The 57671-nt window shown below is 63.2% G+C and carries 54 protein-coding genes and 1 pseudogene (1 of these 55 running past the window's edge); 23 read left to right on the top strand and 32 right to left on the bottom strand.

Annotation, left to right across the window (positions count from 1 at the left end):
* Positions 1-249: the 5' portion of an energy transducer TonB gene (locus ACYVGS_RS05495; RefSeq protein ID WP_460587657.1), read on the bottom strand. Its footprint begins 606 nt before the window's first position; 249 of the gene's 855 nt are visible here — the first part of the coding sequence; it begins with the start codon at positions 247-249; its stop codon lies off the left edge, out of view.
* Between the two features lie 6 nt (positions 250-255).
* Positions 256-1206, bottom strand: coding sequence for a glutathione synthase (gene gshB, locus ACYVGS_RS05490; RefSeq protein WP_460587656.1), 951 nt, complete (start codon positions 1204-1206; stop codon positions 256-258).
* A 169-nt stretch (positions 1207-1375) separates the two neighbouring features.
* On the opposite strand from gshB, the gene ACYVGS_RS05485 reads away from it, so the two are divergent.
* The gene (locus ACYVGS_RS05485) at positions 1376-2563 is read left to right on the top strand and encodes a class I SAM-dependent RNA methyltransferase (protein WP_460587655.1); all 1188 of its coding nucleotides are present in this window, start codon (positions 1376-1378) and stop codon (positions 2561-2563) included.
* Here the strand turns inward: ACYVGS_RS05485 and ACYVGS_RS05480 are convergent.
* Both ACYVGS_RS05480 and ACYVGS_RS05475 read right to left on the bottom strand, forming a co-directional pair.
* A complete protein-coding gene (locus ACYVGS_RS05480; protein WP_460587654.1) occupies positions 2509-3645 on the bottom strand; it encodes a PilT/PilU family type 4a pilus ATPase in 1137 nt (378 codons plus the stop codon). The genes ACYVGS_RS05485 and ACYVGS_RS05480 overlap by 55 nt on opposite strands.
* Before the next feature lie 19 nt (positions 3646-3664).
* The gene (locus ACYVGS_RS05475; RefSeq protein ID WP_460587653.1) at positions 3665-4699 is read right to left on the bottom strand and encodes a type IV pilus twitching motility protein PilT; all 1035 of its coding nucleotides are present in this window, start codon (positions 4697-4699) and stop codon (positions 3665-3667) included.
* A gap of 77 nt (positions 4700-4776) precedes the next feature.
* Between ACYVGS_RS05475 and ACYVGS_RS05470 the strand changes: the two genes are divergently transcribed.
* From ACYVGS_RS05470 to hemW, 8 genes are all read left to right on the top strand, one after another.
* The gene (locus tag ACYVGS_RS05470) at positions 4777-5469 is read left to right on the top strand and encodes a YggS family pyridoxal phosphate-dependent enzyme (RefSeq protein WP_460587887.1); all 693 of its coding nucleotides are present in this window, start codon (positions 4777-4779) and stop codon (positions 5467-5469) included.
* Positions 5470-5573: 104 nt separating this feature from the next.
* The gene (proC, locus tag ACYVGS_RS05465; protein ID WP_460587652.1) at positions 5574-6389 is read left to right on the top strand and encodes a pyrroline-5-carboxylate reductase family protein; all 816 of its coding nucleotides are present in this window, start codon (positions 5574-5576) and stop codon (positions 6387-6389) included.
* Positions 6390-6977 carry a YggT family protein gene (locus ACYVGS_RS05460; protein ID WP_460587651.1) on the top strand — a complete coding sequence of 196 codons (588 nt, stop codon included), beginning with the start codon at positions 6390-6392 and terminating at the stop codon, positions 6975-6977. It begins immediately after the preceding gene.
* Positions 6978-6984: 7 nt separating this feature from the next.
* Complete coding sequence (metX, locus tag ACYVGS_RS05455) at positions 6985-8121, top strand: homoserine O-acetyltransferase (RefSeq protein WP_460587650.1); 1137 nt, start codon at positions 6985-6987, stop codon at positions 8119-8121.
* Positions 8121-8711 (top strand): class I SAM-dependent methyltransferase, encoded by a 591-nt coding sequence (metW, locus tag ACYVGS_RS05450; RefSeq protein ID WP_460587649.1) that lies wholly within the window; start codon positions 8121-8123, stop codon positions 8709-8711. Before metX ends, metW begins: the two co-directional genes overlap by 1 nt.
* 10 nt (positions 8712-8721) lie before the next feature.
* The gene (locus ACYVGS_RS05445) at positions 8722-9192 is read left to right on the top strand and encodes a DUF4426 domain-containing protein (protein ID WP_460587648.1); all 471 of its coding nucleotides are present in this window, start codon (positions 8722-8724) and stop codon (positions 9190-9192) included.
* A gap of 2 nt (positions 9193-9194) precedes the next feature.
* A complete protein-coding gene (rdgB, locus tag ACYVGS_RS05440; protein WP_460587647.1) occupies positions 9195-9791 on the top strand; it encodes a non-canonical purine NTP pyrophosphatase in 597 nt (198 codons plus the stop codon).
* A complete protein-coding gene (hemW, locus tag ACYVGS_RS05435) occupies positions 9788-10936 on the top strand; it encodes a coproporphyrinogen-III oxidase family protein (protein WP_460587646.1) in 1149 nt (382 codons plus the stop codon). The genes rdgB and hemW overlap by 4 nt, the downstream gene beginning before the upstream one ends.
* 94 nt (positions 10937-11030) lie before the next feature.
* Here hemW and trmB read toward each other — a convergent pair whose 3' ends face one another.
* The 6 genes from trmB to ftsY form a co-directional block, all read right to left on the bottom strand.
* Complete coding sequence (gene trmB / locus ACYVGS_RS05430; protein ID WP_460587645.1) at positions 11031-11726, bottom strand: tRNA (guanine(46)-N(7))-methyltransferase TrmB; 696 nt, start codon at positions 11724-11726, stop codon at positions 11031-11033.
* 4 nt (positions 11727-11730) lie between these two features.
* A complete protein-coding gene (locus ACYVGS_RS05425; protein WP_460587644.1) occupies positions 11731-12108 on the bottom strand; it encodes a DUF423 domain-containing protein in 378 nt (125 codons plus the stop codon).
* Complete coding sequence (gene rpoH, locus ACYVGS_RS05420; protein ID WP_460587643.1) at positions 12108-12962, bottom strand: RNA polymerase sigma factor RpoH; 855 nt, start codon at positions 12960-12962, stop codon at positions 12108-12110. Before rpoH ends, ACYVGS_RS05425 begins: the two co-directional genes overlap by 1 nt.
* Before the next feature lie 113 nt (positions 12963-13075).
* Positions 13076-14044, bottom strand: coding sequence for a cell division protein FtsX (gene ftsX, locus ACYVGS_RS05415; RefSeq protein ID WP_460587642.1), 969 nt, complete (start codon positions 14042-14044; stop codon positions 13076-13078).
* Positions 14041-14706: a cell division ATP-binding protein FtsE gene (ftsE, locus tag ACYVGS_RS05410; RefSeq protein ID WP_460587641.1), complete on the bottom strand. Its 666-nt coding sequence runs from the start codon at positions 14704-14706 to the stop codon at positions 14041-14043. Before ftsE ends, ftsX begins: the two co-directional genes overlap by 4 nt.
* Entirely contained in the window at positions 14703-15875 is a 1173-nt protein-coding gene (ftsY, locus tag ACYVGS_RS05405) for a signal recognition particle-docking protein FtsY (RefSeq protein WP_460587640.1), read from the bottom strand. The genes ftsE and ftsY overlap by 4 nt, the downstream gene beginning before the upstream one ends.
* 86 nt (positions 15876-15961) lie before the next feature.
* Between ftsY and rsmD the strand changes: the two genes are divergently transcribed.
* Positions 15962-16570, top strand: a complete 609-nt coding sequence (gene rsmD / locus ACYVGS_RS05400) for an RsmD family RNA methyltransferase (protein ID WP_460587639.1) — start codon at positions 15962-15964, stop codon at positions 16568-16570.
* A gap of 75 nt (positions 16571-16645) precedes the next feature.
* Positions 16646-17131, top strand: a complete 486-nt coding sequence (gene coaD / locus ACYVGS_RS05395) for a pantetheine-phosphate adenylyltransferase (protein WP_460587638.1) — start codon at positions 16646-16648, stop codon at positions 17129-17131.
* Positions 17132-17211: 80 nt separating this feature from the next.
* Here the strand turns inward: coaD and ACYVGS_RS05390 are convergent, their stop codons facing one another.
* The 5 genes from ACYVGS_RS05390 to radC all read right to left on the bottom strand — a co-directional run bounded on the left by ACYVGS_RS05390 (position 17212) and on the right by radC (position 19854).
* Positions 17212-17592, bottom strand: a complete 381-nt coding sequence (locus ACYVGS_RS05390; protein WP_460587637.1) for a hypothetical protein — start codon at positions 17590-17592, stop codon at positions 17212-17214.
* 91 nt (positions 17593-17683) lie between these two features.
* Positions 17684-18496 carry an Fpg/Nei family DNA glycosylase gene (gene mutM, locus ACYVGS_RS05385; protein ID WP_460587636.1) on the bottom strand — a complete coding sequence of 271 codons (813 nt, stop codon included), beginning with the start codon at positions 18494-18496 and terminating at the stop codon, positions 17684-17686.
* Positions 18497-18598: 102 nt separating this feature from the next.
* Positions 18599-18754: a 50S ribosomal protein L33 gene (gene rpmG / locus ACYVGS_RS05380; protein WP_460587635.1), complete on the bottom strand. Its 156-nt coding sequence runs from the start codon at positions 18752-18754 to the stop codon at positions 18599-18601.
* A 25-nt stretch (positions 18755-18779) separates the two neighbouring features.
* The gene (gene rpmB, locus ACYVGS_RS05375) at positions 18780-19016 is read right to left on the bottom strand and encodes a large ribosomal subunit protein bL28 (protein WP_460587634.1); all 237 of its coding nucleotides are present in this window, start codon (positions 19014-19016) and stop codon (positions 18780-18782) included.
* A 163-nt stretch (positions 19017-19179) separates the two neighbouring features.
* Positions 19180-19854 (bottom strand): JAB domain-containing protein, encoded by a 675-nt coding sequence (radC, locus tag ACYVGS_RS05370; protein ID WP_460587633.1) that lies wholly within the window; start codon positions 19852-19854, stop codon positions 19180-19182.
* 109 nt (positions 19855-19963) lie between these two features.
* Here radC and coaBC point away from each other — a divergent pair, with 109 nt between their 5' ends.
* From coaBC to slmA, 4 genes are all read left to right on the top strand, one after another.
* Positions 19964-21169 carry a bifunctional phosphopantothenoylcysteine decarboxylase/phosphopantothenate--cysteine ligase CoaBC gene (coaBC, locus tag ACYVGS_RS05365; protein ID WP_460587632.1) on the top strand — a complete coding sequence of 402 codons (1206 nt, stop codon included), beginning with the start codon at positions 19964-19966 and terminating at the stop codon, positions 21167-21169.
* A gap of 1 nt (position 21170) precedes the next feature.
* Positions 21171-23573 (top strand): phosphomannomutase/phosphoglucomutase, encoded by a 2403-nt coding sequence (locus tag ACYVGS_RS05360; RefSeq protein ID WP_460587631.1) that lies wholly within the window; start codon positions 21171-21173, stop codon positions 23571-23573.
* A gap of 13 nt (positions 23574-23586) precedes the next feature.
* Complete coding sequence (argB, locus tag ACYVGS_RS05355; RefSeq protein WP_460587630.1) at positions 23587-24501, top strand: acetylglutamate kinase; 915 nt, start codon at positions 23587-23589, stop codon at positions 24499-24501.
* A 104-nt stretch (positions 24502-24605) separates the two neighbouring features.
* Entirely contained in the window at positions 24606-25226 is a 621-nt protein-coding gene (gene slmA / locus ACYVGS_RS05350) for a nucleoid occlusion protein SlmA (protein WP_460587629.1), read from the top strand.
* A 34-nt stretch (positions 25227-25260) separates the two neighbouring features.
* Here the strand turns inward: slmA and ACYVGS_RS05345 are convergent, their stop codons facing one another.
* Positions 25261-25920: a hypothetical protein gene (locus tag ACYVGS_RS05345; protein ID WP_460587628.1), complete on the bottom strand. Its 660-nt coding sequence runs from the start codon at positions 25918-25920 to the stop codon at positions 25261-25263.
* A 68-nt stretch (positions 25921-25988) separates the two neighbouring features.
* Positions 25989-26636, bottom strand: coding sequence for an orotate phosphoribosyltransferase (pyrE, locus tag ACYVGS_RS05340; RefSeq protein WP_460587627.1), 648 nt, complete (start codon positions 26634-26636; stop codon positions 25989-25991).
* Between the two features lie 185 nt (positions 26637-26821).
* Here pyrE and ACYVGS_RS05335 point away from each other — a divergent pair, with 185 nt between their 5' ends.
* Positions 26822-27586 carry an exonuclease/endonuclease/phosphatase family protein gene (locus ACYVGS_RS05335; RefSeq protein ID WP_460587626.1) on the top strand — a complete coding sequence of 255 codons (765 nt, stop codon included), beginning with the start codon at positions 26822-26824 and terminating at the stop codon, positions 27584-27586.
* Between the two features lie 51 nt (positions 27587-27637).
* On the opposite strand, the gene rph is transcribed toward ACYVGS_RS05335, so the two are convergent.
* The gene (gene rph / locus ACYVGS_RS05330) at positions 27638-28357 is read right to left on the bottom strand and encodes a ribonuclease PH (RefSeq protein ID WP_460587625.1); all 720 of its coding nucleotides are present in this window, start codon (positions 28355-28357) and stop codon (positions 27638-27640) included.
* Positions 28358-28495: 138 nt separating this feature from the next.
* Between rph and ACYVGS_RS05325 the strand changes: the two genes are divergently transcribed.
* The 3 genes from ACYVGS_RS05325 (at position 28496) to ACYVGS_RS05315 (ending at position 34044) form a co-directional block, all read left to right on the top strand.
* On the top strand, positions 28496-29368 hold the full coding sequence (locus tag ACYVGS_RS05325) for a YicC family protein (protein WP_460587624.1): 873 nt from the start codon (positions 28496-28498) through the stop codon (positions 29366-29368).
* A gap of 64 nt (positions 29369-29432) precedes the next feature.
* Entirely contained in the window at positions 29433-32516 is a 3084-nt protein-coding gene (locus tag ACYVGS_RS05320; protein ID WP_460587623.1) for a diguanylate cyclase, read from the top strand.
* 1 nt (position 32517) lies between these two features.
* Entirely contained in the window at positions 32518-34044 is a 1527-nt protein-coding gene (locus tag ACYVGS_RS05315) for an acetyl-CoA acetyltransferase (RefSeq protein WP_460587622.1), read from the top strand.
* Here ACYVGS_RS05315 and ACYVGS_RS05310 read toward each other — a convergent pair.
* From ACYVGS_RS05310 to ACYVGS_RS05295, 4 genes are all read right to left on the bottom strand, one after another.
* A complete protein-coding gene (locus tag ACYVGS_RS05310) occupies positions 34028-34948 on the bottom strand; it encodes an NAD-dependent epimerase/dehydratase family protein (RefSeq protein ID WP_460587621.1) in 921 nt (306 codons plus the stop codon). The two genes, ACYVGS_RS05315 and ACYVGS_RS05310, sit on opposite strands and share 17 nt — an antisense overlap.
* A 16-nt stretch (positions 34949-34964) precedes the next feature.
* Entirely contained in the window at positions 34965-35735 is a 771-nt protein-coding gene (locus ACYVGS_RS05305; protein WP_460587620.1) for an SDR family NAD(P)-dependent oxidoreductase, read from the bottom strand.
* Positions 35736-35810: 75 nt separating this feature from the next.
* A complete protein-coding gene (locus tag ACYVGS_RS05300) occupies positions 35811-36626 on the bottom strand; it encodes an SDR family NAD(P)-dependent oxidoreductase (protein ID WP_460587619.1) in 816 nt (271 codons plus the stop codon).
* A gap of 120 nt (positions 36627-36746) precedes the next feature.
* Entirely contained in the window at positions 36747-38141 is a 1395-nt protein-coding gene (locus ACYVGS_RS05295) for a DUF1254 domain-containing protein (protein WP_460587618.1), read from the bottom strand.
* Positions 38142-38564: 423 nt separating this feature from the next.
* Here ACYVGS_RS05295 and ACYVGS_RS05290 point away from each other — a divergent pair, with 423 nt between their 5' ends.
* Together ACYVGS_RS05290 and ACYVGS_RS05285 are read left to right on the top strand one after the other, a co-directional pair.
* Positions 38565-39854 carry an MFS transporter gene (locus ACYVGS_RS05290; protein WP_460587617.1) on the top strand — a complete coding sequence of 430 codons (1290 nt, stop codon included), beginning with the start codon at positions 38565-38567 and terminating at the stop codon, positions 39852-39854.
* Positions 39851-40702 (top strand): SDR family oxidoreductase, encoded by an 852-nt coding sequence (locus ACYVGS_RS05285; protein ID WP_460587616.1) that lies wholly within the window; start codon positions 39851-39853, stop codon positions 40700-40702. The genes ACYVGS_RS05290 and ACYVGS_RS05285 overlap by 4 nt, the downstream gene beginning before the upstream one ends.
* Positions 40703-40735: 33 nt before the next feature.
* Here the strand turns inward: ACYVGS_RS05285 and ACYVGS_RS05280 are convergent, their stop codons facing one another.
* A complete protein-coding gene (locus ACYVGS_RS05280; protein WP_460587615.1) occupies positions 40736-43108 on the bottom strand; it encodes a PQQ-binding-like beta-propeller repeat protein in 2373 nt (790 codons plus the stop codon).
* Between the two features lie 212 nt (positions 43109-43320).
* Here ACYVGS_RS05280 and ACYVGS_RS05275 point away from each other — a divergent pair, with 212 nt between their 5' ends.
* On the top strand, positions 43321-44475 hold the full coding sequence (locus tag ACYVGS_RS05275) for a helix-turn-helix transcriptional regulator (RefSeq protein WP_460587614.1): 1155 nt from the start codon (positions 43321-43323) through the stop codon (positions 44473-44475).
* Positions 44476-44667: 192 nt separating this feature from the next.
* On the top strand, positions 44668-45453 hold the full coding sequence (locus ACYVGS_RS05270; protein WP_460587613.1) for an SDR family NAD(P)-dependent oxidoreductase: 786 nt from the start codon (positions 44668-44670) through the stop codon (positions 45451-45453).
* Positions 45454-45505: 52 nt separating this feature from the next.
* On the opposite strand, the gene ACYVGS_RS05265 is transcribed toward ACYVGS_RS05270, so the two are convergent.
* The 9 genes and pseudogenes from ACYVGS_RS05265 to ACYVGS_RS05225 form a co-directional block, all read right to left on the bottom strand.
* Positions 45506-46486, bottom strand: a complete 981-nt coding sequence (locus ACYVGS_RS05265) for a transketolase family protein (protein ID WP_460587612.1) — start codon at positions 46484-46486, stop codon at positions 45506-45508.
* Positions 46483-47349, bottom strand: coding sequence for a transketolase (locus ACYVGS_RS05260; protein WP_460587611.1), 867 nt, complete (start codon positions 47347-47349; stop codon positions 46483-46485). The genes ACYVGS_RS05265 and ACYVGS_RS05260 overlap by 4 nt, the downstream gene beginning before the upstream one ends.
* A gap of 40 nt (positions 47350-47389) precedes the next feature.
* On the bottom strand, positions 47390-49009 hold the full coding sequence (locus ACYVGS_RS05255; RefSeq protein ID WP_460587610.1) for a thiamine pyrophosphate-binding protein: 1620 nt from the start codon (positions 49007-49009) through the stop codon (positions 47390-47392).
* A 309-nt stretch (positions 49010-49318) separates the two neighbouring features.
* Complete coding sequence (locus ACYVGS_RS05250; protein WP_460587609.1) at positions 49319-51610, bottom strand: outer membrane protein assembly factor BamB family protein; 2292 nt, start codon at positions 51608-51610, stop codon at positions 49319-49321.
* A gap of 132 nt (positions 51611-51742) precedes the next feature.
* Complete coding sequence (locus ACYVGS_RS05245) at positions 51743-52342, bottom strand: hypothetical protein (RefSeq protein ID WP_460587608.1); 600 nt, start codon at positions 52340-52342, stop codon at positions 51743-51745.
* 99 nt (positions 52343-52441) lie between these two features.
* Positions 52442-52879 carry a c-type cytochrome gene (locus ACYVGS_RS05240; protein WP_460587607.1) on the bottom strand — a complete coding sequence of 146 codons (438 nt, stop codon included), beginning with the start codon at positions 52877-52879 and terminating at the stop codon, positions 52442-52444.
* A 27-nt stretch (positions 52880-52906) separates the two neighbouring features.
* Positions 52907-55126 (bottom strand): hypothetical protein, encoded by a 2220-nt coding sequence (locus ACYVGS_RS05235; protein ID WP_460587606.1) that lies wholly within the window; start codon positions 55124-55126, stop codon positions 52907-52909.
* Positions 55127-55450: 324 nt separating this feature from the next.
* Positions 55451-57118 (bottom strand): TonB-dependent receptor, encoded by a 1668-nt coding sequence (locus ACYVGS_RS05230; protein ID WP_460587886.1) that lies wholly within the window; start codon positions 57116-57118, stop codon positions 55451-55453.
* 381 nt (positions 57119-57499) lie between these two features.
* A pseudogene (locus ACYVGS_RS05225) lies at positions 57500-57601 on the bottom strand (TonB-dependent receptor plug domain-containing protein); the annotation flags it as partial.
* Positions 57602-57671: the final 70 nt, after the last annotated feature.

Here is a 57671-nt window from a genome sequence, read left to right as displayed (position 1 = left end):
CCCCGCGAGCCGCGAGTGCTCGGCCTGGTCGCCACTGCCCTGCTGGTGCTGCTGGGCCAGGTGGTCGGCCTGTTCCGGCGCAATATCGCTGCGAACCCGCGCCAGGGTAACCTCGAGCTGAGGCGCGTCGTAGGCCTCCTCCAGGGCGCTGAAGCCCAGCCCCAGCAAGAGAATCACATGCAGCGCCAGCGCCAGGAACAGGGCGATGGAAAAGCCGTCGCGCGGCTGTCGAGTGACCGCAGTAGCCATGGCTCGCTAGCGTCCGAGTTGCTCCTGGATACAGTCCATCAACTGGCCACCGATGTCCAGCTCGTAGGCACGGTCAATCTCGCGAATACAGGTCGGGCTGGTGACATTGATTTCGGTAAGATAATCGCCGATCACGTCCAGACCGACGAAGTAGAGCCCCTTTTCCCGCAGTGTGGGACCCACCTGCTCGGCGATCCAGCGATCGCGATCACTCAGGGGCTGCGCGCGACCGGTCCCCCCCGCCGCCAGGTTGCCGCGGGATTCCCCCACCGAAGGCACCCGGGCCAGACAGTAGGGCAACGGCTCGCCGTTGATCATCAGGATGCGCTTGTCGCCGTCGACGATCTCGGGGATATAGCGTTGGGCCATGATGCTCTTGCGCCCGTGCTCGGTCAGGGTCTCGAGGATCACCGACAGGTTGGGATCGCCCTCGCGCACCCGGAAAATGGCGGTACCGCCCATGCCGTCCAGGGGCTTGAAGATGACATCGCCGTGCTCCCGGTAGAAGGCCTTGAGCCGCGAGGCATCCCGGCTCACCAGCACCGGCGGGCAGCATTGGGGAAAGAGTGTGGCAAAGACCTTTTCGTTGCAGTCCCGCAGGCTCTGGCAGCGGTTGACCACCAGCGTGCCCCGGCGCTCGGCAGCCTCCAGGATGTAGGTGGCGTAGACATATTCATTGTCGAAGGGCGGATCCTTGCGCATCAGGATCACGTCGAGGTCCGCCAGGTCGACGTCCTGCGCGGGCTCCAGGTTGAACCAGGACTCCGGGTCGTGGAAGACCGTCAAGCGGGCCATGCGCGCCCGGGGCACGCCCTGTTCCAGGTAGAGGTCGCCAGGCTCCATGTAATGGAGCTGCCAGTCCCGCGCCTGGGCGGCCCAGAGCATGGCCAGCGTACTGTCCTTCTTGTAGTGGATGTCGGCAATGGGGTCCATGACGACCCCCAGCTTGATGCTCATGGGCGGGGCTTCCTGCGCACTGCGAAAAGAGCGGTCAACATACGCAAGCACCCGCGCTGGCGCAAGACTGCCGTGTACCGCGCCGATGCGAGTGTCGCGGCCGGGATCCGCCTCCACGCCTCTGTCATAATACGCGCCTGCCCCGATCTGCCGAAGCGAATGCCCCGCCATGCCCCGACTCCACGAACTGTTCACCGCCCGCGTTCGCGACCTCGCCTCCGATGGCAGCGGCATCGTGCCTCACCCGGATGGACAGGTGTTCTTTGTTCCCGGCGTCTGGCCCGGCGAATTCGCGCAGTTCCGTGTCAGCGGCTTCCGCAAGCGCCACGGCTTTGCCCAGCTGGTGGCCCTGGAGGAGGCCCACCCGGAACGCATGCAACCGCCCTGTGTACACCACGGGGTCGGCCCGGGGCACTGCGGCGGCTGCCCCTGGCAATTCATGAGCTACCCGGCCCAGCTGGCAGCCAAGGAAGCGCGCGTGCGGCAGGCGCTGGCGGGGCTCGGTCTGGATACTGCGGTGCGCCCGGTTCTGCCCTCCCCCTTGACACTCGGCTACCGCAATCGCGCGCAATTGAAAAGCGACGGCCAGAGCCTGGGCTATGTGGCAAGCAACAGCCGCCAGCTGGTGGATGTCCAGGACTGCCCCATTCTCAGCCGGCACAACCGCGAAACCCTGGCGACCCTGCGCGAGCGACTACCCGAGGCCGCCTGGCGACCAGCTCGCAAACAGGACTGGACCACCCTGGATATTGACGAAGACCTGGCGGTGGGTCAGGCATCGATCAACAGCCGGCGCCCCTTCCAGCAGGGCAACAGCGCCCAGAACCAGCGCATGCGGGACTGGCTGCGGCAAACCGTCGACGCCCTGCCCGGGGACTGGCCGGTGGTGGAATTGTTTGCCGGCTCGGGCAACTTCACCGAAGTACTCAGCGCCCGCGGGTTTGCGCACATACTGGCGGTAGAGGGGCAGGGAGAGGCCATCGACAGGCTCGCAGCCCGGAACCTGCCAGGGGTCAGGTCACTGGCCTGCAATTTGTTCCAGGCTGCAGGCCTGGCGCAAACCCGGCAGGCCCTGGCGAAACCGCGACTGCTGGTGCTGGACCCACCCCGGGACGGCTTTGCCCTGATGCCCGAGGCGCTGGCGGGCTGGAAATCCCTGGCGGTGGTCCTGTACATCGCCTGCGACGTCGCCACCTTCCGCCGGGATGTCCGCCACCTGCTCGAGGCCGGCTTTACTACCGAGGCCATCCAGCCCCTGGACCTGTTCCCCCACACGCCCCACGTGGAACTGATGGCGAGTTTTCAGCGCCCCATGAAGCGGCCGCGGTCGGCCTCGTCGAAGGACAGGTCCTCGTGAGCCTCGAAACCGCTGCGCCCCTTCTCGAACATCTTGATCGCCAGGCGCACTTCGTTGGCGGAGTCGGCGTAACGCAGCGCCTCTTCCACGCTGATGAGATTGTCCTTGTAGGACTGGATCAATGACTGGTCCAGGGTCTGCATGCCAAGCTCGGTGGACTTGGCCATCAGCTCCTTGATCAGGTGCACTTCGCCCTTGCGGATGTAGTCCTGCACCAGCGGCGTGTTGAGCAGGATCTCCACCACTGGCGTCCGCCCCTTGCCGTCCTTTCGCGGCAGTAACTGCTGGGCCACCATCGCCTTGAGGTTGAGGGACAGGTCCATCCACACCTGATGGTGAAGATCCGAGGGGAAGAAACTCAGGATGCGGTCCAGGGCCTGGTTGGCGTTGTTGGCGTGCAGGGTGCAGAGGCAGAGGTGGCCGGTCTCGGCAAAGGTCAGCGCCTGTGACATGGTCTCGGCGGAGCGCACTTCCCCGATCAGGATCACATCGGGCGCCTGGCGCAGGGTGTTCTTGAGGGCCACGTCAAAGGACTCGGTATCCACCCCCACTTCCCGCTGGGTCACCAGGCACTTGCCGTGCTCGTGGATGAACTCGATCGGGTCCTCGATACTGATGATGTGGCCGCGACTGTTCTGATTGCGGTAGCCGACCATGGCCGCCAGTGAGGTCGACTTGCCGGTGCCGGTGGCACCCACGAAGATCACCAGCCCGCGCTTGGTCATCGACAGGTCCTTGATGATCCGCGGCAGCCCGAGATCGTCGATTTCGGGAATCACCGTCTCGATGCGACGCAGCACCAGCTCGAAGCGACCGCGCTGCACCAGCGCGCTGGCGCGAAAGCGGCCAATATCATCCCGCGCCAGGGCAAAATTGCACTCCCGGGTGCGCAGGAACTCCTCCTGCTGGCTCTCGTTCATCGCCGAGAGCACCAGCGCCCGTGCCTCATCCTCACTGAGTCGATGGTCGCTGATCGGGTAGACCTGACCATCGACCTTGATCGCCAGCGGCGCTCCGGCAGTGATGAACCCATCCGACGCTTTCTTTTCAATTATGCTGCGCAGGAGATCTTCGATTCGCATGGCTGCTGCCCTCCGGGCCTCAGAAATTTTCCGGCATACGCGCCTTCTCGCGGGCGACATCGCGACTGACGATGCGCTTTTCCACCAATTGCAACAGGCTCTGGTCCATGGTCTGCATGCCCACCGCCTGACCGGTCTGGATCGCCGAGTACATCTGCGCCACCTTGTCTTCGCGGATCAGGTTGCGAATGGCCGAGGTGCCGCGCATGATCTCGTGGGCCGCGACCCGCCCTCCGTTGACGCGCTTGAGCAGCGTCTGGGATACCACCGCCTGCAGCGACTCGGAAAGCATGGAGCGAACCATGTCTTTCTCCGCGGCGGGAAAGACGTCAACCACCCGGTCGATGGTCTTGGCGGCGGAGGTCGTATGCAGCGTGCCGAACACCAGGTGACCGGTCTCGGCAGCCGTGAGGGCCAGGCGAATCGTCTCCAGGTCGCGCATCTCCCCCACCAGGATGATGTCCGGGTCCTCCCGCAGGGCGGAGCGGAGGGCCTCGGCAAAGCCCAGGGTGTCGCGGTGTACCTCGCGCTGGTTCACCAGGCACTTCTTGCTGTCGTGCACGAATTCGATCGGATCCTCGATGGTGAGGATATGCTCGTACTTGTGGTCGTTGATGTAGTCGATCATCGCCGCCAGGGTGGTCGACTTGCCCGAGCCGGTCGGGCCGGTCACCAGTACCAGCCCCCGGGGCATCATGCAGATATCGCGGAAGACCTGCCCCATGCCCAGGTCCTCCATGGTCAGGACCTTGGAGGGAATGGTGCGGAATACCGCGCCCGAGCCGCGGTTCTGGTTGAAGGCGTTGACCCGGAAGCGCGCCACGCCGGGGACTTCAAACGAGAAGTCCGTCTCCAGGAACTCCTCGTAGTCCCGGCGCTGCTTGTCGTTCATGATGTCGTAGATCAGGTCGTGGACCTGCTTGTGCTCCAGGGGCGGCAGGTTGATGCGGCGCACGTCGCCGTCGACCCGGATCATGGGAGGCAGACCCGCCGACAGGTGCAAGTCCGAGGCGCCCTGTTTGGCGCTGAAGGCGAGAAGCTCGGTGATATCCACAGTGTTCCTCCTGGAAACCGCTGCCACGTCCGGCGACTGTCTCGCCGGCGGGGACGCGAAACGCTACTATGCGCCCCATGGACGCGAAAACCCTACAGCACAACTATGCCCGGCTGCTCGAAAGAGTACGTCTCGCGGCGGAAAAATACCAGCGCCAGCCCGAGAGTGTTCGCATCCTCGCGGTTAGCAAGACCCGCAGTGCCGAAGAGATCCGCGAGGCCGCAGTCCTGGGCCTCCGCGCCTTCGGTGAAAACTACCTGCAGGAAGCCCGGGAAAAAATGGAGCAGCTGCGGGACCTGGACCTGGAGTGGCACTTCATCGGGCCGATCCAATCGAACAAGACCCGGCCCATCGCCGAGGCCTTCGACTGGGTGCACAGCGTGGACCGGGAGAAGGTGGCGCGCCGCCTCAGCGAGCAGCGCCCGCCGACCATGCCGCCACTGCAGGTCTGTCTGCAGGTGAATGTCTCCGGCGAAGCCAGCAAGGCGGGTGTGACCCCCGAGGCCCTGCCGGAGCTGGCCCGCGCCGTGGCAGCGCTGCCACGTCTGCAACTGCGCGGCCTGATGGCCATTCCGGCGGCAAGCGATGATGTCGACGCCCAGCGGCGCGCCTTTGCCGCCCTGCGCCACTGCCTGGAGGGCCTGCCGTCCGGGCTGGATACCCTGTCCATGGGAATGTCCGGCGACCTGGAAGCGGCCATTGCCGAGGGCTCCACCCTGGTGCGCATCGGCACCGACCTGTTCGGCCCGCGCCCGCGTCCAGCGGGCTGACAGAGAGCTCCGCGGGCGGCCCGGAAGGGACCGACAACGGATGATTTTGCCCGCGGCCGCCGTGTATACTGGCCTATTTGCAAGCTCACGGGATAGGTGACTTCTTGGCGACTGCAACCCTGACCTTTATCGGCGCCGGCAACATGGCCGCCAGCATTCTCGGCGGCCTCCTCGCCAGCGGCTATCCGGCGACATCGCTGCGTGCCGCCGACCCCCTGCCGGCCAGCCACGAGCGGCTGCGCCAACTGGGTAACCTGGCGCTGTACAGCGACAATGCCGAGGCCTGTACCGGCAGCGACGTGGTCGTACTGGCGGTCAAGCCGCAGATCATGGATCAGGCCATGGCCGAGATCCGCGAGGCCGTGGCCAGCACCGGGGCCCTGGTTATCTCGATCGCGGCGGGCACCACCCTGGGAACCATTCAAGCTGCCCTCGGCGAGCAGACCCCGGTCGTGCGCTGCATGCCCAACACGCCGGCGCTGGTGGGTGCCGGTGCCACCGCACTCTACGCCAGCCCGCAGGTCTCCAGCGCCCAGCGCAAGCTGGCGGAGACCGTGCTCGGCGCCGTCGGCATTACCCGCTGGGTACCCCGGGAGACGGACCTGGACGCCGCCACCGCACTCTCCGGCAGCGGCCCGGCGTATTTCTTCCTGTTTACCGAGGCCATGATCAACGCCGCCTGTGACATGGGTCTGGATCGCGAGACCGCCACCGCCCTGGCGCAGCAGACAGCCCTGGGCGCTGCCCGCATGGCGCTGGAGGGTGACGCCGACCTGATGGAGCTGCGGCGACGGGTCACCAGCCCCGGCGGCACCACCGAGCGCGCCGTGGAATGCTTCGAACACGAGGGCCTGCGCGAACTGGTCAATCACGCCATGGACGCTGCCCGGCAGCGCGCCGAAGAAATGGGAGCGAGCTGAGTGGGGGCCTTCAACGAAATCTTCGCCTACCTGATCCAGACGCTCATTCACCTGGCACTGTTTGCTGTGCTCCTGCGTTTCATCCTCCAGGCCGTGCGGGCAGACTTCTACAACCCCATCAGTCAGTTCGTGGTGCGCGTGACCAACCCCCTCGTCCTGCCCCTGCGCCGGGTAGTCCCGGGCCTGGCCGGCCTGGACATGGCCTCCCTGCTACTCGCACTGCTGCTGCAGTTGCTGGCCATCATCAGCATGCTGCTCCTGTACCGCGCCGGGCTGCCCAACATCGGGGTGTTGCTGGCCTGGGCCAGCGTCGGCCTGGTCGGCCTGGTGGTCAACATCTACTTTTTTGCCCTGTTGGCCATGATCATTCTGAGCTGGGTCGCAGGCGGGTCGCGCCATCCCGCGATTATTCTCCTCTACCAGGTTACCGAGCCGGTCATGGCCCCCTTCCGCCGGCTGCTGCCCACGGCAGGCGGGCTGGACTTCTCGCCGATCCTGGTATTCATCCTGATCAACGTGATCCAGATCGCCCTGCGCCATCTCGCCGCGGGCATGGGTCTGCCACCGGCCCTGGTCATCGGCCTCTGAGTACGCCATGAAATCCGACAGTGTCGGCATTGTCACCCCGCAGTGTGCTGAGTTCGATCAGCCCCTGACCCTCGCCTGCGGGCGGGTGTTGCCGCGTTACCAACTGATCTATGAGACCTACGGCACGCTGAACGCCGAGGCCAGCAATGCCGTACTCATCTGCCATGCCCTGAGCGGCCACCACCACGCCGCCGGCTACCACAGTGACGAGGATCGCAAGCCCGGTTGGTGGGAGGCCTGCATTGGCCCGGGCAAACCCATCGATACCAACCGCTTTTTCGTGGTCAGCCTGAATAACCTCGGCGGTTGCCACGGCTCCACCGGGCCCGCCAGCATCAACCCGGAAACCGGCGAACCCTGGGGCCCCGACTTCCCACCCCTGCGGGTTCGCGACTGGGTGCACAGCCAGGCGCGCCTGGCCGACCGCCTGGGCATTCACACCTGGGCCGCGGTCATCGGCGGCAGCCTGGGCGGCATGCAGGCCATGCGCTGGGCACTGGAATACCCGGATCGCGTCCGCCACTGCGTAGTCATTGCCTCCGCCATGCGCCTGAGCGCCCAGAACATCGCTTTCAACGAGATCGCCCGCCAGGCCATCCAGTCGGACCCCGACTATGCCGAAGGCCACTACCTGAAAGCCGACAAGGTCCCCGCGCGCGGGCTGTCCCTGGCGCGCATGGTCGGCCACATCACCTATCTGTCGGACAATGCCATGGCGAGCAAATTCGGTCGCGACCTGCGCAGCGGCAGCCTGGAGCTGGGGGACGAGGACCAGGCGGAATTCCAGGTCCAGAGCTACCTGCGCTACCAGGGCAGCCGCTTTTCCGGCAGCTTCGACGCCAACACCTATATCCTGATGACGCGGGCCCTGGACTGGTTCGACCTGGCCCGGGAGTACGGCGATGACCCGGTGGCGGCGTTCCGGCATGCCCGCTGCAGCTTCCTGGTAATCTCCTTTTCCACGGACTGGCGCTTCTCGCCGCATCGCTCCCGGGAAATCGTCGATGCCCTGATCGCCGCCGACCGCCCGGTCAGCTACGCGGAGATCGAAGCGGACGAGGGCCACGATGCCTTCCTGATGCCCATCCCCCGCTACCTGGACACTTTCGCCGCCTGGATGCGGCGCGTGGGAGAACACCGCTGATGCGCCTCGACCTGACCCATATCCAGCGCTGGATTACACCGGGCTCCCGGGTACTCGACCTGGGCTGTGGCGAAGGTGAATTCCTGCAGCGGCTGCAGCAGGAACGGGGGGTGCGCGGCCTGGGGCTGGAGATCAATCCGGAGAAGATCACCCGGGCCCTCGGGCGCGGCCTGGACATCGTCGAGCAGGACATGGACGCCGGCCTGGGCAACTTCCCCGACCACAGCTTCGACACGGTGGTCATGGCCCACGCCCTGCAGGCGGTGCACTACCCGGACCGGGTGCTGGAGGAAATGCTGCGTATCGGTCACCAGGGTATCGTGACCTTCCCCAATTTCGGCCACTGGCTGTGCCGCGTCCACCTGGGCACCCGCGGTCGCATGCCGGTCTCCAAATTCATGCCCTACCACTGGTACGACACCCCCAACATCCACTTCTGCACGGTGAAGGATTTCGAGGCCCTGTGCGAGGCGCGGGGCATCCGCATCCTGGCCCGGGACATGGTCGGCAACACCGCAGGCAGGCCGATGCTGGCCAGCGCATGGCCCAACCTGTTTGCCCTCACCGCCATCTACCTGATCAGCCGCTGAGGTACCCGCCGTGAAGCCATTGCCCCTGACACTTCTCGAACGCCAGCGCTGGCTGGCCCCGTTTGCCTGCCTGCTGGCGCTACTTGCCCTGCCGGCCCAGGCCCAGCTATCCGAGCGCTACGGGCCCTATGAACTGCACTACAGCGTGGTCAATACCAGTTTCCTGGCACCGGAGATTGCCGCCCGCTACCAGCTCACCCGGGGCCGAAACTACGCCATCCTCAACCTGGCAGTTCGCGAACACCTGGACGACGGCAGCACCGAGGCACGCTCCATGCGCCTGCAGGGCAGCGCAACCGACCTGCTGAACAAGCAGCAGACCCTCGAGTTCCAGGAGATCCGCGAGGGGCCGGCCATCTACTACATCGCCGAGTTCCGCTTCATCGACGAGGAATGGCTGCGTTTCGAAGTGGACTTCCGCCCCGAGGGCGCCTCCCGCAGCTACCGCTTTGAACTGCGCAAACAGCTCTACGAGAACTGAAAATGAGCGACACCACGATTGTCCTGGCCAGTGGCAACGCTGGCAAACTGGCCGAACTGCAGCGAATTCTGGCCCCCCTGGGTGTAACCCTGCGCCCACAATCCGACTACCGCATGCCCGAGGTCGAAGAAACCGGGCTGACCTTTGTCGAGAATGCCTTGCTCAAGGCCCGCGCCGCGGCCGCCCACAGCGGGCTGCCGGCGATTGCCGACGACTCCGGCCTGGAGGTCGATGCCCTGCAGGGCGCGCCGGGTATCCGCTCCGCCCGCTACGCGGAGGGTGGCGATGCCGCCAATAACGCGAAGCTGCTGGAGGCCCTGGACGGGGTGCCGGAATCCGGGCGCACTGCGCGCTACCAGTGCGTGCTGGTTTATTTGCGCCACCCCGCAGACCCGACCCCCCTGATCTGCAACGGCAGCTGGGAAGGCCGCATCCTGGCGGCGCCACGGGGCGATGGCGGCTTCGGCTATGACCCACTGTTCTGGGTTCCGGAGTGTGGCTGCAGCGCCGCCGAGCTGGACGCCGCCGAGAAAAACCGCATCAGCCACCGCGCGCGCGCCAGTGCGGCCCTGCTGGAGGCCCTGGGTCAGCGCCAATGAGCCTGCCCGAACTGCCGCCGCTCGGCCTGTATATCCACCTGCCCTGGTGCGAGCGCAAGTGCCCCTACTGCGACTTCAACTCCCACGAGCGCGAAAACCTGCCCGAGCAGGCCTATGTCGAGGCGCTGCTGCGGGACCTGGAAAACGACTTGCCCCTGGCCCAGGGCCGCAGCGTCCGGACCCTGTTCATTGGCGGCGGTACCCCGAGCCTGTTCAGCGCCGGCGCCATTCGCACCCTGCTGCAGGGCATTGCCGCGCGCCTGCCACTGGCCGAGGATCTCGAGGCCACGCTGGAAGCCAATCCCGGTAGCGCCGAAGCCGCGCGTTTCGCCGGCTACCGGGAAGCGGGCATCAACCGGTTATCCCTGGGCATCCAGTCCTTCGGCAATCACCAACTGCGGGCACTCGGCCGGATTCACGACAGCGACCAGGCCCACGCAGCCATTCTCGCGGCCCGCGAGGCCGGCTTTTCCCGCCTCAATCTGGACCTGATGCACGGTCTGCCCGGCCAGACCGAGGCGGATGCCCTGGCCGACCTGCGCCAGGCCCTGGATTACAACAGCGGCCACCTGTCCTGGTACCAGCTCACCATCGAGCAGAACACGGTATTCCACAAGCATACCCCGCTTTTGCCGGTGGAGGATGCCCTGGCCGACATCCAGGACGCCGGCGAGGGCCTGCTGCAAGGCGCCGAGCTGGAAAATTACGAGGTGTCCGCCTGGGCGCTTCCGGGCCACGCCTGCCGGCACAACCGCAATTACTGGACCTTCGGCGACTACCTGGGCATTGGTGCGGGCGCCCACGGCAAGATCAGCCATCCCGATGGCCGCATTCAGCGCTACGCGAAAAAGCGACAGCCAGAGGCCTATCTGTCGGCCACCGGGGGCGAGCATCGGGCGCGACAGGACTGGCTGGAGCAGGAAGCCCTGCCGGGCGAGTATCTACTCAACGCCCTGCGACTGCGGGAGGGCTTTCTGCTGGCGGACTACCGGGCGCGCACGGGTCTGGACCGGGACTCCCTGCAACCGGCCCTGGACACCATGCTGGCGCGGGGCCTGCTGGCGGAAAACCCGGATACGGGCAATATCCGCGCCACCCCCCTGGGGCGGCGCTTCCTCGATTCGGTGATTGCCGAGTTTCTCTAGCTTCGGGCGTTAGCGTTGGGGTTCGGGTAGAGCTCCGTGGGGCCGGCCGCGCAAGGCGGCGCACCGCAGGCTTACCGTGCCGGCGCCAGGACGCCTAGACACGCCGGAACAACAAATCCCAGACCCCGTGACCGAGCCGCTCGCCCCGGGCCTCGAACTTGGTCAGGGGCCGGTGATCCGGACGCGGCGCGTACTCGCCGGCCCCGGCGGTATTCTCCAGCCCCGGCGTGGCAGACAGCACGTCGAGCATCTGCTCGGCGTAGTTCTCCCAGTCCGTCGCCAGGTGCAGGATGCCGCCCGGCTTGAGATAGGTGACCAGTGAGGCGGTGAAGGAGGGCTGGATCAGGCGACGCTTGTGATGGCGCTTCTTGTGCCAGGGATCGGGGAAGAATATCTGGATGGTATCCAGAGAGCCCGGGGGAATACAGTCGCGCAGGACCTCGACGGCGTCGTGGCAGTAGACGCGGATATTCTCCACGCCGCGCTCTTCCATCAGGTGCAGCAGCTTGCCGACCCCCGGACGGTGCACTTCCACGCCGATGAAATCCGTGTCCGGCGCTGCCGCGGCCATTTCCACCAGGGACTGGCCCATGCCAAAGCCGATCTCGAATACCCGGGGTGCCTCCCGCCCGAAAACCTGAGGATAATCCAGCAGACCGTCCCGGTGCTCGAGACCAAAGCGCGGCCAGCCGTGCTCAAGGCCGCGCTGCTGGGCATCGGTCATGCGACCGTGGCGCAGGACAAAACTGCGGATGGCTCGCCGTTGTCCGGCGTCGGGGGCGTCGTTCATGGTTTCAGGGAAACAGTTTCCAGCTGGCGGCGGCCAGGCAGCCCCAACCGGCGATAAAGGCGAGGCCGCCGAGGGGCGTCACCGCCCCCAGCCAGCGCTGGCCAGTCAGTGCCAGCAGGTAGAGGCTGCCGGAAAAGACCAGCAACCCGCAGAGAAACAGCCAGCCGCTGCTGCGCAGCAGGGCGATACCGGGATACTGCAGGGCAATGATGCCGACAGCCAGCAACGCCAGGGAGTGGGTGAAGTGATACTGGACCGCGGTTTCGAACACGCCCAGGGCATAGTCGTCCAGGCGCGCCTTCAGGGCGTGGGCACCAAAGGCGCCAAAGACGACCGCCAGGAGGCCACTGATCGCGGCGGTGGCAATGAATTGCGGGCCCATCAGGCGACCATTGCCGCCCGCAGTTTTTTCATGGCGTTCTGCTCCAGCTGACGAATGCGCTCGGCGGAAACCGAGTACTTGGCCGCCAGCTCGTGCAGTGTCGCCTTGCTCTCCGCGAGCCAGCGCTGGGCCAGGATGTCGCGGCTGCGCTCGTCGAGGCCATCCAGGGCCAGGTAGAGCTTCTCCTCGCTGCTCTCCTGCCAGTCGTCGGACTCAACCGCCACGGCCGGATCCGAACGTTGATCCTCCAGGTAGTACTGCGGGGCCTGCCAGCTGTCCTCGTCATCGCTGTCCACCGGCGCGTCAAAAGCCAGGTCGCGGCTGCTGAGACGGCCTTCCATACGCTGCACTTCGGCGACGTCCACCCCCAGCTCGCTGGCCACCGCCTGGGCCTCCTCACTGGTCAACCAGGCGAGGCTTTTTTTCGCACTGCGCAGATTGAAGAACAGTTTGCGCTGGGCCTTGGTCGTGGCCACCTTCACGATGCGCCAGTTGCGCAGAATGAATTCGTGCATTTCGGCCTTGATCCAGTGCACCGCAAAGGAGACCAGGCGGACGCCCTTCTCGGGATTGAAGCGGCGTACCGCCTTCATCAGGCCGACATTGCCCTCCTGGATCAGGTCGGCCTCGGCGAGGCCGTAGCCGGAATAGCTGCGCGCGATGTGCACCACGAAACGCAGGTGAGACATCACCAGCTCCCGGGCCGCTTCCAGGTTGTCGTTGTAGTAGAGGTCCTCCGCCAGCTCGCGCTCGCGCTCGGGTGTGAGCAGTGGAATGCTGCTGACCGCCTGCACATAGGCGGTCAGATTGGCCCCCGGTGCCATCTGGTAGAGGGGCTGCAGGGTCTTGCTCATGCGATCTTCTCCATCTGTCATGGCGCTAGTTTAGCACTCCTGTTATTAGAGTGCTAACCCCGGAAAAGTTCCCTGGCCAGGCATTTTTATTCAGGCATATCAGTGACTTGGGCTTAAGATGGCTCTATGTCGCCGAGATGCCGGGAGACCGCCAGCCAGGCGCCGGCCAGGCCCAGCACCGCACCCAGCAGGACCAGGTAGGGAATCGCCATCGGCTCGGGTCCCAGGGGGGATGACCGCGCGCCGTAGAGTGCCGCTAGCTCGGTCGCGGCGGGCCCGACCAGGGCAAAAACCGCTACCACCAGCAGGCCCGCGCAGAGTCCGCCGCCGACCCCGTACCAGAGGCCGGTGTAAAGAAACGGTCGCCGCACGAACGCATCGCTGCCACCGACCAGCTTGACCACCAGGATTTCCTCGCGGCGACTCTCGATCGCCAGCCGCAGCGTGTTGCCCAGGATCAGCACCACGCCCAGCAACAGCAGGCCACCCAGCACCCATACCACCCGACGTCCCAGGTCGGTGAGTTGCTGCAGTCGCGCCAGCCAGGCGCTGTCCAGGACCGCCTCCGCGACACGCTCGTCCCGCAGCAGGCGCGCTCGCAGCTGTGCAGCCTGCTCCGATGCCGCCGGCGCCACCAGCAGCAGGTGCGGCAGGGGATTCTGCTCCAGACCATCCAGCACGTCGGCAAAACCGCTGAGCTCGCGAAATTCCACCAGGGCATCATCGCGGGACAAAAAATCCACCCGGGCTACGGCGGGTAATGCCTCCAGCTCCTCGCGCCAGGCCAGGGCAGCCTCCTCGCTGACACTCTCCCGCAGGAAGAGGGAGATGCGGTCGGGAGCCTGCCAGTCGCCGCTCAGCTGGCGGAATTCTTCCAGTGCCTGGGCGAGAACCGCGGGCAGAGCGAGCACGATACCGATGGCGAGGCAGGTCAGAAGGCTGCCCAGGGGCCGCGCCAGCAGGCGGCCAAGGCTGTCAGCGGCAGAATCCCGGTGATGACTCAGCCAGGCGCGGCCGCGATCCAGCAAGCCCGCGCGGCTGCTGATGGCGCCGTCCCGGCGCAGGACGCGCTCGCGACTCACGGGCCTCCGCTCCCCACCAGGCGCCCCTCGCGCAGTGTGAGGATGCGGTGGTGCAGGCGGGAAATCAGCGTCAGGTCGTGGCTGGCAATCAACACGGTTACCCCGACCCGGCTGAAGGCCTCGAACAACTGCATGATCTCCGCGGAAAGGGCCGGGTCGAGGTTGCCGGTGGGCTCGTCCGCCAGCAGAATCCGCGGGCGCCCCACCACCGCCCGGGCGATGCCCACCCGCTGCTGCTCGCCACTGGACAGGCTGACCGGCAGCGCCCGCTCCCGCGGTAACAGGCCGACCTTGTCCAGGGCAGCGCGCACCCGGCGACCAATTTCGCGATGATCGTGACCGGCAATGACCAGGGGCAGCGCGACATTGTGGAACACATTGCGGTCCATCAGCAGCTGGTGATTCTGGAACACCACGCCGATATCGCGGCGGTGCCGGGGAATGCCGCGGCGACCGACCCGGGCCAGGTCGCGCCCATCCACCGTGACACGACCGCGAGTGGGACGTTCCATCAGCATGATCAGGCGCAGCAACGTACTCTTGCCGGCGCCGGAATGGCCAGTGAGAAACACCAGTTCATCGGGGCGGATCTCGAAGCTGACCTCGCTGAGGGCATCGCGGCCCTCAGCGTAACGCTTGCTGACCCGCTCGAAGGTGATCATCCGCGCGCTTCGTCGCTCCCGAACAGGGCGCGAATGAAGGGCTCGGCGGCGAAGGGCCGCAGGTCTTCCGCGGTCTCGCCGATACCGATATAGCGGATCGGCAGGCCCAGCTTGCGAGCAATGGCGAAGATCACGCCGCCCTTGGCGGTCCCGTCCAGCTTGGTCAGGGTCAGGCCAGTGACACCCACGACCTCCTGGAACTGGCTGGCCTGGGCCAGCGCGTTCTGGCCGGTGCCGGCATCCAGCACCAGCATCACCTCGTGGGGTGCCCCGGCATCCAGTTTGCCCATGACCCGGACCACCTTGCGCAACTCCTCCATCAGGTTGTCCTTGTTGTGCAGCCGCCCGGCGGTATCGGCAATCAACACATCCACCCCGCGCGCCTGAGCCGCCTGCAGGGCATCGTAAATCACCGAGGCACTGTCGGCCCCGGTGTGCTGGGCGATTACTGGCACCTGGTGACGATCCCCCCAGGCCTGCAGCTGTTCCACGGCGGCGGCGCGGAAGGTGTCCCCCGCCGCCAGCATTACCGAGCGCCCCTCGGACTGGAAACGACGCGCCAGCTTGCCGATGGTGGTGGTCTTGCCCACCCCGTTGACCCCCACCATGAGAAGCACGTAGGGCTTTTTGCCCCCCACGTCCAGCGGTTGCTCGCAGGGCTGCAACAGCGCCAGCAACTCTTCCTGCAAGGCGGCCTGCAGCGCCTCGGGGCGCGTCAGCTCCTTGCGCGAAACGCGCCGTGTCAGGTGCTCGATGATCTCCATGGTGGCGTCGACGCCGACATCCGCCATCAGCAGCGTCGACTCCAGTTCCTCCAGGAGCTCGGCATCGATTTCCTTGCGCCCCAGGAACAGGTTGCCGATCCCCTCCGCGAGATTCTCGCTGGTCCGGCTCAATCCGCGCTTCAGACGCGCGAACAAGCCGCCACTCTTGCCGGTCTCGCGGGGCTCCTGTGCCGCCACGGCGGCTTCGGGCCGCGTCTCTTCCACCTCGGGCACCGCACTCGTCTCGGGCACAACCGCGCTGGTTGCCGGTACTGCGGCCGCTTCCACCGCCGCCTCCGCGCGCTCGGGGGATTCGGCTGCCTCGGCGCCCGGCTCAACCTGGGGGGCCGCCTCGGCGGCCCGATCTGCCTCAGGCCGGGATTTCTTGCGTCTGAAAAACTTCATGGCTCTCGCGTCGTGGAATGGCGAAACATCAGGGCGTGGGAAACGCGGTATCCTACCACTGTTGCAGAAAGCGGAGAAATTTCCCGGTGGGCAGACAATCCCGACACACAGCAGGCCGCAGGACGCCGTCGACCGTTGGCGGGCGCGGCGAGCTGCGCATTATCGGCGGGCGCTGGCGGGGTCGGCGGCTGAGCTTTCACGCGGCACCGGGGCTGCGCCCGACCACTGACCGGGTTCGGGAAACCCTGTTCAACTGGCTGATGGGGGACGTGCTCGGCGCACGTTGCGCGGACCTCTTCTGTGGCAGTGGCGCACTCGGGCTGGAAGCCCTGTCACGGGGGGCCGAGCACTGCGATTTTGTCGACCGCGAGCCCGGAGCCATCCGGCAGTTGGAACAGCATCTGCGTACCCTGGAAGCCGAAAAGGCGGGCCAGTGCCACGGCGGCAGCGCCGAGGCCTTTGTCGCCGCGGCCGCCGGCCCGTGGGACATTGTCTTCGTCGACCCGCCCTTCGGCGCTGGACTGGTGCAGCCAATCTGCGACCTGCTGGCTCAACACGACTGTCTGTCCGCCGGCGCCTGCGTCTACGTGGAGACCGCCCGGGAGGAGCCCGCCCCCACAGTGCCCCCGAGCTGGCAACTGCACCGGGAAAAGCATGCCGGGGGTGTCACCAGCCGGCTGTACCGGCTGGACTGAGCGGAGTGGCTGCATTGCACCTGCACCGGGGACTGTTTACCATCCGCCCCTTGCAGACCCGGCAGCGAGCAGCCCATGAAAACCCAGACGGTCATTTACCCCGGCACCTTCGACCCGATCACCAATGGCCACGTTGACCTCACCGAGCGCGCCGCGCGCCTGTTTGGCCGCGTGGTGCTGGGGATTGCCCACAGCGAGAAAAAAACACCACTGTTCAGCCTGGAGGAGCGTGTTGAGCTGTGTCGCGCATCCCTGGCCCACCTGGACAACGTGGAGGTGGTGGGCTTCAGCAACCTGCTGATTGATTTCGCCCGCAGCCAGGGATCACGCTGTGTGCTGCGCGGCCTGCGGGCGGTGGCGGACTTCGAGTACGAATTTCAGCTGGCGAACATGAACCGGGCCATGGATCCGGAATTTGAAAGCGTCTTCCTCACCCCGGCAGAGCACCTGTCCTACATTTCTTCATCGCTGGTGCGGGAAATTGCCTCACTGCAGGGCGATATCAGCAGCTTCGTGCCGGCTCCGGTCGCAGAGGCCCTGCAGGCACGCTTCCGCGGCTGAACCTATCATTGCCCCGGCGTGACCCGGGAGCTCGCGCGCTGCAGCTCCCGGCCAGACTGCTTGCCGGGGGCAAGGCCGGACTAGTACTCCGCTTCGGCCTCGGCCGCCTTGCGCGCACGATTGGCTTCGATGTCCTTGTAGCTGTAACCCGGCTTGCGACAGCCCAGGCAGCGTACGAAGGTGGTTTTCGCGGGCCCGACCATCAGCGTTTCCGCCGCCTCGCTGACGTTCCCCGCGAGGACGGTAAACGGCAGACTGACCAGGAAGGCCGCAGTGCCCGCGACGGTCATCACCGCCCCGATCGGCCGCGCAACCAGCAGGTCGCCGATCATTTCCGCCTCCGAGGGACTCTCGTCGATGGGCTGCTGCGCCTGCAGCGGGGGCGCAAGCGCCGCTGTCCCCGCCACCACAGCAGCCAGCGCGGCATGCCGACAGAATCGCCCGATAGTGTTTGTTTTCATGGCCGTGGTCTCCCGGCTGAAGTCCTGTTCCTGCTCCGCCACCTGCCGCGTTGCGCGGGGTGACGCGAGCCGCCCCACCAGTGTAGCCCCATCAACGCTGACAGGTCACGCAGAATACACTGCTGCGCTGGCCCAGGCGTCGCTCGCGCAGCAGGCCGCCACAACGCTTGCAGGCCTGCCCGGCGCGGCCATAAACAAAGAGCTGCTGGGCAAAGTAGCCCGGAGATCCATCGCTACCGACGAAGTCGCGCAGGGTGGTGCCACCCTGCTGAATCGCCGCCGCCAGAACTTCGCGAATGCGTTCGGCCAGGCGCTGGTAACGCTGCAGTGAGACCCGACCGGCGGCGCGATCGGGGCGAATGCCGGCCAGAAACAGGGCCTCGCTGGCGTAGATATTCCCCACCCCGACCACCACGGCGTTATCCATGATGAAAGGCTTGATCGCTGCGCGACGCCCGCGGGACAGACGGTAGAGGTGCTCCCCGGAAAAGGCCGGGGACAGGGGCTCGGGGCCCAGACTGGCCAGCAGCGGATGCCGCTCGCCCGGCTCCAGCCACAGCAGGCAGCCAAAACGGCGGGGGTCGTTGTAGCGCAGACGGTCACCGCTGGCGAGCAGGATGTCCACGTGGTCGTGAAGCCGGCGCGGGGCACCGTCGCGGATCACGCGCAGGGAACCCGACATGCCCAGGTGCAGCAGCAGGCTGCCGGCGGCGGTATGGAACAGCAGGTACTTGGCCCGGCGCTCCACGGCAAGAATGTCCTGGCCTCCGAGCCGGGCCGGGAGGTCCGCGGGCACCGGCCAGCGCAAGCGCGGCTCGTGCACCTCCACGGCAGCCACGCGCTGCCCCAGCGCCCAGGGCTCCACGCCGCGGCGGGTTGTTTCGACTTCCGGCAATTCAGGCATGGGAGGGGGCTCTAGCGGTCACAGGATCATAATCGGAGCCTGCCCAGACAAAAAACCCCGGACAGCGCCGGGGTTTCTGGACATCATGCGGTCGCGCAAGCTTTACTTGATCTTGCCTTCCTTGTACATGACATGCTTGCGGATAACCGGATCGAATTTCTTCATTTCCAGTTTGTCCGGGGTGGTGCGCTTGTTCTTGTCAGTGGTGTAGAAGTGACCGGTACCCGCTGACGAAATCATCCGGATCTTGTCTCTCATGATTACTCTCCTTGGCGGCCTGGACTCAGACCTTGACGCCGTCGGCGCGCAGGTCGGCGAGCACCTGGTCGATGCCCTTCTTGTCGATGATGCGCATGCCCTTGCTGGAAACCCGCAGGGAGACGAAGCGCTTCTCGGATTCCACCCAGAAACGGTGCTGGTGCAGGTTCGGCAGGAACCGGCGACGAGTACGATTCTTGGCGTGTGATACGTTGTTACCGGTGACCGGACGCTTGCCGGTGACCTGACAGACTCTTGACATGTGTACCTCTCCCATAGACCACGGGATTCGTGAAAACAGGTGTGGCCGAGGGGGTGCCACAGGTACCCCGGCCGCGCGGAGCGCGACTTTATACCAGAACACCCCCCCTATCGCAAGCGCTATATACGCCCCTTTCCCGGGCCGCAGCCGGCGAGGGGGCCCGCTAAAGCAGCCCCCGCTCGGCAAAGGAGTAGGCCGCGCCTCGCCCGATGATCACGTGATCCAGCACCCGGATGTCGAGCAGCCCCAGGGCCGCCTGCAGGCGCTCGGTGATACGGCGGTCCGCGTGGCTGGGCTCGGCCACCCCGGAAGGGTGGTTGTGGGCAAAGATCACCGCGGCTGCATGATACTGCAAAGCGCGCACCGCGACCTCCCTGGGATAGACGGCGGCACCATCGAGGGTACCGAAGAACAGGTCCTCACAGCGCAGGATGCGGTGCTGGTTATCCAGGAACAGGCAGGTAAACACTTCCCGCGCCTGCCCCGCCAGGTGATGCTGCAGGAAGCGCCGCGTGTGCTGCGGACTGGTCAGGGCGCTGCCGGCGCGGGCTTCCTCCAGCGCCTGCCGCTTCGCCAGCTCGAGTGCAGCCTGCAGTTGCGCCAGCTTGGCAGTCCCCAGACCCGGGCAGCCGAGCAGCTCCGACACGGGCGCTGTCAGCAAGCCGCCGAGGCTGCCGTGACTGCCCAGAAGATCCCGGGCCATGTCCACGGCACTGCAACCCCGGCGGCCGGTTCGCAGCACCACCGCCAGCAGCTCGGCATCGGAGAGGGCTGCCGCCCCGCGCTGCAGGAGTTTGTCCCGGGGGCCTTCGCCGGCCCCCCAGTCGCGCATCGACATACCATCACCCTCCCTGGTGTCAAGCCGCGCGGAGAGTGTCCAAGCCGCGCCGCCAGTGGTATCGTTTGCCCTGCTTTCTGATTCCTATTCTCGCAAGTCGGTGACCGTATTGGGACATCTTTTTCAACGCAATGTGGTCCTGGGCGTCAGCGGCGGCATCGCGGCCTACAAGTCCGCTGAACTGATCCGTCAACTGAAGACCCGCGGCGCCGATGTCCGCGTGGTCATGACCCGGGGCGCCCGCGAGTTCATTACGCCGCTGACCCTGCAGGCCCTGTCCGGGCACCCGGTCCACGCTGACCTGCTCGATCCCGAAGCAGAGCTGGGCATGGGGCACATCGAACTGGCCCGCTGGGCGGACCTGCTCCTGGTGGCCCCCGCCACAGCCGACCTGCTGGCCCGCCTGGCCCAGGGACGCGCCGACGACCTGCTCACCACGGTGGCCCTGGCATGCCCCGCCCCCCTGATGCTGGCGCCGGCAATGAACCAGCAGATGTGGCGCAATACGGCCACCCAGGACAACCTGCAGCGGCTGCAAGCGCGCGGCGTGCACATGGTCGGCCCCGCCGCCGGGGAGCAGGCCTGCGGCGACGTGGGGCCGGGTCGCATGGAAGACCCCGCCATTATCGCCGCCGCCGCGGAGAGCCTGTTTGAATCCGGAGAGCTGGCGGGCCGGCGCGTGGTGATCACCGCCGGGCCAACGCGCGAAGCCCTGGACCCGGTACGCTATATCTCCAATCACAGCTCAGGCCGCATGGGCTACGCCCTCGCCCGCGCTGCCGCGGAGGCCGGGGCGCGGACCACCCTGATCAGCGGCCCCGTGGACCTGCACACCCCCGAGGGCGTGGAGCGCGTTGACGTGGTCAGTGCCGAGGACATGCTGGAGGCCAGCCTGTCGCGCCTGGCCGACTGCGACATCTTTATCGCCTGCGCTGCCGTGGCTGACTACCGGCCCGCCGACGTCGCCGGCGACAAAATAAAGAAGAACGAGGAACGCATGACACTGGAGCTGGTGCGCAACCCGGATATCGTGGCTGCGGTTTCCGCTCACCCGCAGCGCCCCTTCACTGTCGGCTTTGCCGCGGAAACCCGGGACCTGCTGAGCTATGCTCGGGACAAGCTGGAGCGCAAGGGCCTGGACATGATCGTGGCCAATGACGTGTCGGCGGAGGGTATCGGCTTCAACAGCCAGGAAAACGCCGTGACCGTGCTCTGGGACGGCGCTGAAGAGGCCCTGCCCCGCAGTGGCAAGCAACAGATCGCCCGCGACATTATTACCCGGCTCGCCCGGCGCTACCGGGAAACGGTGACCTGACATGCCCCGATCGGCAACGGCCAGCCCGGCACTGACACGGACCCTCCTGCTGGCGGCAGTGATTGCCGTGGGACCCTTGCTCGCTGGTGTCGCCTGGCTGGCGCTGGTGCGCGAACCACAGCTCACCGCCAGCATGCAGCAAAACCTCAACGAGCTGCTCGCCCGACAGCAGGCCGAGGTGCTGCATACCCTGGAGCAGGGCCTGCGGGAACGACTGGACAACGCGGCCCGCTCACCCCGGATACAGGCCAGCGTGACGGCCTCGCCCGAGGAACGGCAGGTCATCGAGCAGGAGCTGCGCCTGCTCTTCCCGGAACTGGAGAGCCTGCGCCTGATACCGGTCGACGACCTTGGCTCGGCACCGCTGCGAGAGGGCATGGCGGGGCTGCGCAACAATATCGAGATCGACCTGGTCCGGCGCGCGGCGGCAGGTGAGCCGCCCGCGCCGGAAATCTACCCGGTGGGCGAAGCGGTCTACACCTCCCTGGCGCTGCTGGTGGCGCCCGGGCAGGCAAGCCCGGAGCGGTTGGTACTGCTCGCATCGATTGACGACAGGCACTTGTTCAGGCCTTTAGGTCGCAGCAGTCAGGCGGTCGGGCAGGTGACAATCCGCCAGCGCTACGGCGAAGGCGGACGGGAGGTGCTGCAGCTGGGTCGGGAAATCGCGCCCGGGGCGGCACCTGCCCGCTATCACAGCGTGCCCGGGAGCAACTGGGAGGTCGGCTTCGCGACCGCCACGGAGCTGGTCGAGGAGCTGCGTCCAGGGCTGCGGGACTGGTTGACCGTGGCTGGCTGCGGCCTGATCGGCGCCCTCTGCGCCCTGTGGCTGTTGCTGCGCAGGCTGGCGGGCCTGTCGCCGGTCGGCTCCGTGCCAGCTGCCACAGCCGGTGCCGTCGCACAGCCCCGCCAGCGGGTGTCCGACAGCCCCGGTGAACCCGCCTCCCTCGACGATCTCTTCGCCGCGGCAGAAGCGGACGGCCCCGAAGCCGACGACGACAATCCGGTCGGGCTGCCCACCGAGATTTTTCGCGCCTACGACCTGCGTGGCCACGCTGAACGGGACCTGACCGACACGGTGGTGGACCGGGTTGGCAGGGCGATTGGCACCCTGGCTGCGGAAAAGAACCAAGCGGCGATTATCGTCGCCAGCGACGGCCGGCGATCCAGTCCGCGTATCCGCGAGACGCTGACCCGCGCCCTCCTCGCCACCGGCCGGGACATCATCGATATCGGCGTGGTACCGACCCCCCTGATGCACTACGCGACACACCACCTCGACTGCAGCTCCGGGATAATGATCACGGGAAGTCATAACCCGCCCGCTGACAATGGCCTGAAAATCGTGATCAAGGGGCAGACCTTGGCAGCGGGCATGATCCAGCAGCTGCGCCAGAGCGCCGAGCTGGGCAACTTCTGCGTCGGAGAAGGCAAGCTGAGTCAGCGGGACGTCGTCGCCGCCTACCTCGACGAGGTAGTCGACGACATCGTGCTGCCGGCCGCACTCCGCGTGGTCGTGGATGCCGGCAATGGAGCCACCAGCGAGGCGGCACCCGCCCTCTTCAGCGCGCTGGGCTGCGAGGTCCTGCCCCTGTACTGCGAGCTGGACGGCGACTTTCCCAACCGGCCACCAGACACCAGCCGCGAGGAAAACCTGGCCGACCTGGCCGCCCGGGTCGTTGACCAGGGTGCCGACCTCGGCGTGGCCTTCGATGGCGATGGCGACCGGCTGGCGGTGGTCAGCGCCAGTGGCCGTATCCTGCGTACCGATGAGCTGCTGATGGTCCTGGCCCGGGACGTACTGTCCCGCAACCCGGGGACCGATGTGGTCTTCGACGTCAAGTGCAGCCGGGAACTGGCCAACCGCATTGTCGCGGACGGCGGCCGCCCGGTTCTGTGCAAGACCGGCCACGCTTTCATGAAGCAGAAGGTCGCGGAAACCGGGGCACTGCTGGGTGGCGAATTCTCCGGCCACGTGTTCTACGGTGAGCGCTGGTATGGTTTCGATGACGCCCTGTATGCCGCCGCCCGTCTGGCGGAAATTCTCTCCAGCCAGGGGGTGGATCTCGACAGCCTGCTGGCGGACATTCCCCCCACCGTCAGCACCCCGGAGCTGCTGCTGCCGGTTCCCGAAGAGCGCAAATTTTCCCTGATTCGCCAGTTCGCCGACCGCGCCGATTTCCCCGACGCGACCCTGAACACCCTGGACGGGCTGCGCGTGGATTATCGCGAGGGCTGGGGCCTGGTGCGCGCCTCCAACACCACCGCGGCACTGACCGCACGCTTCGAGGCCTCGGATCCGGCGCAGCTTGCGAGTATCATGGCGGCCTTCCGCCAGCAGCTGGCGGCCCTGGACCCGCCGGTGGCACTCCCCGATGCCCCCGGTACCGCCGACTCCGACCATTGAGCAAGGACACAGCATGAGCCTGGATCTGGAATCCGCCCAAACGATCGCCCGGGTACTCACCGAGGCACTGCCCTACATCCAGCGTTTCACCGGCAAGACCATCGTGGTCAAGTTCGGCGGCAATGCCATGGTTGACCCGCAGCTCCACGAAAGCTTCGCCCGCGACCTGGTGCTGATGAAACTGGTGGGAATGAACCCGGTGGTGGTCCACGGCGGCGGCCCCCAGATTGGCGAACTACTGAAAAAGCTCAACATCCACACCGAGTTCGTCAACGGCATGCGGGTCACCGACAGCGAAACCATGGATGTGGTGGAAATGGTGCTGGGCGGCAGCGTGAACAAGGAGATCGTCTCCTCGATCCAGCGCGCCGGCGGCAAAGCGATCGGCGTAACCGGCAAGGACGGGCAGCTGATTCGCGCCCGCAAGCTGAAGGTCAACCGCTATAGCCCCGAGCTGGGGGCCTCGGAAATTGTCGACATCGGTCACGTGGGTGAAGTGGAGCAAATCGATACCGAGGTGCTCAAGGTGATCCTCAACAGCCACTTCATCCCGGTTATTGCGCCGATCGGCGTCGACAACCAGGGTAACACCTACAACATCAACGCCGACCTGGTCGCCGGTCGCATTGCCCAGGTGATGCAGGCCGAGAAGCTGATGCTGCTGACCAACGTCGCCGGCCTGCTGGACCGCGAGGGCAACGTGCTGACCGGATTGAGCACCGAACGGGTGGATGCCCTGATCGAGGACGGCACCATTGCCGGCGGCATGCTGCCCAAGATCGGCTGCGCCCTGGACGCCGTGAAGGGCGGGGTGGCCAGCGCGCACATCATCGACGGCCGGGTACCCCACGCCGTGCTGCTGGAGATTTTCACCAACGTCGGCATCGGCACCCTGATCACCCGTCGCGAGGCTCTCGCGGATAGCTGATGCCCTGGCGCCAGTGCGTCAATCCTCCGGGACATCCTCGGGTGTGTTGCAGCCCTCCGGGGGAGTCGCTAGCATGAAGGCCCGGCCCAGCAGACCCGAGCGACATGCCCCCGAGACGATCCCAACGCCGCCAGCAGATCCTCGAAGCCCTGGCCCGGATGCTGGAAGCGGAGCCCGGCAGCCGCATCACCACCGCCGGACTGGCGCGTGAGGTCGGGGTTTCCGAGGCGGCGCTCTACCGCCACTTCCCCAGCAAATCGAAGATGTTCGAAAGCCTGATCGAGTTCATCGAGGAAACGCTGTTCACCCGTGTGCGGATCATCCTCGAGGAAGAGGACCGGGCAGCGGCCCGCTGTGGCAAGATGCTGTTGCTGTTGCTGACCTTCACCGAGCGCAATCCCGGCATCACCCGGATACTGACCGGCGACGCCCTCGCGGGTGAAACCGAGCGCCTGCACCAGCGGGTGGCCCAGATGTTTGATCGCTTTGAAACCCAGATCCGGCAGGTCTTGCGGGAAGCCGAGCTGCGCGAGGGCCTGCGTCCGCGCATCACCCTGGCGGCGGCCGCCAACCTCCTCATGGCCGCAGCAGAGGGGCGCATCAGTCAGTATGTGCGCAGCGGCTTCACACGTCTGCCCACCAGCGACTGGGACGAGCAGTGGCTGCAGCTGCAACGGGACTTTTTCCAGACCGTGGTGAGGGCCCCGGGTACGCCGGCAGCCTGAGGGCCCGGCGGGGTCTCGCGCGAGAATCCAGAGCTCAGGAATCGCCCCGCGCCGACAGGCGACGGCGCAATTCAACCACTTCTTCCAGCTGCGCAAAACGCTCGATATCCCGGGCGAAGGCAGCCTCCACCTCGCGAATTTCGCGCTCGCGCTCTTCGATCTGGGACTCGGTCTGCTCGATTTCCTGCTGCAGGTTGGCAATATTCTCCAGGCGCGCCGCGTCGGGGGCATCGCCCCGGCGTTCCATGTCCGCCACCTGCGCCTGGTAGTTTTCCACCTGGTGCTTGAGGGAACTGCGGTTGCTGCGCAGGATACTCAGTCGAACGCGCAGCTCACCCACCGCACGCTCGCGGGCGGCCTCGATATCCTCGACCGAGCTGTAACGCAGCAGCAGGGATTCATCCCAGGCCCTGAGGCGCTCCTCTTCCCGGGCGGCGCGGGCTTCGAGCTCGCGCTGCAGGCTGGCATCGGCCCGCTCCTCCTCGGTCAGGCCCCGGGGCACCACGCGGACCACAATACCGCGCTCGTTGAGCACTTCGTAGCCCTTGCCGACATGCTCGGGCGGCACGTGGCTACCCACGACCATTTGCCCGTTGTCATCGCGGTAGCGATAGAGCTCCCCGCCTTTGGAGGCACCCTGTAACAGTGGCAGTGCCAGCAGGACGAGAAGCAGATGTCGGGTTCGGAAATTCATGCGCTCACTATAGAAGGCCACGGGTATGTGGACAAGCAGGCCGTGAGTGGACGGAGCTGCCCCGCCCACTAGCGCACGCCGTAACGCTCCCGGTAGGCACGCATGGCCGCCAGATCACTGGCATGATCACTGCCCAGGCCCTCCAGCCAGGCGATGATGTGGTTGATATCGATGATACTCAGTACCGGAATACGGTAGGCCTGCTCGATTTCCTGGATGGCGGAAAGCTCGCCGCTGCCGCGCTCCTGGCGGTCCAGGCCGATCGCCACCCCCGCCAGTTCGGCGCCGGCGCTCTCGATCATGCCAATCACTTCGCGCACGGCGGTACCCGCCGTGATGACATCGTCGATGACCAGGACCCGGCCCTCCAGCGGCGCGCCCACCAGCGTCCCCCCCTCGCCGTGGTCCTTCGCCTCCTTGCGATTGTAGGCGAAGGGCACGTCGAGCCCGTGCCGGTCGGCGAGGGCAATGGCCGTCGCCGCCGCCAGGGGAATCCCCTTGTAGGCCGGCCCCAGCAGCACATCAAAGGCCAGGCCGGAGTCGACAATGCGCTGGGCGTAGCAGCGCCCCAGGGCGGCCAGGGCAGCGCCGCTGGCAAAGGCGCCCGCATTGAAGAAATAGGGGCTGATACGACCCGACTTCAGGGTAAACTCACCAAAACGGAGCACCTGGTAGCGACGGGCCAGTTCAATGAATTCCTGTTGATACGCCTGCATGGGGTGACAGTTCCTGGGGGGCAGATCACTTTACCGTCGGCAAATCCCACAAATGGGGGTTATGCTGAAGCAGCGCCGTGGTTATCATACGCGATTGCAGGGGAGGATCCCCCACAACTATCTAGCCGGCCGATCGCCGGCGGCGGTGTGCGCATCATACACGCTCTCCAGACAAGGGGCCACGAATGAGGATTATCAGCTTCAGCGCCGACGGCATCCGCGATGCCGCGAAAAACGGGCTGTACGACTGGCTGTCGGAACAGGATGCGGATTTCATCTGTATCCAGGACCTGCGCTGCAGCGAGTACGACCTGCAGGAGGATCTCTACTTCCCGCGGGAGTACAACGCCTACTTCTTCGACGACATCAACGGTAAGGAAAATGGCGTCGCCATCTACTGCCGCAAGCTGCCCAAGGCCATCATGACCGGTCTCGGCTTCACCGATTTCGACATGGAAGGGCGCTACATCCAGGCCGACTACGAAAACCTCAGCGTCGGCTGCCTGCTCGCTCCCCAGGCGGAGCCGGGCAACGAAGAGCAACTGGGCCGCAAGCGCGAGTTCTTCAACCTGCTGCAACACCACCTGCTCAAGGTACGCAACAAGCGCCGGGAGTTCATCATCTGCGGCAACTGGCAGATCGCACACAGCGCAGCCGACGTCCAGGACACCAGCGCCAACAGCAGCCGACCGGGCTTCCTCGCGGAGGAGCGCCAGTGGATGGACGAGATCGTTGAAGCCGGCTATGTGGACGCCTTCCGCGAGGTCAACTCCGACCGCGATGAGTTCAGCTGGTGGCCGGATGGCACCCCCGGGGAGAACGGCTGGCGCACCGACTTCCACCTGATCTCCAAGGGCCTGAAGTACTCGGTGGATCACGGCGCCATTTACAAGCTGAAGCAGTTCTCCAGCCACGCCCCGATCATCATGGACTACGATATCGAGGTCTGAGGATCAGCCGGCCCCGCCAGGGCCGGCAGGAATCTGCCCGGCGACCCGGCCTCAGCCCGCCAGGGCCGCTTTCTGGCACTCAATAAGCTGCCGGATGCCGCTGTCGGCGAGGTCCAGCATCGCGTCCATCTCCTCGCGCCGGAAAGGCTGCCCCTCCGCGGTACCCTGGACTTCAATAAAGCCGCCGTCTTCGCCCATCACCACATTCATGTCGGTATCCGCCCGGGAGTCCTCGAGGTAGTCGAGATCCAGCACCGGGGTGCCCTGCCACACGCCGACGGAGACCGAGGCGACCATCTGCCGCAAGGGATCAGTGGTGAGCAACTTGCGTCGCTGCAGGTGGTTGATGGCATCGACCAGGGCCACACAGGCGCCGGTAATCGACGCCGTGCGGGTGCCACCATCGGCCTGGATGACATCGCAATCCACAGTGATGGTGAAATCCCCGAGCTTCTTCAGGTCGACCGCCGAGCGCAGGGAGCGGCCGATCAGCCGCTGGATCTCCAGGGTACGGCCACCCTGCTTGCCGCGACTGGCCTCTCGCCCCATCCGCGAGCCGGTCGACCGGGGCAACATGCCGTATTCCGCCGTGATCCAGCCACTGCCCGTGCCGCGCAGGAAGCGCGGCACGCCCTCCTCCACCGAGGCGGTGCAGATCACCTTGGTGGCACCGAAGCAGACCAGCACCGAGCCCTCGGCGTGGCAGGTGTAGTCGCGGGTGAGCGTGACCTCTCTCAGCTCGTTCGGCGCGCGGCCGCTGGGGCGTGACATGCAAAATCTCCGTAATTGTAAAACCAGCCGGACAGTATACTGGAGATGCCCGGCCGTTTCGGGCGCAATCGATCACCTTTTCCAGGCGACGCAAGCTGCTACACTGGCCGACTCACCGTCAGCAGAGGTAGCGCAAACGTGGGACAGATTCACAGCATGACCGCCTTCGCCAGGGAATCCACCAGCACGCCGCTGGGCACCCTGACCGTGGAGCTGCGCTCGGTGAATCACCGCTATCTGGACACCAGCTTCCGGCTCCCGGACACACTGCGCAGCCTGGAACCCGGCCTGCGCGAGCAGGTCGCGGACACCGTCAGTCGGGGCAAGCTGGAGTGCCAGTTGCGCCTGCAGGCGGATGGCGAGCAGTCCGCCGGCCTCCAGGTGGACCCGGAGCGCCTGGAGGCCGTGCTGCAGGCGGCAGAGCAGGTCCGCCAGGCACTCGCCGACGCCCGCCCGCTGGACCCACTCGCGGTCCTGCAGTTTCCCGGCGTCTGTCGCGCGCCGCAGGCGGACGAAGAGGCCATCCAGGCCTCGGCCTCGGCGCTGTTCGCCTGTGCCCTGGAGTCACTCGCCGCCAACCGCGCCCGCGAGGGTCGCAAACTCGCCCTGTTTATCCGCGAGCGGCTGGAACTGCTGAGCCGGGAAACCCAGGCCGTACGTGAGAAGATGCCGGAGCTGAAACGCCACCAGCAGGAGCGTCTGCTGGCACGGCTGGCGGAACTGCAGCAGACACCCGATTCCGAGCGCCTGGAGCAGGAGCTCGTCTATCTAGCCCACAAGGCAGATGTCGACGAGGAACTGGACCGGCTGGAGAGTCATATGGAGGAGGTGCGGCGCACCCTGGATCGCGGTGGCCCCTGCGGGCGGCGCCTGGACTTCCTGATGCAGGAGCTGAACCGCGAGGCGAATACCCTCTCCTCGAAATCCACCGCCAGCAGCAGCACCCACAGCGCGGTGGAGATGAAGGTACTGATTGAACAGATGCGGGAACAAATTCAGAATGTGGAGTAAACGCAAAAGATGTCCCTGACCTGACACGATGAACGTTCTCCGCCGGCTGGCACCCGCATGCCCCTTGCGACGAAGGCACCTGCCGGCATCGCTTGCCGGCTGCCTGTGGCTCCTGCTGCTCGCCTCCCCGGGGCTCCAGGCACTCTCTCCCGACATGCGCTTTCACCAGTTCGAGCTCTCCCAGTGGAGCATCAAGCAGGGCCTTCCCCAGGTCACCGTCCACGCGCTCACCCAGGGGCCCGACAACTATATCTGGGCCGGCACCCAGGCGGGACTAGCCCGCTTTGACGGCACGCGCTTCGAGTTGTACTCCCCGGACAACCATCCGGTCCTGCCCAGCCGCCTGATCCGCTCTCTCTATGTCGACGCGAGCCAGCGCCTCTGGATCGGGACCCTGCGGGGTGCCGCCTGGCTGCAGGACGGCAGCATCCAGCGGGTCCCGACTGCCAGCGGCAAACCCGTCGACATTCTCGACATGACGGAGACCAGCGATGGCTGGATCCTCCTGGCCACCGGCAGTGGCCTGTGGCGCTCCCGCGGCGACACCCTGGAGCGCAGTCCTGGCGCTCCCCTGGACAGTCTGCTGACGGTCTACCACCGGGAGGGAAAGACCTGGGTCGGCGGGCAGGGGCAGATCTGGCAACAGCATGACGGTACCTGGATCGCGGAATCTCTGCCCGCGTCTCTCGCGGGCGTACAAGTCACCGATCTTGTCTGGCACGAGGGTCGCCTGTGGGCGGGAACCAGCCGCGGGCTGCTGCGACGCGAGGGCGGACAGTGGCAGCACCTTGCCATCAGCGAAGATATCGACAGCCGCCGCGTCGAAGCGCTGTTTACCGATGCCAACGGTACGCTCTGGGTCGGCGCCACCGGCAGACTCTACCGGATGCAACACGGGCGCGTTATTGACACCCTCGGCACGGAAGGCCCCTTTGCCGACGGCAACGTCTTGTCCATGGCCGAGGACCACGAGGGCAGCCTGTGGCTGGGCAGCCGCTCCTATGGCCTGGTGCGCCTCTGGGATGGCTATGTCATGCGCTACGACAGCGCCGAGGGCTTGCACGCCGAGCTGACATGGACCCTGGCCAGGGATGTGGATGACGCCATCGTGGTAGGCACCGCGGACGGCCTCGCCCGCTATCAGGATGGTCGATTCCAGCAGCTGGTCCGCGGCGAGCAACAACCGCATCCGCACGCCTACAGCCTGCTGCCCGAGCCCGAGCGTATCTGGGTGGGCACCCGTGCCGGACTCTACTGGTGGTGGCGGGAGGACGAACGGATTGAACGACCTGCCGCCTTCGACGCACTGCAAGGCGAGCACGTCCAGGCCATTCTGCGCCGCCGCGACGGCAGCTACTGGCTGGGTACCACCAGCGGCATCTGGCGCTGGGATGGCGAAGGGCTTGAACAGCGCCTTTCGGCCAGTGACAGCAGCGCCAACCAGACCTGGATACTCCTGGAGACCCGCGACGGACAGCTGATGGCAGGAACCGTGGGGGGCATCCTGCTCGAAGGTGAGGACGGCACTTTTGACCCGGTCGATGGGCTGGACGAAGTTCACGAAGTCATGGCCCTGACTCAACTTGCGGACGGGCGCGTGGTCGCAGGCAGCCGGAGCGAGCAGCTGCTGATTTCCGGGGAGGATGGCTGGCGCACACTGGGCCCAGCGGATGGCCTGCCCGGCAATACGGTGTTCGCCCTGGTCGAGCAACAGGGTACCTTGTGGGTGGCGGGCAACCGGGGGCTTTACCACTTGCCCCTGCAGCAGCTCGACGCCTACCTCCGCGGCGACAGTACATCGCTCAATGCAAGGATGCTGCTCAGCGAACGCGGCGATGTCGCCGGCGCACAGAACACCACCTGCTGTAACGGGGCCGGCAGCGCCCGCGCCCTGGTAAAGGATGGTGCGCTGTGGTTCCCCACCCGCGAGGGGATCATCGCAGTGCACCCCGGGCAGACCGGCAGCAACCGCTATCCGCCCCGACTGCATATCGATCGGGTGCGCCTGGACGGGCGCTGGCAGCCCGCAAGCAACGATACCCGTCTGCAGCTGGATAAACATCAGCGGGATATCGCCTTCGGTTTTACCGCGCTGAGCTACCAGGACCCCGGCAGTGTCCAGCTGCAGTACCGCCTCCTCGGCTATCGGGACCAGTGGCAGGCCCTGGACGACCCGGAGCACCGCACGGCCTTTTTTACCAACCTCCCCTCGGGCACGCTGCATTTTCAGGTGCGTGGCAGCAATAACGCCGGCGTCTGGTCGCCAGACCAGGCAGAGCTGACACTGCACATTGCCCCCTACTGGCACGAAACCCTGTGGGCCAAACTGGCCGCGGCGGCCACTCTGCTATTGCTGATGTGGCTGGGAGTGCGCTGGCGAACCCGCAACCTGGGCCAGCGGCAGCGCCAGCTGAGACAACTCGTGGGCGAGCGCACAGAAGAATTGCGTGTCGCCAATGAAAACCTGCGTCAGTACAGCCGGCAGCTGGAAACCGCCAGCATGACCGACCCCCTCACCGGGCTGTGGAATCGCCGTTATCTCAGCGAAAAAATCTCCGTCGAACTGACCCGGTTCCAGCAGGAAAAGGCGGCCGGTATGCACCAGGGCAACTGCCGCCTGCTCGCGCTGCTGGACCTGGATCACTTCAAGCGCGTCAACGACCAGCTTGGCCACGATGCGGGGGACCAGGTGCTGCGTCAGTTTGCCGACTTCCTCCGCGCGATGGTTCATCCGCGGGACGAAGTGCTCCGCTGGGGCGGCGAAGAATTCCTGCTGGTCCTGCAGCCGCTGCCGGAACAGCACCTGGCGGGGCTGGCGGAGCGCCTGGTGCGATCCATTGAACAGCACGCCTTTACTTTGGAAGACGGGCGCAGCGTCGCGCTTACTGCATCACTGGGCTTGTGCCCCTACCCCCTTGCTGCGCCGCATGCTCCCACGGGCCACTGGGAGCTGGCTATCGAACTGGCTGACAAGGGGCTGTACACCATCAAGCACGGCACCCGCAACGGCTGGTGCCTGGTGCTGCCGCGCGCGACCGAGGCCGTGCTGCGCGAACACATCGACAGCAGTCTGGATGCCTTGCAGGCCAAGGGCCTGATCGATGTCGAGCGCGCGCCCCCTGAACAGACCGACCTATCGGAGACCTAACATGCATCCCAACACCCCCATTCTGGTTGGCAGCGGTCAGATCACGCGGCACAGCATCGACGCCGCCGCCGAGATACCCTCTCCGGCTGATCTCGCCGGCGAGGCTGTGAACCTGGCTCTCGCGGACACCGGGGTGCTTGATCTGGCTGCGCGCGTGGACACACTGGCGCTGGTACGCCTGTTTGCGGACTCCGTTCCCGGCCTCTCCCTGCATCCCTTCGGCAGCAGCGACAATCTGCCGCGCTCGGTCGCACAGCGCGCCGGAGCAGATCCCGCGCGGCTGATCTACGGACCCGTCGGTGGGCACAGCCCCCAGCGCCTGGTCAATGAATTCGCCGAGGCCATCGCCCGTGGCGAGAGCGACCTGGCGGTGGTCAGCGGCGCGGAAGCCATTGGTGCCGCCAAGCTGGCCGGGCGTCAGGGCTGGCAGCCCGACTGGCGCGAGGAGGTGGGTGGCAGCTTTGAAGATCGCGGCTGCGCAGCCCTGCAGACCGACTTTGAAGCACAGCATCACATTACACTGCCGACGCAAGTGTACGCGCTGTTCGAGAATGCCTGGCGCCATCGCCACGGTCTGTCCGTGGAAGCACACCGCAAGCTTATGGCCGATGTGCTGCTGCGCCTGAACCAGGTGGCCCGCAGCAATCCCCTGGCCCAGTTCCCCACGCCTCGCGAGCACGCCTTCCTGGCACGCGCCTCGGCGGAGAACTTCCCTATCGCCGAGCCCTACAACAAATGGAGCGTGGCCCAGGATGCGGTCAACCAGGGAGCCGCGGTGGTACTCACTTCGGTGGCGCAGGCCGAGCGGCTGGGTATCCCCCGGGACAAGTGGGTCTTCCTGCATGGCTACGCCGATGCCGACGACACCTGGGTCTCCGAACGCCCGGACCTGTCGACATCTGCGGCGCTAAAGAGCACCGCCGATGCAGCGCTCACCATGGCGAGACAGGGCACCGATGCCATCCAGTTGTTTGACCTTTACAGTTGTTTCCCGGTGGCAGTGCTGGCCGCCTGTGAAGCGCTGGACATCGGACCGGATGATCCGCGGCCACTCACCGTGACCGGTGGCCTGCCTTTCTTTGGCGGCCCCGGCAATAACTACAGCCTGCACGGCGTCGCGGAAATGTTGCAGCAATTGCGCCGGCGACCCGGTGCATTCGGCCTGGTGACAGCCAATGGCGGCTACCTGTCCAAGCAGTCGGTGGGTATCTACTCGACCCGGGCGGTGGACGACTGGCAGCCGGCGGACAAGCGCGCCGAGCGCAGCATGCAGGCGCAAACTCCTGTCACCGTGGATCCGACTTTCAGCGGGCAGGGCAGCATCGAAACCTGCTCGGTGGTCTTCCGCAGAGGCACGCCGGACCATGCCCTGATGATTGGGCGCTCGGTCGACAACACGCGCTTCCTGGCCAAGACCGCAGAGGGCGACACCGATACGCCCCGGAAATTGCTGGAGGGTGAACCCCTCGGCCGACGGGTGAGCGTTACCCGGGCTCAGGAACAGTGCCTGTTCACGCTGGCGGAATGATCTCCGGATAACGCTCACGGACCACCGCCGATAGCCCCTCGCGCCAACCCAGCTGGCAGGGACCCACCAGCTCGATCCGGCGTCGGTTATCGGTCACCCGCGAGGGTATGGCAGATTCTTCTTCGCGAAAACGGACTTCCCGCCCCACCAGCTCGCCGAGATACTGGCACCAGCTGCGCACCTCCACAGCTTCATCACCACCCCAGTTGACCACCGTCGCCGGCACGGATGCCGCACTCAGGAGCCCGGCAACCTGCCGGTTGATATCATCCTGATGAATACAAGTAAACCAGGCTTCTCCACCAGGTGGCAGGGAAATGGCCTCGCCGCGCAGGATCGCATCCATGTGATAGGCGGGCATACCACCGTTGGCCGAATAGGAAACATTCATCCGCGCAATTGTCGTGGGCAGAGCGTAAAGCCGGGCGCAACTGCGGGCCACGGCTTCCTGGGCAATCTTGGATACGGCGTAGGTGGGTGAATAGGGCTGGTGTGAATCTCCGAGGGGATCACTCTCGCAAAAGGCATGACGAGGATCGGATTGATTGTCGTATACCGCGCAGGTCGACATGACCAGGCAGGCCTTTGCCCGCCGACAATGCGCCATCAGCAGCGCGGTCCCCTCGGCATTGACCTGCAGCGCGTGATCATAGTCGGCGCCTCCCAACTGGAACACCGCGAAATGCAGCAAATAATCAAAATCGTCGGGCAAGCCGGTGAAGTCGCCGCTGGCGAGGTCAAGCACAAAGGGGTGCATGCCTGCCTTCTCGCAGCGCTCCCGGGAACCCGGTGCCGTGAAACGTGCGACCGCCCAGACCTCATTGTCCGCCGCCAGGTATTCACCCAGCGGAAAACCGATCTGGCCGGCGGCCCCGGTCAGCAGAATTTTCTGGTTCTTGAGCATCTCGCGTCCTCGGCCTTCACGGCATCAGTGCGCCACCGTTGACGTTGTACACCTGGCCGTTGATCCAGCGCGCCTCCTCCGACAGCAGGAGACAAACCATGGCAGCGATATCCTCCACCCGCCCCAGGCGGGTACTCGGTGTATGCGCCTGGAAGCCATCCAGCAACTCCTGTGGCACCTGCCCGCTGGCCTGCATTTCCGGTGTATAAACAAAGCCCGGCGCCACACAGTTGGCGGTGATGCCCTCGCGCCCCCAGCGCGCTGCCACATGTCGCATGAGCGCATTCAGACCGCTCTTTGCCGCCGCGTAGGCCGGCCGGGTGCTGTCGCCAGAATCCGCGGCTCCGGAGCTGGTATAGACGATCGAGCCCTGTCCCCTGCTCAGCAGATGCGGCAGCGCCGCGCGGGTACACAGCAGATGCCCACGCAGATTGACCTGCAAGGTGCGGTCAAACACCGCCAGATCCTCGGCCAGGGCATCGCTGTCCTCGAAAATCACCCGCAGGTCGGCGGCATTCACATGCACGCCGTCGAGGCCACCGAGTGCCGTCACGGCTTCAGAGAAAGCGCGGTTGACCACGTCCTCCTCGGCAATGTCGATGTAGACGGCGTGAGCTTCGCCGCCGCTGTCGCGGACTTCCTCTGCCACGCGTTGCGCCGCCTCGAGATTAATGTCCGCCACGCAGACACGAGCACCCTCCGAGGCGAGCTGTTTCACCGTGGCTGCACCGATTCCGCTACCCGAGCCGATCACCATGATGGCCTTGTCTTTCAGTCTGCCCTGCATGTCGTATTCCTCTTTGCTGTGTTGTCGGCGATGTTTTTGACCAGCGACGGCGCGAGTCCTTTCTTCCCGGAAAGGCTAGTAGCGCAGCCCGATCCCGCCATCGTGATAAATGGACGCACCGGTCACAAAGCGCGATTCATCCGAGGCCAGGTAGACGAAGGCGTGGGCCGTGTCTTCTGGCTGACTGTTCATGTTCAGCGGCGTCATTCCGGCCAGTGCGGTTTCAGCTTCCTCCGTACTGCTCCAGAGGCCGCCGCGGACATAGTCCTCGAGGCCTTCGCGTATCAGTGGCGTCATGGTCGTACCGGGGTGCACCGAGTTGACGCGAATCTTCTTGGGACCAAACTCCGCCGCGGAACAGATGGTCAGCATCCGCTCGGCGGCCTTGGAGACGTGATAGCCGATATTGTTGGCATTGGGCATATACGACGCCATCGATGCCGTGTTGATTATCGAGCCACCACCCGGGTGGCGATTGACCGCTTCCGCGAGCAAGGGTGCACAGACCTTGGTGCCAAGAAAAACACCATCGTGGTTAACTGCCATGACCTTGCGCAGATCCTCCAGCGAGGTGCTTTCGACGCCGCCGTGAATGGAAATGCCGGCATTGTTCACCAGCACATCCAGGTGGCCAAAGCTGGCAACCGTTTCCTCGACGACACGCGCCCAGTCAGCTTCGGAGGTCACATCAAGCTGCAGCAACTGAAAACGTCCCTCGCCATGCGTGTCAGCCATTTTTGACGAGATGGCCGCTGCGTCATCGAGGAGGATATCCGTTGCTACCACACCCGCGGCACCTTCGCGAAGAAAAGCCTCGCACACCGCCAGGCCTATATTGCCGATGCGACCGGCGCCGGTAACGAGGGCAACCTTGTTCTGCAGACGTCCCATGAACGATTCTCCATGTCGATAGTTGGGTGTAATTGACAGGGCTGCACAGGGATTTCGTCAGCCGCGGCAAATTTTATTTATCTTATATATAAATAAAGCACTGTCAATTCGACTCACCACTCACTCCGAATCCAGCCGCTCCAGGCGAGGCGGCGCATAATCACCCCGGAGAACCTCCGGCGCCGGTACGAAAAAGCGCAGGGTCACAAATAAGGGCCCGTCAGTGACCGGGAGCCAGTTCACATCATGCTCCGCGGGGGGATCGCGCTGCAGGCGAACCACCAGGGCACCATCATCGCGGTAGCGCAGGTCTTCCATGTGCTCGCTGATGGCATAACGACTCAGCGTGTTCGGTATCAGATCAACGCTGCGGGCGTCATAGACGTTGAGTGCCCAGAAAGCCTCCGCCGGTGGCAACTCGCCCGCCGGAAATACCAGTTCGTAGCGCTGGCTGCCGTGCAGGGGCTCGCCGGACGCGTCCGTCAAGGCGGAGAGATAGATCGTCTCTTCCGCGTGATTGCCCAGGAAACCGTGGTACTCGACCATGGCGCGGCGCAGGTAATCAAAGCCGTAGCTGCCGTAGGTTTCAGTGGCCGGGGTGCTCCAGCCGGTATGACTCGGCGCCGCCCGGGGTGAGTCGCGCAGGATGCGCTGGCCATCGGCAATGGCACGCTCCAGGCCGCGACGCAGGCCCGCTGGCAGCTGCTCCGCCTGGAAATCCACTGAGGGACCGATGCCCACCTGATCCATCTGGGCCATCAGCAGGGCCTCCTCCGGCAAACGCGGATTGCGGCGCAGGAAGCGGTTCAGGTGTTCAAAAAACGCCAGGGAGGTCAGCGCCTGCTGCTCTGGTAAATCGTAGACGGCGGGATCCGGGCTCGACCCGTCCAGCTCGATGGCATGCATCACGGCCCTGGCCGCCGCCAGGTCTTGGGGTCCCTTCACCAGAACCCGGCCCAGCAGGTACCCGCGGTGGGTGCGCAGGCGTACCAGGTGCACATCCTCGGGCACCGCCCCGCGCCAGTCCGGCCCCACGACCCACAGGGTCTGGGCCTGGCTACCGGTGGTGCGGCTACCGGTATGCTGCACTTCGGAGTAGAGATCGGCCCAGGTCAGCACGTAATAGCGATCGCCGGTATCCGGCGTCTGCACGCGCACCGGCCCCTGGCTCAGATCCAGCCAAGCAGTGAAATACAGGGTGCTGCTGTTGGGGCCGCGGCCGGCGTATAGCCCGCCTGGCGCCGCCAGGTTTTCCTGGTAGGCGAAGGCGTTCACCGGCGCATAAACCCCGTTGGGGTCCAGCCCCTGGTTTATCTGCTCGCGCATCACCCGCAGGTAGTCCACCACCGGGTAGCCGTAGAAGTAGGCCTGCAGGCCAACCGAGTAGGCAATGGCTTCCTGGCGATGATCGATGATTTGATCGGCACTCGCCTGCTCACCGGCTGAAGCCGACGCCTGCGGTGAGTGAAAGCCCAGAAACGCTCCCAGGCAAAGCAGTACGGCAACAAATCGCATGCGTCTTCCTTGTTATGGTTGACGGCGTCAAAGCCGGAGCATAGCGGGTATGAACGAGGCATTCCGACAACCGCTGTAAACTTTCCCGTGTGGCTCAGTTTATTGAGCCGGCGGCGTATCGTCGCACTTTTCCCACCGATCCCATGAGCTCCGTACCCATTTGCGACAAACCAATAGCAACCGTTAGATGTGCCCTACGGTCACCGCGTGACGAGGCGAGACCCCCGCCCCCGGTTAACGATACCGACTCATACATATGTACCATGCAGCTTCAGGCCTGACCGGGCTAGCCTGCCTGCTGACAACGGGAATCACGAGCCATGTGAAGGCCTGTCCCGATCGTGCAGTAGCAAGTTTGTGGTGGTGGCGAAGCTGGTCGTGCATTGTCAGGCCATCTGTGTACGACTGACTTGAGAGCAATCCATGATAAGTAACAGCTCAACCCGAATCTTCTACGGCTGGTGGCTCGTGTTGGTCTGTCTGCTGATTCAGGGCAGCGTGACCGGTGTCAGCATTTACTCCTACAGTATTTTTGCCGGCGAGGTCGAGTCGGCATTTTCGGCCAGTCGCGCCGTGGTCATGCTGGGAATGACCGGGCAGAGCATCATGATCGCCCTGGCTTCACCCGTTCTGGGGCACTTCCTGGATCGCACACCGGTCAAGTGGATCATAATTGTCACGGCGCAGATCATGGGGCTGGGCTTCCTGATGATATCCCTGATACCCTCAGTCTGGGGCTTCGTGGTCGCTTACGGTACATTTGTCTCCCTCGGTCTGGCGTCCATGGGCATGCTTTCCTCCTCGGTGCTCCTGTCGCGCTGGTTTCATCGCTACCGAGGGCTGGCCATAGGCCTTGCGGCGCTGGGTACGCAGTTGGGCGGGCTGACCATTCCGCCGCTGCTGGCTCACCTTGTCGACACGTTTGACTGGCGCATTACTGCCCGCCTCACCGGGTTGTCAATTGCCGTCGTCATCCCGCTGATTGCCTACTGGACCATCGTCGATCGCCCCTCGATTCGAGGCCTGCATCCCGATGGTGACCGCAAGCCGCTTGACGCCGGGCCTCTTCGCGAGGGCGTAACAGCACCCCAGGGGCCGTGGGGGAAGCAGATTCTGCTGTCCCGCAATTTCTGGATTGCCAGTCTCGGCGTTGCCGTACTCTCTGCCACGCTCACTACCGTGCTTGCCAACCTCTCGCTGCTTGCCACCGACCTGGGCAGCTCCCGTGAGCAGGCGGCCTGGCTGATCTCGCTGTTCGCCGCGGTGGGCCTGGTCTTCAGCCCGATCATTGGCCGTCTGTGCGATCTCCTCGACACCCGCTGGGTCCTGGCCGGAATGCTGCTGTTGGGCATGGCGGCAGCGCTGAGCTATTCGCTGGCACAAGACTATTCCGGACTGGTGCTCGCCACTGGCATTGTCGCCATCAATGCCGGCGGGCTGACGCCCCTGTGGAGCGCACTGATCGGCGATCTGTTTGAGCTGCGCCTGTATGCACGAGTCATGGGGGCCATGGCCCTGTTTACCGGCGCCACGGGCTCACTCGCACCCGTGGCTGCCGGCTGGATATTCGATGCGACCGGCAATTACCACAACATGTTCAGCGCCTTGATCGTACTGATATGCATACCTTTACTGTGCCTGCCTCTTATCAGGCGGGACACACCAGGCACTGACGCAACACCACTCACCAACACCACCGGAGATCTTTCATGAAAGACTGGAGCGGACACGTCTGTGTCATCACGGGAGCTGGCAGCGGTATCGGTGCGGGCCTGGCCCGCCACGCCCTGCAGCGGGGCATGCAGGTCATCGGTGCCGACGTCGATACGGCTGGCTTGCAGCAACTCGTCGAGGACGCAGGAGAAGCCAGCAGCAGGCTGAGCACACAGGCCCTGGATGTTACCGACGCCGAGGCAGTGGCAGATTTTGCCACGCGCACCTACGCGGAATACGGCAAGGTCCACCTGTTGTTCAACAATGCCGGGGTGCTGGTGGATGGGAAATCCTGGGAGCGCCCGCTGCGAGACTGGCGCTGGATCGTCGAGGTGAACCTGATGGGGGTCATTCACGGCCTGCATCATTTTGTGCCACGCATGCTGCAGCAGGGAGAGCCGGCCCGCATCATCAACACGGCATCAATCGGCGGGCTGCTGGGCGGCGGCGCCTACATGAGCGCCTACCAGACCACCAAGCACGCAGTCGTCGTTCTCACCGAAAGCCTGTACAAGGAACTGGCGCTGGAACCGGGCGAAGTGAGCGCGTCGGTACTGTGCCCCGCCGAAGTCGCCACCCGCATCTGGCATTCGGATCGTCTGCGCCCCGCTGAGCCGCGGGTTGAGCTGAGTGCTGCCGAGCAGGAGTTCCACGACGCGGTGACCGACAGTGTCGCCGCCGGCCCGACTCCCGACGAGTTCGCCGCTGAAGTCTTCAAGGGCGTGGATGCCGGCCAGTTCTGGCTGATTCCGGATGCTGCGTTCATGCCGATTCTCGAGCAGCGCAATGCCGATATCAGGGAGCAGCGCAACCCGGAGGTAGCAACCCAGGTGACCTTCGAGGATTAAACTGCGAAACGCAGCAAGCTACGACCGAGGCCTTCAGTCGTCGGGAAGACTGAAGGCCACCACGTAGTCACCTATGGTGGTCTGCAGGTAGGCGTGCCCGCCCGCCGCGATAACCACGTATTGCTTGCCGGTTTTGGCCGAAACAAAGCTCATGGGGGTCGCCTGACCACCCGCAGGCAAGCGCCCTTTCCACAACTCGCGTCCTGTGTCGATGTCAAAGGCGCGCAGATAGTCGTCCTGCGCTGCGGCAATGAACACTAGGCCACCCTTGGTAATGATCGACCCTCCCTGTGCAAAGGCGCCAGGCATTGCGATGCCCAACGGCGCCACGTCGGCAGTCGTGCCCAGCGGCCGCTGCCATAGCAACTCCCGCTGGTTCAGATCAATGACCGACAGACGCCCCCAGGGAGGCGAATTGCAGGGCACCCCCAGCGGCGACATGAAGGGGCGCTCTGTCTTGACAGCATAGGGCGTGCCGATTTGCGGAGAAATGGGCACACCACGTTCGTCGAAGCTGATCTGTTCCCCCGCCGGTGGCTGTTCGCGAGGCAGCAACTGCACCAGCAGTGGCATATAGGAGGAACTGACGGCCATCAGCTGCCGCGACTCGTCCACCGACACGCTACCCCAATTCATGACTCCATTATTGCCAGGCCAGGACAGACTTCGGTCGAGACCGGGTGGCGTAAACTTGCCTTCGTAACGCAATTCGCGGAACGCGATCCGACACCAGAGCTGATCCAGCAAGGTGCCCCCCCACATGTCGGTTTCCTTCAGTGGCTCCGGGGTCAGGCTGGGCATACCAACAGAAGCCGGTTGCGTGGGGGAATAGCGTTCGCCAGGAACGCTGCCCACCGGCACCGGCTGTTCCTCAACAGCGGCGAGCGCTTCACCACTGCGGCGGTCGAGCAGGAAGATTTCACCGTGCTTGGTGGGTTGTATCAGCGCCGGCAGCACGCCACCGTCCACGGGCAGGTCCACCAGTACCGGCTGGGATGCCACATCGTAGTCCCAGAGATCGTGGTGTACGGTCTGGAAGGCCCAGCGAACAGCCCCCGTGTCAGCCTCCAGCGCAACCACCGAGCTGGCGTAACGATCCTGCGCCGCGCTGCGGTGTGCGCCGTAGTAATCCGGGGTCGCATTACCGGTGGGCAGGTAAACCAGCCCCAGTGATTCGTCGACACTGAACAGGCTCCAGGCATTGGGGGAACCGCGAGTGTAGGACTCACCCGGTTGCCAGCTGCCTGCGTCCAACGGGCGACCGCTGTCCCAGGCCCACAGCTGACGCCCACTGTACACATCATAGCCACGCACTACTCCCGGTGGCTCGCCTACCGACATGTTATCCAGCACGAAACCGCCGACCACCGCGACATCCCCTACAATCGCTGGCGGAGAGGTCACCAGATGGTAACCTGGCTTGACTTCGCCCATGCCGTCGCGAAGCGAAACTTCGCCGGCTGAGCCAAAAGCCGGGCAGGGTTTACCAGTCCGGGCATCGAGCGCGATCAGGCGGGCGTCCAGGGTCGCCGTGATTATCCGTTGGTGACAAGCCTCCTCGGTCAAATCGCTTCCGGCAAGTTCACTCTCATGGTAGGACACACCACGGCACGCCAGCATGTGGACGCCGCTGGTGTCGATGCCAGGATCATATCGCCAGCGCTCGCGTCCGGTCTCTGCCTCCAGCGCAATGACGATATTGTGCGGAGAACAGAAATAGAGACTGTCATCCACCTTCAGTGGTGTGGCCTGAAAACTGTAGGCCTTGTTCTCCCCGGGGTAGGCATCAGCCCGGTCTCCGCTCCGATAAGTCCAGGCAATCTCGAGCTGATCGACATTGTCCACATTAATCTGTTCGGCGGGCAGGTAACGGGTTCCGCTCTTGCTGCGCCCGTAGTCGCGCCACTGGCTGGCATCTCCGGGACTGGTACCCGTGCCCGACGGTCGCGCGGCACTGTGCTGAACCTTCGGCTCGTTACTGCCTGGGAAAGTTGCCAATAGCGTGCCACAGAGGAGCAGCACAACGACACATCCGGCCCCCATGACGGCGCGCGCTGAGCCATCGGGTCGGGAGCCGGCGGCGGACCACTGGGCCCACAGCAGGAGACTCAAGACCCCCAGGGGCAAGCCCAGCCGAGGCAACAGCAGCCAGAAATTCAGCCCACTTTCGGCAATCGCCCAGGCCAGCGTCGCCAGGGCCAACCCGAGATACATCCACAGCGCCAGCACCAGCCTCCGCCACATCAGCACTGCCACCACCAGCGTGACCAGTCCCGCCGACAGGTAATAGAGAGAACCCCCCAGACTCGCCAACCAGGCGCCACCCAACGTCAACCATGCCCCCGAACTCAGCACAAACAGGCCAAGCAGACGCAATCCATACAGGCGAAACCGGGCTTTGCTCATGACGTCCTCTCCTTGTTGCATATGCCCAGCTTATCGGCCTGGTCAGGCACTAGCCTCATGCATATGCAGGAGCAGCCTGGCTGGAACCCGGGCGGGAGCCGAGCCACTTCCACGGTTTTCTGTTAGCATCTGATGAGCTTGCATGTGCTAGTACACAGGGAGCAAAGCGCCGGATGCAGCAAGCCCTTTCGCTTTCAGTACAGGACAGGATTATGCAGCCCACGCCCGACGACAGCGCTTCACCAGGCTTCAGCTGCGTTCCCTTGCAGCTCGACGAGTACGCCTCTCTGGTCGCTGCCCTGTTTCGCGGCCCATTCCAGGAAAAGCCCTGGGACGATTTTCTCACGCAGCTGCGCGATATCTGCAGCTCCTCCCTGGTGGTGATCGGGCGGCGGCTGCCCACACCCGGCGATGCGGGTATCTCCTGGGTCGGCGGCGCCGACTTTTCGCCGCAGGACCTCGCAAATTTTGCCAACAATTACTCCGCTCTTGCCCCCCTCGTGGATTTACCGGATGGCGAAACTGTCTCCCTGGATGATCTGATCACCCGAGAAAAGCTCCGCGAGACACCCTACTACCAGGCCTTCATGAAACCCTTCGACCAGGAACAGGTCATGGGTTTCGACATCCACCAGGAGGGTAAAGTGGTGCTGTTCGTCCGCTTGATTCGCGGGCACGGCCAGGCAGATTTCGGCGCTCGGGAGCGCGCCATTCTCGAACTGCTGAGGCCCCAGTGCAGGGTGCTGGTGACGTGGCTGGAAAGCAGCCGCAGTCTGACTCGCGAGCACCATCTGTACGCACAGGCATTTTCCAGCCTGGCACTGGGCACCGTCATCCTCGATGTCGACCTGCGCATCGTCTATCGCAACAGCATCGCCGAACAACTGCTCCACAACAGCAGCGGCATTACCAGCGCAGGCGGGAAGCTGCGTGTCCTGCACCACCAACAGCACCAGAAACTTCAACAGATACTCGCTCACCTGCTGACCGACAGCCAGCAGGGCGTCCCGCAGGTCATTCCGGTCAATAAACACAGGGGCCTGTCGCCTCTCTTTCTCACCATGCGTCGGCTCCCCCCCCAGGATCGCATGGACGATACCTGCCACATCGCCGTGTACATGATTGATCCCGAGCTGCGGCAGATCGACCAGGCTCAACTGGTCATGGATGCCTTTGGGTTGACCCCTCAAGAGTCGCGCCTGGTGATTGCCCTGGCCAATGGTGGCACCCTGGAGGAATTTGCCAATGAGACCGGGGTGAGCAAGAACACCGCGCGTACACACCTGTACGCGAGCTTTCGCAAAGTGGGCGTCTCCCAGCAGTCGTCGCTGGTCAGCCATGTCATTCGGGCCATCTACGGACTGTAAACGGACACTGTGTAACCGCAATACCAATCCTGCAGCGCAGGAAAACAGGCGCCCGAGCCCGGCCCTGGCGCCCATGGCGGCTGCATCTGGCAAACAGCCAGGTACACGACTCATGAATATGCATGAGGCTTTCTCACTACAGACCGTACCACTATAGCGCACAGCAAGCCCAGAAACCTCAGGAGACAAACCATGTACAAGGATCTCAAGGACCGCGTTGCCGTTATCAGTGGTGCGGGCAGCGGAATCGGTCGGGCCACGGCGCAACTGCTCAGTCAGGAGGGGTGTCGTCTGGTACTCAACGATGTCAGCGCGGAGAACCTCGAAGCGACCCGCGACACGCTCGCCGCTCCCGATAGCGCGGTGGTTCTCGCCGCCGATATCGGTGACTCAAGAACCGCCGAGCGCCTGGCAGAGCTCGCCACCGACACCTTTGGCGCTCTGCATATCTGGGTCAACAACGCCGCTCGCTCCCTGTTCGGCCCAGTGGCGGAATGTAGCAACGAGGACTGGGACAGCGTGTTCCGGGTAACACTCAACGGGGCGTTTTACGGGGTGCGCAGCGCTGTCAGCGCGATGCGCCACAATGATGGGCCTCAGCGCGGGGCGATCGTCAACATCGCGTCCGGAGCGGCACTGGGGGGTGAAGAGGGCCTCGGTGCCTACGGTGCCGCCAAAGCCGCTCTGGTCAATCTGACCCGCACCATCGCAGTTGAACATGCCCGCGAAGGCATTCGTTGCAACGTCATTCTGCCTGGCCCCATCGCCACACCGCCGATGCTGGCAGCAGCTGAAAAATCCCCGGGGGGTGTTGCTGCCTGGGCCGAGCAGGTCGTGCCCGGACGACTGGGAGAACCTGAAGAAATCGCCAACGCCATTGCCTTCCTGGCCTCCAGCCAGGCCTCCTACATCAATGGCACCCTGCTCTCTGTCGACGGTGGGGTATCCGCCCGCACCAATTCGCCGCGGTTCAACTGAACGACAGAGCCCGGCTCACGCCGGGCTCTTCAGGCCAACCCGAAAGTGTCCGCTATGCTGCGGCGGCAACCAGCCCCCGCAGCCGCTCGGCAGTATCCACAATCGTCAGGCCGTAGTGAGCATAGAGCTCATCCGGCATGCCGACGGCAAGGGTTTCATCTGGCAGGCCGTGAATGGCAAAGGGGATACCGAGGCCATTGCGCGCGAGCACTTCACCGACGGCACTACCCAGCCCACCGGTTACCAGATGCTCTTCCACCGTCAGGATGGCGCCGGTTTCCCGTCCAGCTGCCACAATGGCTGCCTCGTCCAGGGGTTTCAGGCTGTAGGCGTCAAGAACCCTGATCGACAAACCCTCGGCTGCCAGCAGGTCAGCCGCCCCGGCGGCGAGCTGGGCACCCAGGCCGGTACCGATAATGGTTGCATCAGCGCCCTCGCGGAGGGTGCCAAAACGACCGATACAAATTTCCGGCGGCGCATCGTAAACCGGGTTGACACTGGCGTCCGTCAGGCGAATAAACACCGGGCCGCTGACCTGCTCCGAGGCCGTCAGCATGGCCGACGCGGCATTGTCGTCCGCCGGAGCCAGCACCGTCAGCCCGGGGATGGCTCGGGTTATGGCGATGTCTTCCAGCGCATGGTGAGTAGTACCAAAGAAGCCCATGGCCAGGCCGCTCCAGGCCGAGAGTATGCGTACCGGCACCCGCGCGAAGGCGATATCGGTGCGGATCTGCTCGGCGCATTTCAGTGCGCCAAACGCGCCCATCTGCAGCACAAACACCTTGTAGCCATAAGTCGCCAGGCCCGCTGCCATGGACATGGCGTTGCACTCGGCTATACCGGCATCGACGAAACGCTCGGGGAACTGCTGCACGAAGGCACCGGTTACCGGGCCCGCCCCCAGATCGGGTGAAACCAGCAGCACCTCTTCATCCTGCTCGCCAAAGCGGCGAAAGGCTTCGCCCAGGTTGCCCACATAACTGCTCTCCACCGCACCCGCGTTGAAGCTGAAAGGATCACTCATGCCACTCATTGCCCTGCCTCCCTGATTTCACGTCTGGCGCGCTCAAGATCTTCTCCGCTCAATGCCCCCAGGTGCCACTCACGCGGTGAGGATTCCATGAAGGAAATACCCTTGCCTTTCAAGGTTCGCGCGACGATGCAGACGGGCTTGTCCTTCGATTCCATGGCCTCGGCGAAAGCCTTCATCAAGGCTTCCGAACTGTGCCCATCGACCTCGATGCTGTGCCAGCCGAAGCGCTCGAAGCGCTCCATCAGCGGTTCGATGCTCATGACTGACTCGGTAGGCCCGTCAGCACAGGAACCATTGGAGTCCACGATGGCCACCAGGTTGCTGGCCTGGTAGTGCGACGCAGCCATCGCGGCCTCCCACACCTGGCCCTCGTGGATTTCACCATCGCCGAGCAGGACATACACCCGGTGGTCCTTGCCGCGCCGTGTGGCAGCCATCGCCATCCCCAGCCCGACGGACAGGTTGTGCCCCAGCGAACCCGAACTGAAGTCGACGCCCGGTGCGCGGTGCATGTCCGGGTGATCGGTCAGCTTGCTGTTCAGCTGGCCGAAGGTCTCCAGCCACGCTCGCGGAAAGAAGTCCAGCTCCGCGAACAGGGGCCAGAGCGCCACGGCGACATGCCCCTTGCCCAGCAGAAAACGATCGCGATCGGGCCAGTCGGGCTCACCCTGTCGCAGGCGCAACACATGGTGGTAAAGGGTTACCAGAATCTCGGCACAGGATAGACTGCTTGAGTAATGCCCCATGGGGGCATGACTGATAACTTCCAGTATTTCCAGGCGAAGTTGCCGGCTCCGCTCCACCAGTGTCTCGGCAGGCACCGGTCTCAGGCGCTGCAGGTCTTCGGTTTGCTGTGTACTCACGCTTGATAATTCTCCATGGTCAAACTGTGTTGGTGGCAAGTCATCCGCCAAACATCTGGATGGGTGCCAGCTGGGTAAGGTCGATCTCAATCAGGTAGGGGCCCTCACAGTCGATCGCTGCAGCCAGGGCCTGCTCAAAGGCATCACAGCTGCCGACCCGCCGTCCGGGCATGCCCATCGCCGCGGCCAGTGCCACGAAATCCGGTGTATGCAGGTCTACCGCGCATTCCCGGCCGGTACTGATGCGCTGCAGTTCACGCAGCACCCCATAGCCCCGATCATTGAACACGCACTGAACCAGGGGTGCGCCATACTGGACGGCAGTAGCCAGCTCACCGATATTCAGCATCACTCCGCCATCTCCGTGTACTGACAGCGTCTTGCGGCCTGTGCCCAGTGCCGCACCGATGGCCAGGGGCAAGGCCGGGCCGATGGCCAGGCTGGTAGGATAGTGGGCCAGGCGTGGACGACTGGCATTGAGCAGGTAGTTGCCCCAGGTGTTGGCGGTGATCGTGGCATCACAGACAAACGGGCTGTCTGCGGGCAACAGGCGTTGAATGGCTGCGACGATCTGCCGGTGATCGGGACCGATCATCTCGCCGACCGTCTGCGTGAGCTTGGCCCGTGTCGCCTCCGCCAGCGCCAAAAAGGCAGGGTCACGGTCTGTGCAAGCCTCCAGGCGTGGCAGCAGGCCATCCACACCCAACTTCGCGTCACCTACCAGCGCCAGACTCGCCGGATAGTTGCGTCCGATCATCGCGGCATCGGCGTCCAGGTGAACCAGCTGCACCGGCATGGGCTGCGCCCAGAACTGGCTGGGGTAAGCCTGAAATCGCGTGCCGATGGCCAACACCAGATCCGCCTGTTTCAGCAGCTCATTGAAGGGCGGGTACTGTGTCTGATTGCCCACATAAAGTGGATGCTCCTGTGGCATCACACCGCGCCCATTGGCAGTGCTGACGACCGGTGCCTGCAGCCGTTCCGCCAACTGCCGTACCGCGTCCGCGGCGCCCGCCGCGCCCCCGCCTACCCAGACAAGAGGTCGTTGCGCTTCCTGCAGGAGACCGGCCGCCCGTTCGAGCAGAGAAGCCGGCGGCGCCACCGGGACGGGAACCTGGAAGGTCGGCAGCTGCACATCCCCGGTCTCCGCCAACAGCAGGTCGGTCGGGATTTCCACAGCACCGGGCTGCGGGCGCCCGGAGAGGATCTCTGTCATGACATGCTGCACGATGCGGGGAATATCACCCACACGCTGAACCCGCTCGCTGCATCGCGTGACGCTGCGCAGCATGTCAAGCTGCCGTTCTGCGTCGTGAATAAAGCCCTTGTTGCGGCCCAGATAGCAGGTATCGATCTGCGTGGTGAGCACAAGCACCGGTGAGGAAGCGAAACCGGACTCATACAAGCCATTCATGGCATTCGCAGTACCCGGCCCCGTACTGACAATGGCAACGCCAAGACGCCCGGTCGCTCGGGCATAGCCGTCTGCGGCATGTACTGCACCCTGCTCGTGGCGGGTACCCACGACTGTGATATCACCGCCACGGTACAGTGCGTCATAAAGACCGAGGTTCTGCTGGCTGGGTATGCCGAAGACGCAATCGACACCCGCAGCCCTGAGCACGCGATAGACCAGATCTCCGCCAGTAACAACCTGCATACGATATCCCCTTGAGACAGCTGAGAATACAGCAGCATCGCAGGCGACGGGGAGAATGGCATCCTACAAACATACTAGCGAGCAGTGTGCATTGCCGCGATACAAGCGAATGTCATGAGCGCTGCGAGAGTGCCGCTACAGAGCAACCCTTTCGGTTGTAATGCCTCAAAAGCTCGACCGAGGTTTCGAGTAGAGACTTTTACAATGATCGCCGAAGAAGCGATAAATGGCTTGAGCACCTGTCCTGCTCAATCGCGATATAGTCAGCAGGGCTGAGGCTGATAGTTCGCAGGCAGCTATAGCACCCGCTTAATTATTGCCCCCTGCATTACGTAGCCGAAAGACAAAAAGCGAATTTCCTGAGCCACTGGGTAACGGCGTTTCCGGAAAAAGTGCCGCGGCACTGCCTGCCTGCGCACTGTAGCCAGTAGGTACTGCCAAGTACTGCACGCCATTGATTTGATAAGTCATGGGGTAACCGCCGATAGGCGCATTTAGCCGGGTACGCCACAGCACCTCGCCAGTCATCTGATCCAATGCCATAAAATATCGACCTGCATCACCACCAAAAACCAGACCCCCGGCGGTGGTGAGCAGAGAACTGGTCGGGACAGTGCGCTGCGAGTGGCGCCACTGCCGGCTTCCATCGGCTATGCTTATAGCATCGATAACCCCGGCCTTCTCAATGCCCGGTGGCAGCACGCGTGGGCCTGCCGTGACCGAACCGACTACATTACCGGCACTGAATTCCGCACGAATGGGCGCGATGGAATTGCAGGATTCCGCCGCTGGCACATAAAGCATCCCACTTAGTGGACTGTAGGCTGCGGCCTGCCAGGACTTGCCACCCCACAGGGACGGACAAACGAAATGCTGCTCACCCAGAGCCGTTGAGATGATGCTCTCATTGACGGTTACCCTGCCGTTCTTATCGATGCCGGATACCACATTCTGAAAAATCGTTTCACTGGCCCAGATAAATTCACCGCTATCACGATCAAGTGCAAAGGCAATGCCGTTTTTTCCGGCCACAGTGACCAGTAGACGGGATACGTTTCCATCGGAACTTTGATCAATCAGCATGCGTTCAAATGGGCTATCCATATCCCAGTTATCGCGCGGCATATGCTGGTAGTGCCACCTGCGTTTACCGGTGCTCGCATCCAGCGCCAGAGTACTATTGGTATAGAGGACATCACCCGCACCAGAACCACGCAGCAGTTCCATGTAGGGCCCCGGGTTTCCCGTACCCCAAAACACGGTGTTGGTGCGTGGGTCGTAGGAGCCGGTGGCCCATGCTGTGCCGCCCCAGCGATGGCCCGGGGGAACATCGCCCCAGGAGCGTTGCTGCGCTGGATTCTCCGGGTCATCGATAATATTGAAGCGCCACAATTCGTCCCCGGTAACAAAATCGTGAGCCATGATATAGCAGCCGCCAGCGGTACCGGATGTTGAACATCCTCCCACGCCCGAGATGATCTTGCCCTCAACGACCAGTGGTGCAACCGTGTAGGTGTAGCCGAGAGTGTAATCCAGAACCTGTTTTTCCCAGACCACCTCGCCGCTAGGAGCATCGAGTACGACGAGTTTGGCGTCTGCAGTAGTCAAAACCACCTGGTTCTTGTAAAGAGCGATAGAGCCTTTTTGACGCCGCGCCTGATAGCGCTGGTAGCCCCAGGAGGATGGCATGTCAGCCTGCGGATGCCGATATTCCCAGATGAGATCGCCAGTCGCGGCATCGAGAGCCTGTACCACATTGTTGGTTGTGGCGATGAACATGATGCCATCATGGACCAACGGTACAGTCTGCTGCTGGCCGCCCTCGGCCATCGGCCACGCCCAGGCCAGCTCGAGTTGGGAAACATTGGCAATATTGATCTGCTCAAGTGGGCTATAACCCTGGGAATCCAGAGTGCGGCGTGAATGCAACCATTCATCGTGCGGGGGGTTGCGCAGCATTTCGTCAGTCACCAGTGTGTAATCTCGACTGGAACGCAGCAAGCTGGACGCTCCCCCCACCGCATCGATCCTCTCGGGGATCGATGCGGTGGGTCTATCGGGATTTCCTGCTGCCTTCCCCTGGGCAGAATCCTGCTGCGGTAACTTGCGCGTCCAAGTAAAAGCCTGCGGTACTCCTTTAGGGGCGACTACAATCTCAGAAACACCACCACTGGGTGCTACGCCTGATCGGCCTGGAGCATGAGCATCGAGATTGATGGTCGCTAGATCCGCTGGTGCAAGTTCACTCTGCCCCGTAAAATTACCGTTAACACTGAGGATATAGGCGGTGATATCCAGATACTCCTGCTCGCTCCTTTTGCCAGGGGCAAAGGGCGGCATGGTACTGGAGAGATATTCGTAAAGACGTGCCGCAGAGTCAAACCGCTGTGTCACTGCCGCGCCACTGAGCGCAGGCGCATCTCCCCCCTCCAGCTTGGCGCCATGGCACAGAGCGCACTGTCCATTGTAGGCTTTCTCCCCTCGCTGAACCTGGCTGTTTGGCAAGCTACCGTCCAATTCTGTAGCTACACTTACCGGAGATTTCACGGCCAGCAGGATTGGCATCGCTATCAGCAAAGACCTTACCCGATATTTTTTCACTGAGCGCCCTCCTCGTGCGTCTTGTCAGTATTCTCCGCCTCTCAGCTGCTCAAAGTGGAAACTTTAAAAATACGGCTCCATTACATTACAACCAAGCCAGTATTTGGGTAACACGAACCCCAAAATCCAGCACTAGGACTTTCTTCTTCTGATTAAAAAAACGGTCGTCGCCAACACAATAAAAGCGACAAGCGTGATGGGAGGCAAGCTGCCTGGCCAAGCACTCGGCTTAATCCAGACATCAAAACCCATTACCAACACATGCATGGAAATTACCAGGAACAAAATACTGGCCATACTTTTTCTGCTGCCGACAATAGCGTTCAGTTCTTTAAAGGACTTATTCTCAGTAAGCGCCAATAGAACCCCAATCGCCAGCACGCCAAAGAACATACTTAAATTGCCAACCAGACTTAATCTGCCACCATCAAAAAAATCAGGAAAATAGTGAGGCGAAAAAACAAGCAAGCTCAACAAGACATGCAGAACGGTAAACAGAACTGCAAATCCCTGGATCACCGCTGCCGCATTGCCGGGCGCCCTGTTTCTAAGGTAATGAGTCAATGCAAACAGGATTACCATGCCAAGGGAAAGAGCCTTATTCAGAACATATATGGGGAAATCTACCCAACCAACTCCCTTGAAGATAATGTATCTCAAAATTGAGTAAAGTAACGAAAGCAGAAAAACCAGGGCTACTCCTGCAAGCATCTTGTCTTTAAGACTGAACATTTTTCACCATGGTTTATTGATTTCCCTATGGCTGCGGACGGAGACTAGCGATTTTTCGGTGAGTATTTAGCCGGAAACAGCTAACCAGGAAATGCCAGATCACGGATCTTCGCGCAAAGAGCGCAAATAATTCACAAGGTGCCAGATCTCTTCCTCACTGATCAGTCCATACCATGAGGGCATGGCAAGGCTCGGTTCCACTCCGTACTGAATAACGTCGAATACATCTCCATCGGTTGTGCCATAGACATAGTCCGGACGCGTCAGGTCAGCTGGCCGCTTACCATAATCTCCGACACCTTCACCCTGTCCATCGCCTCGCGCACCATGGCAGGCGGCACACTTTTCCATATAAAGCGCACGTCCGGCTGCCACAGAAGACTCTGTAGCAGGCACGGGGTTTTTCATTGCTGCACCTTCGGCCGAGCCACCCACTGGGGTTTGAGTATAAGCAATACCGGTGTATGCAAATATCAACAGTATCGATGCCACGCGGGTGGCAGTCGCCCTGCGAAAAATAAAATTGAATGTCGGCATCACACTACTATCCCTCTTTTATAACGACTATTTTGCAAGTGGACTCGGGCGCAACTGAAACTTCACTACCTTTGAATTGGTACCCGGACCACCCTCAATATGCTTCGTTTCGCGGCCACCGTAGTTTGCCCAAATAGCGCGCCCCTTCCAGCCAGCTTGCGGATCATCAATACGCCCGTCCAGACCCCGCGCAAACATGCCGAGGGGATAGGGGACGCGCAGTGTCAAAAATTTCTCAGTGCCAGGAAGGAAAGCGACCAAAGAGTCAGAAGTGGTGCCCGGCATAATAGGTACGCCCTTGCCAAGCCCCATTACATCGTACTGATCGACCCAGCTGAGATAATACCAGTCGGCACTCCCTGTTCCGACATTCTTGAGATTTGGGCCGGGCGCCGTAAAGAAGCTCCAACCCTCCGGGCAGTGCTGGCCAGTGGCCAGGGGGCCAGTCTTGATCTTGCATTGACGGCGGTCGAAGCGCCCAAGCTGGCCACTTCCAAAAGCGACCCAGGCGACACCGTCCTTGTCGAGATCTACCGCACGTGGATTGAACGCCAGAGGCTTCCCCTCCTTCACCGGGACCTCGTAGAACTCGGTACGACAGCTTTCCGGTGGGTTATCTCCAGGCACAAAGCGGATAAGCCCTCCTGGTACCCCGGACCTCAAGTCCCCATCGAAATAGTTGTACCGTGCATACCACACACTATCATCAGCAGGGCTTACGCCCATGGCGTAAAGGAATCCAGCGAGACGCTTGTCTTTGTCTTCGGCATCGGGTTCGCCGGGATTTGTCCATTCTCCGATCTGCCCGTCACCGTTGGTATCGAGAACCATGGGACACCAACCGATAGATGCCTCAGTATCAGCGGTACGGTCAAATTTTTTGGTGTTTACCCAACCTATAGCGTGCGTATCTCCACTAAAGTACAGCGTATTATCTGCGTCCCGGCCAAATTGCAGGTGGTGGGTTCCAAAACACGTATCGATCAGGTCAAATTCACCCGTCTCTGGGTCGAAAAGCGACACTTGGCGCAAGCTTCCCACCGGTTCAGCCAGGGGAAAGAACTTTGCGTAACGATTCCCGGGATCGGTGCAGAATGTCGGGTTGTCCTTCGGGTCCCGAATTGCAGAAGTGATCCAGACACGCCCCTGTTGATCCATCATCGGGTTATGCGGGCTAGACGCAAACTCTGGATCACGGGTTGGTACGGGTACCTCCTCAGCAGTATGTGAGTCAGGATCCAGCCAGACAAGTTTGTTGCCGCCGTGTGTCGTGACGCCATAGATGCGACCATCGGCATTGATGGTTGGTTGGCGTTTATCAGAAGAGATTTCATCGTGAACCATCGAACCGTCGGCCCAGTCCCACAAGGTAAGCACAAGATTGCGCTCGACACCCGTTGGCCGCGGTGGAACAGGCGGTAGTTGACCTTCAGCAATACGGTCAGTCCAGTCGGCAAACTGCGTAATGCCGCGGCGGCCGAACTGCCCCATCAGGGCAGTCATGTACGGCCCGATTGGGCCTTGTGAGATACGGTGCGCCCAAGCCTGGGTCGAGGTATCGAACTCACCCAGAGCGCTTGGAATTTCACGCGTAGCCTTATTACCCAACTGATGACAGAACTGGCACATTTCCTTCAGGTGATAAACCCAGTGCTCCTGCATCGGCATTGCAGCCGATATTCCATTGCCTCGGTTACCCGTTCCCGGGAATTCGCCCGCCGGCGGAACCTCAAGCAGTGAGAGCCAGTAGTTGGCAGGATAGTACTGCGCTGCTGCATGTGCATCGGGTGCAGAAACTGCACTAAGATCCAGCTTCCTACCCGGTACGGCATGCACTGGGCTGGAGTCCACCAGCCCATAGCCGCGCACCCACACCTGGTAACTCGCCTCGGGCAGGTCAGGTATAAGATATTGCCCCTGGTCGTCTGTAACCACAATCTTTGCCATTTTTGTCGGCAGATCAGTCGTTTCCGCAATCACCCATACACCTGCCTCCGGGCCCTGCTCCCCTCGCACAAGTCCTGCAATATCGTTCTCATCTATCGCGACCGGCGTTTTCGCAGACACATTCACGGGCAACATGAAACAGGACGCCATCAAGAAAGCAAGGGCACCGCTTCTCCAGAATGGCAGCTTTCTCGACTCGAATAGTGTTGTCTTCTTCATTACTGTGCACCTCACATTTCCAACTGTTACTTTCGAGGGTGCCGGTAGAGTTCGAAAAATCACCAGCGATCCTGCCGTCATCCATCAGGGCTCCTGGCTGCGGAAGTGCCCATAGATTTTCGAGACCCTTCATGTCCTTCGACTTATCTTTATAGGGCGCAGCAACAGCAAAGACAGCTGCGCAAACGCACTACGCTTGCCTGGACATCCCCGGCTAACAATCATCGAGCAAATTGCATCTGGCGACTGAAGCAGTGCTGAAAACACCAGGATTGTCCTGAAGCATTCCAGACCGGTTGCCTGGGGACTATTGTGTTCTGTTCAGATCACCCTGCACCCTGTTTGATCGGAAAAATCGGTGCCACCAGCAATTACACGTGGCCAGTGGCACCATATTCTCCTGTGTTAGTACTCGTAGGCCAACTCAACCCCCCAGGTCCGCGGTGCACCGTACTGCTCGGTGATTATTCCCAAGGCGCCGAAGTTGATTGAATAGACGGGGTAATCATCATCGGTCAGATTTTCGCCAAACAGGGTTACGCGCATCGTTGCGTCACCGACCTTGATATTTTCAAGGCTCAGGCGGGCACCTACCACGGTTCTCTCGTCCATGACTCCGGAAGGGTAAGCCACAGCCTGCCCATCTATATTCCCGCTCCACAGGGCATTTTCGGCCCATTGATCCTGCCAGTTCACCCGAACAAAGCCGGTGACATCGCCGTAGCGCGTTTTTGCAAACAAATAGTCAGCCGAAACATTCAGTTGGTTACTCGGAGAATAGGGCCGAACTGCAGCTTCGACGCCATCAACACAGGGGCCGACGGTGCCACAGACATCGGTATATTCATCAAAATCCCCATTGATATAGGCGTAGCTAATCCCAACTACCAGATCGTCTACCGGCGCAACCTGTATTTCCAGCTCACCCCCCCAGCGATCAGCCTCACCCGCGTTAAGGATGCGAGTGCTGGCTACGCCATCACTTGAATCGGTATTGGCGAGCTGAATATCTTCCCAGATATAGGTGTAGAGGGAACCGTTAACACGCAAGCGGCCGTCCCACCAGGTGCTTTTGATACCGAGCTCCAACTGCTCCACGGTTTCCTCGAAGAAGGCAGGTGTGTCGAAATCTTCGCCGTTGAAACCACCGCTACGATACCCCGTGCCATAACGCAGGAAGGCGTTGATATCATCATTTGCCTGAAAGGCCACGGTAAAGTTGCCGCTGATATTATCAAAACTTTCTGCATTGGCCGCGGTCATCCGCGGCACTGCCGCAAACGGAGTGGAATAACCGAGGAAATCCCAATCAACATTCTTATCTTCTTCGGTATATCGCAGTCCCAGGGTAAAAGTCAGTCGCTCGTCCACCCATGTCGGATTCCAGCTTACCTGACCGAAAACTGCCTTTGCTTCAGTACTGAGTGCGTAGTTTTGATTCGGAGCGCCGGAGAGCGGCGCAACAAAAATGGCTCGGCGACTATACTCTGCATCATCTTCGAAATAGTACAGGCCAAGTACATACTGCAGGCGCTCAGTTGACCCCACTAACTGTAGCTCCTGGGAGAACTGATCATAGTAATTGTCGGTATCCTGGCTGCCGTGGTAAGCGCCAATCGTATCAACCGCATCCCAGAGCGAATCGAAGGGGAGTTGCGGGATACCCGGATCGAAGCCGCCCGTCGCACCGTACAGCCCGCCCAGCGTCAGATGCAGCAAGTCGTTATAGGATCCGACACCGTTGCTATCCAGTCTACTGTCGATATCCTCCAGATCACCGAATACATAAGATTCCATTTCACGGTATGCCGTGATGGATTTCAGGGTAATATCGTCGACATTCCACGTCAGTGTGAGCGCATGACCCTCGACCTCGGTGTTTGTAGAGGGAGAGTGGTCCGCACCCCCGCGATCTACACGGCCAGGCCCTTGATCGCTGGCCGCCTGATAGTCAGCGATCGTTCTTTCCAACGACGGAATCCAGCGGTCACCAATACGGGGGTCTGTACCTGGAGTGGCAGCCCAGGTCCTTGCATTGCCCAACAAGCCCCGCAGGGCATCAATTCTACCCACATTTCCGGCAGCATCTAATGGGTTGAAACCTACTATCTGCTCCAGAGCATTGGACTCATCCAGCTCGCTGCGATCATAGATATAATCGGCGGAGAAGTTGTTAGTCAGGTCCCATTTCGCCGCGAGCCGCCAGGCCTGCCGGTCCAGGTCATTGAAATCATCACCCCCCGGGCTATCGTTCGTCTGGAAACCATCTCGCAGGCGCGTCTGATAACCGGCGGTGAATGCGATCTGGCCCAAACCCTCGCCCACCTCACCGATGGCGGACGAATCTATGTTCAGCTTCAAGCTACGGTAGTTGTAATCACCCAGAGCGCCTATCGCACGAACTCCGAATTCACCAGAGGGCTTTCTGGAGATGAAATTGACTGCGCCGCCCGTAGAGTTGCGACCGTACAGGGTACCCTGTGGCCCCCTGAGCACTTCAATGCGCTCAAGCTCTGCCACGTCCACAGCTGAGCCCACATTCTTGCCCACAAAAACGCCATCAAGATACTAACGTTATCGAAAGTAATGTCACTCGATAATGTATCGACATTCGGGTTGTCGGAAA

This window comes from Haliea atlantica (genome assembly GCF_054779855.1).
Note: the sequence above shows the minus strand (reverse complement) of the source record. Positions and strands in the feature narration are given on the sequence as shown.

Excerpts from the sequence above, each read along its gene's own strand:
- gshB (WP_460587656.1), bottom strand. The coding sequence starts at position 1,206 with ATGAGCATCAAGCTGGGGGTCGTCATGGACCCCATTGCCGACATCCAC.
- ACYVGS_RS05485 (WP_460587655.1), top strand. The coding sequence starts at position 1,376 with ATGCCCCGACTCCACGAACTGTTCACCGCCCGCGTTCGCGACCTCGCC.
- ACYVGS_RS05480 (WP_460587654.1), bottom strand. The coding sequence starts at position 3,645 with ATGCGAATCGAAGATCTCCTGCGCAGCATAATTGAAAAGAAAGCGTCG.
- ACYVGS_RS05470 (WP_460587887.1), top strand. The coding sequence starts at position 4,777 with ATGGACGCGAAAACCCTACAGCACAACTATGCCCGGCTGCTCGAAAGA.
- metX (WP_460587650.1), top strand. The coding sequence starts at position 6,985 with ATGAAATCCGACAGTGTCGGCATTGTCACCCCGCAGTGTGCTGAGTTC.
- metW (WP_460587649.1), top strand. The coding sequence starts at position 8,121 with ATGCGCCTCGACCTGACCCATATCCAGCGCTGGATTACACCGGGCTCC.
- rdgB (WP_460587647.1), top strand. The coding sequence starts at position 9,195 with ATGAGCGACACCACGATTGTCCTGGCCAGTGGCAACGCTGGCAAACTG.
- hemW (WP_460587646.1), top strand. The coding sequence starts at position 9,788 with ATGAGCCTGCCCGAACTGCCGCCGCTCGGCCTGTATATCCACCTGCCC.
- trmB (WP_460587645.1), bottom strand. The coding sequence starts at position 11,726 with ATGAACGACGCCCCCGACGCCGGACAACGGCGAGCCATCCGCAGTTTT.
- ACYVGS_RS05425 (WP_460587644.1), bottom strand. The coding sequence starts at position 12,108 with ATGGGCCCGCAATTCATTGCCACCGCCGCGATCAGTGGCCTCCTGGCG.
- rpoH (WP_460587643.1), bottom strand. The coding sequence starts at position 12,962 with ATGAGCAAGACCCTGCAGCCCCTCTACCAGATGGCACCGGGGGCCAAT.
- ftsE (WP_460587641.1), bottom strand. The coding sequence starts at position 14,706 with ATGATCACCTTCGAGCGGGTCAGCAAGCGTTACGCTGAGGGCCGCGAT.
- ftsY (WP_460587640.1), bottom strand. The coding sequence starts at position 15,875 with ATGAAGTTTTTCAGACGCAAGAAATCCCGGCCTGAGGCAGATCGGGCC.
- coaD (WP_460587638.1), top strand. The coding sequence starts at position 16,646 with ATGAAAACCCAGACGGTCATTTACCCCGGCACCTTCGACCCGATCACC.
- ACYVGS_RS05390 (WP_460587637.1), bottom strand. The coding sequence starts at position 17,592 with ATGAAAACAAACACTATCGGGCGATTCTGTCGGCATGCCGCGCTGGCT.
- mutM (WP_460587636.1), bottom strand. The coding sequence starts at position 18,496 with ATGCCTGAATTGCCGGAAGTCGAAACAACCCGCCGCGGCGTGGAGCCC.
- rpmG (WP_460587635.1), bottom strand. The coding sequence starts at position 18,754 with ATGAGAGACAAGATCCGGATGATTTCGTCAGCGGGTACCGGTCACTTC.
- rpmB (WP_460587634.1), bottom strand. The coding sequence starts at position 19,016 with ATGTCAAGAGTCTGTCAGGTCACCGGCAAGCGTCCGGTCACCGGTAAC.
- radC (WP_460587633.1), bottom strand. The coding sequence starts at position 19,854 with ATGTCGATGCGCGACTGGGGGGCCGGCGAAGGCCCCCGGGACAAACTC.
- ACYVGS_RS05360 (WP_460587631.1), top strand. The coding sequence starts at position 21,171 with ATGCCCCGATCGGCAACGGCCAGCCCGGCACTGACACGGACCCTCCTG.
- argB (WP_460587630.1), top strand. The coding sequence starts at position 23,587 with ATGAGCCTGGATCTGGAATCCGCCCAAACGATCGCCCGGGTACTCACC.
- slmA (WP_460587629.1), top strand. The coding sequence starts at position 24,606 with ATGCCCCCGAGACGATCCCAACGCCGCCAGCAGATCCTCGAAGCCCTG.
- ACYVGS_RS05345 (WP_460587628.1), bottom strand. The coding sequence starts at position 25,920 with ATGAATTTCCGAACCCGACATCTGCTTCTCGTCCTGCTGGCACTGCCA.
- pyrE (WP_460587627.1), bottom strand. The coding sequence starts at position 26,636 with ATGCAGGCGTATCAACAGGAATTCATTGAACTGGCCCGTCGCTACCAG.
- ACYVGS_RS05335 (WP_460587626.1), top strand. The coding sequence starts at position 26,822 with ATGAGGATTATCAGCTTCAGCGCCGACGGCATCCGCGATGCCGCGAAA.
- rph (WP_460587625.1), bottom strand. The coding sequence starts at position 28,357 with ATGTCACGCCCCAGCGGCCGCGCGCCGAACGAGCTGAGAGAGGTCACG.
- ACYVGS_RS05315 (WP_460587622.1), top strand. The coding sequence starts at position 32,518 with ATGCATCCCAACACCCCCATTCTGGTTGGCAGCGGTCAGATCACGCGG.
- ACYVGS_RS05310 (WP_460587621.1), bottom strand. The coding sequence starts at position 34,948 with ATGCTCAAGAACCAGAAAATTCTGCTGACCGGGGCCGCCGGCCAGATC.
- ACYVGS_RS05305 (WP_460587620.1), bottom strand. The coding sequence starts at position 35,735 with ATGCAGGGCAGACTGAAAGACAAGGCCATCATGGTGATCGGCTCGGGT.
- ACYVGS_RS05300 (WP_460587619.1), bottom strand. The coding sequence starts at position 36,626 with ATGGGACGTCTGCAGAACAAGGTTGCCCTCGTTACCGGCGCCGGTCGC.
- ACYVGS_RS05295 (WP_460587618.1), bottom strand. The coding sequence starts at position 38,141 with ATGCGATTTGTTGCCGTACTGCTTTGCCTGGGAGCGTTTCTGGGCTTT.
- ACYVGS_RS05290 (WP_460587617.1), top strand. The coding sequence starts at position 38,565 with ATGATAAGTAACAGCTCAACCCGAATCTTCTACGGCTGGTGGCTCGTG.
- ACYVGS_RS05285 (WP_460587616.1), top strand. The coding sequence starts at position 39,851 with ATGAAAGACTGGAGCGGACACGTCTGTGTCATCACGGGAGCTGGCAGC.
- ACYVGS_RS05280 (WP_460587615.1), bottom strand. The coding sequence starts at position 43,108 with ATGAGCAAAGCCCGGTTTCGCCTGTATGGATTGCGTCTGCTTGGCCTG.
- ACYVGS_RS05275 (WP_460587614.1), top strand. The coding sequence starts at position 43,321 with ATGCAGCCCACGCCCGACGACAGCGCTTCACCAGGCTTCAGCTGCGTT.
- ACYVGS_RS05270 (WP_460587613.1), top strand. The coding sequence starts at position 44,668 with ATGTACAAGGATCTCAAGGACCGCGTTGCCGTTATCAGTGGTGCGGGC.
- ACYVGS_RS05265 (WP_460587612.1), bottom strand. The coding sequence starts at position 46,486 with ATGAGTGGCATGAGTGATCCTTTCAGCTTCAACGCGGGTGCGGTGGAG.
- ACYVGS_RS05255 (WP_460587610.1), bottom strand. The coding sequence starts at position 49,009 with ATGCAGGTTGTTACTGGCGGAGATCTGGTCTATCGCGTGCTCAGGGCT.
- ACYVGS_RS05245 (WP_460587608.1), bottom strand. The coding sequence starts at position 52,342 with ATGTTCAGTCTTAAAGACAAGATGCTTGCAGGAGTAGCCCTGGTTTTT.
- ACYVGS_RS05240 (WP_460587607.1), bottom strand. The coding sequence starts at position 52,879 with ATGCCGACATTCAATTTTATTTTTCGCAGGGCGACTGCCACCCGCGTG.
- ACYVGS_RS05235 (WP_460587606.1), bottom strand. The coding sequence starts at position 55,126 with ATGACGGCAGGATCGCTGGTGATTTTTCGAACTCTACCGGCACCCTCG.